The following is a 57671-nucleotide window of genomic DNA, read 5'->3' as shown; positions in this document are numbered from 1 at the left end:
GTTTACTCAAGAGCTTGAATTCAAAAATCTGGCTCTACAACAAACTAAAGATCAGTTAGCTGAATCCAATCGCACCTTAGAACAAAAAGTTTTGGAGCGAACTCAAGAACTTTCACAGACTCTAGAAATTCTCAAAGCCACCCAAGCCCAGCTGCTGTTTGAAAACGAGTTACTTAAAAGTGCCGAACCAGATGCTACCTTTGACTATCAGGTAGGAGGAAGTTTACCGATGGATGCCCCTACTTATGTAGTGCGATCGGCAGATCGTCATCTTTACAAAGCGTTGAAGCACGGCGAGTTTTGTTACGTACTCAATCCTCGGCAGATGGGCAAGTCTAGCCTGATGGTACGCATGATGCACCACCTCCAACATGAGGGGTTTAGCTGTGGGGCGCTCGATCTGACTCGCATTGGCAGCGAAAATATTACGCCCGAGCAATGGTACAAAGGCTTGACAGTAGAGCTATGGCGCAGCTTTGGTTTACTAAGAACGATTAATCTTAAAAGTTGGTGGCAAGAGCGAGAAGATATTTCTCCCGTGCAGCGGTTGAGTCAATTTATCGAAGAGGTTTTACTAGTTGAAGTGGGTGATGCTGTGCCTAAAAAACTAATAATTTTTATCGATGAAATTGATAGTGTTTTGGGCTTAAATTTTCCTGTTAATGACTTTTTTGCCCTGATTCGCTCCTGCTATAATCAGCGCAGTATTAATCGAGAGTATCGACGTTTAACCTTTGCTTTTTTTGGCGTTGCTACCCCCTCAGATTTAATGAACGATATCCAGACGACTCCCTTCAATATCGGTCAGGCTATCCAACTAGAAGGGTTTAAAGAGCATGAAGCACAACCTTTGTTACAAGGATTAAGCCAGAAAGTAAGTAATCCCCAAACAGTGTTAAAAGAAGTATTAAACTGGACAAACGGTCAGCCTTTTTTAACTCAAAAGCTGTGTAAATTGATCCGCAGCGATTCATCTTCGATTCCTACTAGTACAGAAGCCCAATGGATTGAGAACTTAGTGCAAACCAAGATTATCGAAAATTGGGAATCTCAGGATGAGCCAGAGCATTTAAGAACTATTCGCGATCGCCTTCTCAAGAGCAAACAATCCGTTCGGCTAATAGAACTCTATCAACAAATTTTGCAGCAAGAGGTTGTTGCAGTTGATAGTTCAGAGGAAAGAGAATTGCTTTTATCAGGGCTAGCAGTTAAGCAGCAAGGAATTCTCAAAGTTCACAACCGTATTTATCGCTCAATTTTTAATTAGCTTTTAACAAAGATTTCAAAGAGCGATCGCTCTTTGAACTAGATAAAAATAACTTTATTCATTTCGACATCATAAATCAGTGCATATTCAATGCCGATTCTTTTAGCTACCCCGAGCAAATATCCAGCGCGGTAATCTAAGTTGAACCATTCGTAGGCGATAGGTTCAAAGTTATTTTCCCCATCTGATTTGCCATCAGAAAAATTACTAGTAAATTCATAGTCGACTTCTGGTTCAAGTTCTCTAACCTCAGCAACTGAAATATCAAGCAAGTTGAGCAAAAAATTCATAATAGGTAGTCGCGATCTAAAGATTAAATAAGTAATAAATGAAATGAATATTTCTGTTTCTTCAAGCAGCGTATTCAGTGTGTTCTGCGATCGCCATAGTCGAAGCTTGTCTATTAATAAATCCGTAGCGATAGTCAGCGCTAAACCATTGATCTGCTTTAGGATAAAAATCTTGTCGTCTGTTTAATTCCCCGTCTGAAAAACTAGTCCCGCGACTATAGTTGACTTCTAATTCAAATTTAATCGCGTCAGTAACTGAGATATTGAGCAAACTTAGTAATGTATTCATAGTTGATAAGAGAACAAAAGTAATTACGAATTAAACAGGAATTTCGCAAAAACCCATCAATAAATTTGTGCAGGTACTTTGTCTGGAACGATTTCCTCGTTGTCTTCATCAGATATCAGTCTTTTCACCTCTTTTTGATTCGAGCTTTGCTTCTGTTTTATAAATTCTTTATATAAACTTCATAAGAACTTTATAACTGCAAAAACTGGAAATGCCCAGTGAAAATACTTAAATTGTTGTTTTTTTTTATATTTTGCAGCAAAATGTCTGTGTAATTACTTATGGGGCAATACTTCTCGGTTAAGTCTTTATTTTTATTGATTGGCTAAAAGCTAAGAGCTAATAGCTAATAGCTAATAACTTCGCTCAAAAATATCGTCGATATAATTCACAACCGGCGATCGCTTTACCTTTTGATTGCTTAATAACGCCCATACTGCTTAGCTTGTAAGCCAAAATATGATCTAAGTTAACTGGCTCAGTAGCGTTAAAAACCGTATCCAAAGCTTGTGCCAATTCAGGCTGTTTTTCTAATGCCGCCCAGTGACGCTGTAGGTGATGAGAATAAATTCCCATAACCGTAGGAGCAGCTTCTAATAGCTGTGATATAGTTATTTCCTGCCGACTGAGATGATAAAGAGCCAAATTTACTAGTGCAGGATGCCCCCCCACCATAGTCATGAGCTGTCTACCTTGAACGCCGTCTATCCAGTTAAGTCCGTAACGTTGGGCTAGTTCCTGTACTTCTGCTAAATTAAAATCTTCTAGCTGAATTGGCAAACCGACATTGAAAGGAGATTGATTGAGCTGAAGCGGAACGTAAATTTCCGTCGAGTGGATTACAACCAAACGCAGCTTTTGCCAGATAGGTACTCTCTTGGCTTCTTCGTACCATGAACGCAACAAGGATAAAAAATCTTTTGCCACTTGAGGATGTTCAAAAACCTGATTCACTTCATCTAAAGCCAAGACAAAAGGAGTATCAATTGACTCTAAAATGTAGTCTTGTAAATAGAGGGTGGAGCTAATTTTGCTGCCCATATCTTCATCCCAATATTCGTCTAGCATTGGTTTACGCTGAAGCTGACGACTAATATTGGCACATAGCCAGCGCAAAAATTGATTCAAATCGCTGAGGATTGCTTGATCTGCTTGCTCTAGGTTCAAACTAGCTGTACGGTATCCCTGCTGATTAGCATAGTCGAGAATTCTCAGTAGCAGCGAGGTTTTACCCATTTCTCTAGGTGCTTTAATCCTGATTAATGCACCTGATTTTCTAATTTCTCGATTAATCTGCTCTTCAATCAAAGAGCGTTTTAGGTAAAAAGGAGAGTTTAAAGGTACTGAGCCACTAGGGTAGGAAGGTAACTTATCCTGATTGATATTAGTAAAAGATTTTGTTAGGTTTGACTCCGAGGTTTTTGTTGTTTGATTTGCTTGGGTAGTGGCATAAGACTCTAATAATAGCCGACAGTTTTTTTTGGTCACGCGCTGACCAATGAGGTTGGAAAGTCGCTGATATAATTCTGGAGCAACAACGGTAGTAAAGTAACCAGGACTGTAATCTGCCTCCATCGCCATTTGGTTGTAAGTTTTATACTGCCAAATACCCCGCAAAATCATAATTTGTGTGGAATTAAGAGGGCGATCTTGATTGTTAACTAGCTGACGGTCAACAATCTCAAGGAGGTGATCGAGGTTCATGGCGATTAGTGACTGATGTTCACACTTTGATATTTTGCTTGAAAAAACAGTTTAGATTAAAAGATTAAGCAAATTTTAGCCAATTTGCTTGAGTTAGGGTGACAAATTGTTACTCTTCTTCAAAGATCATAGATGATTATAAATGATTCCGGATTATTACATTTGCCATAAAAAAGGCGATCGCCTGATTAAACAAAGCGATCGCTCTCTGGAAGAAACTCCAAAACTAATAGTATTAATAGTTGCTAACTGATTATATTTGAATCAAATCACCGCTGAGGCTGCGAAACTCAAATGTTCCAATCTCTTCTTGATAAGTGCGCTTGATATCACGTAGCATACTAATTGCCATCCTTTCACCAAGCAAATTACCGCCTGTCTCAATGCCAGTACCTGAACGATCAAACGCAGCGTTACAACCAGAGGCAGTCCCATCTGTTCGCCAGTGCATTCCCGCCCCATCACGGAACAGCGTAACATTGGCAATCAGTTTGTTAAGCTCACCATGCACGGTTAGCGTCGGACCATTGAAATCTCCAAGTCGCTGACCATTATCGACTGGCGCTTTGGGATGGGGAAATTCAGCATCGGCAAAAAACGCCTTGGCAATGGTTGCCCCTGCCGCTACAAATGCAGAATGTCCACCAGGGTATGAGGGATGAGTTGGAGAGCCTTCGGGAAAAGCCATAGGTAGTAACCAAGTTCCATATCGGTCACCACGACTCTGGGCTAAGTTCTGCCGTCTGTTATGTTCGAGAATGCGATCGAGTACTTGAGTAGTTCGCCAAACTTCTGCACCATCTCCAAAAAGCTCGTTGAACTTTTCATTGTTAAGTGGGCTATCAGGTGAGTTACCTAATATCCCGCGTCGGAAAAGCTCAAGACGCTGGGCGTATGCTTCTGGTCGCAAACGTCGATGAACGCACCACTTTTGAAACCAGGCGTGCTTGAGGGCATAGACCCCAGCTAGCCCACTCTGAATCGTAATATCTGGACCACCAAGACTACCAAATGCCTCAGAATTCATGATTTCTCGACTTGCATATGGACTTACATCTGAGAGGTTCGCCTTCAGCCCTAAAAGAATAATTGTCGACCAAAGACCTGCCTGGTGTGGAAAATCAATGTGTACCCATTGACCTCCATCGCGCAGCGTCGTAATGTAGCGCGTACCGTCAATGATGTCAGAACCAGTCGGATTGATATTTCCATTATTAACTTTGCGCCAAGTTTCAAAGTCAGTCAGGTAATCAAGACCTTCTCTTGGGTAACGCTGCAACTGTCGAATTGGCTGATTGCCGAACTGAAAATCTTGTAGTAAAAATTGAGAGACGTGCGGTCCTACATCGCAACCTTCATAAGGGCCGCGAAAGATTGTGTCGGGTAAACATTCAAAGCCAAATTCTTGCTCGAATCCAAGGTTATTTAAGTCTTCGCAAGCATCAGCGATTAACTGACTATTGGCATATTGGTCAAATCGTATATCTCGAGATAAGGCCATCCAGTAACGCTCGACCATATCAATGGCTGTATTGCGACTGGCAAACTTAGGAGCTGCTGCTATACGTGTGCCATTGGAGTCGTCACCGATTAATTGAAATGAGTAAGCGTTGAGCGGATTGGTAAGCAGGCGGTTTCCTCCAAGTTGGACCCTCTCAAAGGCTTCCTGAGTACCTTCTTGGATAGCTGCAAGTAGTGATTCATAAGAGAAGTTTTCTACCAATCCATTGGAATTATGAGCTAAGGCTTTAGAAAAGGAAGCGAAGCCTAAAAAGCCAAGATTCTCAAACCGTTTTTCATCTTCATTGGTTGGCGGTGGCGAAGTTATGAAGGCATTAAAAGCATCTTCGAGCGTCAGTTTGCGTTTAGTGCTTGCTTCTTGTTGCCGAGCTTCAAAATCTTTTTCTGGCAAATTTTGTTGATAGTTAAAGTTAATCATTACCAATCTCCTCGAATAATATGTTTGCAAGTGAACAATTAAAAGCTTTGTTTTTCTGAGGCAGCAAGCGAGCGCCAAAGAAGCTAACCAAAGTCAGTTCTGCTAGCGGTAACTAATCTGTTGCTGAGCAAAGCGAGTTGTCGTAATTGCCAATTGCCTACGTTTGATATTAGTTTTTTCTGATTCTCTCGATCTCATAGAACTCATAGAGAAACTCATTTAAAAAGTCATGAAAAAAACTGTAATTACGGTAGGTAGTTTTTAATTAAATAGACTTACGTTGTTGATTAATTGGCTTTTCCTAAAGGACGACGCGAAGCTAGTGGTTTACCATACCGCTCCGAGACCGAAGGGAATCCTTTAGGGCATATGCTTACTTCATACCGCTACGAGACCGAAGGGAATCCTTTAGGGCATATAGCTTTTAGCTTTTCAGATTACGCTGGTGTGTTCTACTCAACCCAAAAGCGCAGTAGTAATTTATTTAGGCGAGAAATGCTATGAACTATCTTGGGCAACATAATAATGAGTTGTGAAATGAGTTTTATGAGATCGAAACGCTCAAAGCAAAACTAAAATAAACCGCAAATAGTACACAAAGGTGGAAATTTAACTATGACATTAATTACGACTCAAGAACAAAAATCTCAACCTACTTATCAACCTGTGAGAAAAGTCACCGCAGGTATATTTACAGGGGCTTTAGTTACTTTGACGGTCTTAATTCTCAATACCTACAATCCTTTTTTTAAAGAGGAAAGTAATCAAATATCTGGGGAAATGTCTGGAGTAACGACTACGGTACTTACTTTTATTGTTTCCTATTTAGTACCTCCTGGTAGAAAAGAGATAGTTGTAATGGAAGACGGTGTTACTAAGTCAGCTCAAGAGTAAATTGTGTAATCAATAATTTTATCGAGAAAAATGGAAAAAATAATCGATTTTACTAAGAATTTGTTTTCTCCAAAAGCTCTCCTAGGTTTTATTGTTGGTATTACCATAGGTTTCATAGCTACAAAAATAATTTCTCTTGCCGAGCAAAATATTCATATCGGAGAATTTTTAGCTGCCATATTGGTGAGTATGTATTGTTGGCTTTACTGCCTACAAGTCAGAATTAAATTGGCAACATCTGTTAAATTTGCGATCGCCTCTTTAAGTTTTAGAACCCAGCAAAATTCCACTTCAGTACGTCTTGGCAACAGTAATACCTAAAGCTACGCGACAAGACCACTATCGAGTTTACCAGGGCATGCTACAAGAAACTTTGGCAGAGCAACTTTTTGAGCCAAATATTAGCAAGGAAGCTCTCCTGCAACTTCGCAAACAGCTACAGCTTGAAGATGAAGAACACGATCGCATCTTGGCAGAAATTATTCAAGAGCAACCAAACCTGATATATTCTGGCACTTCCCAACGCTCCAGGCTCGGTTTAGCTAGGACAAAACTAAAAATCAAAAACAACCCAAGCGATCGCTCGGCGATTAAACCAATTCAGAACAATCGTTTACATCAAGCATTCACCAAAATCAAACTCATCAAGAAGCAAACCAAGAATTACTCCCAAGTCATACCCACAAAAATTAGACGAATCGCAGTAAAAAACCATCAAAACTCAAAGTAAAAACTAATTGACAAATTAAGAGGTATCTATTGTGTCTGCAACCAATATGTCAACAACCAACATCAAGTCGAGCAAGCATTATGAGGCTTTTCTTACCTTCAAAATTACAGCACTTAACGCCCAAACCAGCGAGTTTAAAGAAAAATTACTGACAACGCCAGCAATGGGAATGTCAAAAGATTGTCTTATTGGCAGACATCCTAGTTGTGACTTGGTTCTCGATAGTGCTGAAGTGAGTCGCATTCACGGTCGTATTTGTTTTCAAGACGGACAGTATTTTTATACAGATATTGGTAGTATAAATGGCTCGCAAATTGACGAGTAACAAGTTGAGAGGGATCAGATTTATCCTTTAAAGCCGAATAGTCTACTTCGCATCGGCGGATTTGTGCTAACGATCGCCCAAATAACCAACAATGATGCTGAACAGATGCAACCCTTGCCAGAACTTGCTCTTGCGTCAGCTCAACCTCGCTACTGGAGTTCGGGAGAGATAATCGTTCGCTGTATACAGGTAATCGCTGAAACTCACGATGTCAAAACCTTTCGCTTTGTTGCCAAACCACCAGTACTGTTTTCTTATCAGCCCGGGCAGTTTGTAACCTTAGATTTAGAAATTGAGGGCAAAAGAGTGAAGCGTCCCTACTCTATTTCCTCGACTCCCTCTCGTCCCCATATTTTAGAGATTACCGTCAAGCGAGTTCTGCTTTTAACCGGACCTGATACAAATCCTGGTCTTGTTTCTAACTGGTTGCACGATCGCATTACTGTCGACTCTCAAGTTAAATTAACTGGTCCAATGGGAAAATTTACCTGTGTCGATCATGCTATTCAAAAACTGCTCTTTATTTCAGTTGGCAGCGGTATTACGCCCATGATGTCAATGTGCAGATGGCTCTGTGATAGAGCAGATGTCGATATTGTCTTTATCTATAGTGCGCGTAGTCTGCGCGATTTTATTTTTCGGTATGAATTAGAGTCAATGGCAGCACGGTATGACAATTTTAAGTTGGCAGTGACCATAACTCGCTCCGAACTAGGTCAAGTTTGGCAGGGATATACAGGCAGACTAAATGAATTCATGCTGCAAGCGATCGCTCCTGATGTTCAAGAACGCTCAGTTTATGTCTGCGGAGCAAATCCGTTGATGAAAAGGGTTAAAACGATGCTAGAAACTCTGGGTTTGCCAATGGAGAGCTACCACCAAGAGAGCTTTGGCGGTTCTAAAAAGCGCTTGCCCAAAAACAAATCTAACGAGTCCAAAGCAACAGTAACGTTAATTGCTTCAAGATGCAGCGCAAAAGATTACCAAAAATCAGCTACTCAAAATATTACAGGCAGAGAAAATACTACTTCTGTTAATACAACTCAGGATAAATCTCTGGTAGTCTTTGCTGAGTCTGGTAAAGAAATCTGCTGCGATCGTGAAGAATTTATTTTAGATATTACTGAACAAGAAGGGATGAAACTGGCTTCTGTCTGTCGTATGGGAGCTTGTGGTGCTTGCAAGCTACCTCTATTGGCAGAATAGGTAGCTTACGATGGCGACTCTGGGTGTGAACCAGGACATCTTTTTTCCTGCATTGTCAAGGCTAATGGGCGGGTTGTAATTAAAGCTTAAAGCAGATCTTGATTTTGCCTATTTTTTAGACAAATACTCTTACTGCTATGAAGACTTTGCTTAATTCAGGCAATATTTTAAACTCTCGCGAGCGCATTTTACACTCCTTAGATCACTTAGCCAAAATAGCGATCATTGATAACGACGATGATTTATTGCTTAACAAGGACTTATAGCTCAGAGAAAAGCGCTCGCAACGAAGTAAAGAGGTATTATATCCAGTTCGGTTGAATACTTAAATTAAAGAGGTGGCGACATCCGAGGTTTCCTCGGATGCGCGAGACCGCCGTGATAAATTAAGTAATAAGTAATGAGTCTATCACGGATAAGCGGAGCAAATAATGAGTTTTTTTCGCTTGCCACCAACTTTTTTTCAACCAATTATCGGTACTTGATATTAAACCCCAATTTCTCAAAAGAATCGCTAAATTTAACAGCAGTTAATTTAAAAACATAGCCAGAGAATTAATTCTCTGGCTATAGCTAAATCCATTTTTAATTCAAAATATTTTTATTTAAATATTTCTTTATTTGGCTGTCTCAGAATGGTTGGGTTGGGGGTTGGCAATATATCTAAAGTCAGGCTCTTGATTCCAAGAACCTCGCTGATCAACCTCTACGCTTGAGTTGTCTGCTGGAGTAGAGGTAGAGAGATTATAGTAAAGATCTACTGTCTCATCGGGCTGAACGTTACCAAAGAAGGGATCGGTAAGTTTGCCTAAATCATTTAGTGCATTCATGAACATCTTTGTATGAGAAATTTCGCGAGTCAACAAATGTACTAAAGTTTTCTTAGTATTTTCATCTGGTGCTACTTTGATCAATGCCTCATAAGTTTGACGCGCTCCTGCTTCTGCGGCAATATTGGCACGTAAATCACGCACGACATCACCACCTTCATTTAGATAAGCTGCTGTCCAAGCACTACCTTGACTATCAAGAAAATGCGGACCCATTCCTCTGACGGCAAACAACGTACTTTTATATGCATCAGTTTGATCGACATTTTTAGTGTGAGCTTCGATCATTTTGCCAACCATTTCTAGGTGACCAAACTCTTCAACTGCAATATCTTGCAGCATATCTTTAATCGCTGGATCTTCAACATGGAACGACTGCACCCAATATTGTAAAGCGGCAGACAGTTCTCCAGTCGCACCACCAAATTGCTCTAGTAACAGTTGAGCAAAGCGAGGATCAGCTTCTTTAATATCGACGTTGTGAATAGTTTCTTTTTTGTGAAAAAACATTAGTTTATTTCTCCTATAGGTTAGTTTTAAAATGTATTTAGGACAAATTCCAGAACAAGTTTATCCCTCATTATTTTGAGTAATACCAAATTAAATAATGTTGGCAAAAATAATTTTTAGGTCGCATCCTTTTTTTTATTTGGTATAAATTTCTTGCCTAAAGGTAATCTATAAACTAATACTAATTCGCTGAAGTTGCTAGCTACACCGTCTTAAGATAGAGCTTTGGCTCAAAGGATAAACAGTCGATATTGTGATGCTATTTACGTCGATTTTTGCTAGAGAGTAAATGTAGTATTGATGGAATTTAAATATTCTCAATTGTCAAAAATATTGGCTTAAACTCGTTATCTTAAGTTGCCAATTTTTAGCTAGATTTAGTCTGACTTGATAATACGCCCTAATAAGTTTTAATTTTCAGTGGTTAAATCTTCCGTGGGACGAATAATTGTTTCGGCATTGTCTTGAGGTTGAAAGATGGCTTGAATACCTTCGTCTAAAGTTTCCGCCATGACAATTCGATTTCCATAAACGACGATTACTCTGGCTAGTGCAGGTAAGCTATTTGCTGTCGCTTCAATGTATAAAGGTTCAATATAGAGTAATGATTGTTCAATAGGGATAATTAACAAGTTACCCTGAATTGCCCTAGATCCTTCTCGATTCCAAAGTGAGATCTGTTGCGAAATTACCGGATCTTGGGCGATCAAGGCTTCAATCTGATTTGGACCATAAATTAGCTTTTGTTTGGGAAACTTGTACAGTAGTAGTTTGCCGTATTCTGCGCCGTCAGATCTGGCTGCTAACCAAGCAATAAGGTTAGGACGACTCGCAGGGGTATAAGGATGCAAAAGAATAAACTCTTCCTGACTGGCAGTAGGCAGCTTCATGATCAGGTAATAGGGTGCTACTGCCTGAGATTCCTTAGCGTAAATTTCTTGGGGAATTTGCCATTGATCCTCACGGTTATAAAATACTTGAGGATCTCTCATGTGGTAGGTCAGTAGCCTTTCTGACTGGATCGTAAATAAGTCTTCGGGATAGCGAATGTGTCGGCGCAAGTCTAAAGGCATTGCAGACATTGGTTTGAATAGCTGCGGAAATACTTTAGCCCAAGTTCGGATCATCGGATCTGATTCGTCAGCCATATAAAAATCTACGCGACCGTTATAGGCATCTACGACTACTTTGACCGAGTTACGCAGATAGTTAAATTTATTGTCTCCTGGGTCAGAATAAGGATAGCGATCGCTGGTAGTATAGGCATCAATAATCCAAAAAAGATTATTCTGGTTATTTTCTCGATCTTCAGTCCTAGCCGCAACCAAATAAGGATCGCGATCATAGTTAAGAAAAGGTGCGATCTCTTTGACTCTTTGTTTGATATTGCGCCTAAATAACAGCTTGGTATCGTGAGTAAAGTTTTGGGCGAATAGCATTTGCCAATCTTTGAGGTATTCGGCAAATAGCACCCGTCGGAAATAGTTACCAATTTGGATTCCTCCTGTACCATCGTAAACAGTGTAGACATTCTCTTCGCCACTAGGGTAATCTAACTCCCGTACTCTAGTAGAGGTCATGATGTAAGGGTTGGTCAACTCACCAAAATAAATGCGAGGTTTGCCAATGGGAATACTGTTACGAATTACCTCATCAGATATGCTTAACGAGCCTGTTTCTTCAATTCCCGTGCCAAGATCTTTAACGTAGTAATAAGGTAAACCTCCTTCGGCAACCTGATTGACAGGTGAAAGAGTAAAACCATAGCCATGAGTATAAATCAGATGTTCGTTAACCCAGGTTTTAGCTATATCCTGAACTTGGGCATAGTCTAATTCCCTAGCGGCAATAATTACCTGTTGTTTATCTGCATTGGCAATATTGCCATCCTCGCTTAATAAATAGCGATCGATATCAGCATCGTAGAATTGGTAATAGGGGCGAATTTGCTGTAGTTGACGATTAGTTTGCAGAATCGGCAGAGTATCCCATAGACGAATATTTTCAATCGTCTCGGCGTTGTCTTCTATGTCTGATGCGGTTAGTTGACCTTGAGGATTAAAAGTTTGAGCTTCAATATTATCTAAGTTAAAAGCGTTGCGGGTTAGGGCAATACTGCGCTCAATATAAGGTCGTTCCTTGGCTAATTCATTGGGTTGAACTACCAAACGCTGTACCGTTGCGCTGGAAATATCACTGAGAACTAAAAAAAACAAATAAACCGCAAAGGGAAAGATTAAAAAAATAATTTTCTTAATCTTACGCTGTTGGATCTGTAGATTCCGATATCCAGTAAAGCCTTTATACAGTAGCCAAACAGCACTAATAATTGACACTGCGGTTAAACATACTTCTAGAGGCAACTGGACTTGGATATTGGTATACCCAGCACCATATACTACCCCGCGAGAACTATAAAGCAAGTCAAAGCGGTTGAACCAGTGCCGACAAGCTAAAGCCAACATAACCGCTGCACCCACAAAAGAAAGATGGCGCAATTGAATTTTAGTAAAGCCAGGAAAACGACCTTCAGACAGGCTATTACCCGATAGTAAATAAAAGATGGCGCAACTTAGTAAAGTAAAGCCCGATAAACCAATGAGCCAAGATTCAACTAAACGCCATAAGGGGAAACGGAAAATATAAAAACCAATATCTTTACCAAATTGTGGATCGACCAGATTAAAGCTGGAAGGATTCAAAAAGCGCAGGATTATGGTCCAGTTACCTGCTGCAATTAAGCCAAACACAATACAAAGCAAAATGGCGCTCGCTTTTAAACTAACCCGAGGTTTCCACAGCAGCAAACCGACCATGATCACGATTATTGCTAACTGGCGTAGATAGCTAAAAATAAAGCCTGTAATATTAGCAAAATCAAAAACTTCCAGCGGTGGTTTTAAAGTTCTGGCAATTTGCGGTAAGCGATAGCTCGTTTGCCATACAGATAAAGCCATGTCTGTGTAGTTGATCACAATACAGCTAATACTTACTGTTCCTGCGATCGCTGCTAACAGTAAAAAAGGTAATCTTAAACGGGGAGAATAAGTCTTTTTACTGGGATAGCGTCTAGTAGTAGTAGGGAATCGTTCTTGCTCAACACTCTTAACTGCTCTACCAAATAACTGCTTTGGTTGAGGAATAATTGGCACACTGGCATCATACCATTCATCCTTTGGTAGCCTCTGCCATTGCCAACGGTTTGCCAGCCATAAATTACCCCCGATAAACAGTCCCGAAATAAGAGTCACCAAAAACCACAGGCTATACTGACTCAGACGGCGGATTAGAAAGACCCAGAGATAATCTACTTCCTTAAACCAAAGTATTTCAGCAAACAGCCACGATGAAAATTCAAATACCAACAAAAAGCCGATAATAATAATCGCGATCGAGCTGATGATAGATGGATAAAGCCGTTTCATAACAGGGACTAATACCGCTGGGGTATAGTAAGAGATTTCTTAATCTAACTTGGGTTTGCTCTTAATCACAATATAGCTAGTACCGCTTCGTTTCAGCTTGTAATTGCTCGGTTTACTGTTTAAAAGCGATCGACCCTGTGGTTTAAGAATCATGTTGTCGTATTCTTAATTGATACAAGTACCAAAAGCTAATAGCTTTTGGTAGTATTATTATCGGTTTTATACATTAAATCACCAACCTTTAAAATGACTAATCTCAGCGTCAATCTTAATAAAGTGGCATTAATTAGAAATACGCGTAATATTGGTATCCCCAGCATTACCAAAATGGCAAAAATTTGTATTGACGCTGGTGCTAAAGGAATTACGGTACATCCTCGCCCCGACCAAAGACATATTAGACCAGGAGACGTTGATGATTTATTAGATGTGGTAACTCCTGTAGAATTTAATATTGAGGGGAATCCTTTGGAAGTATCCTTTATGGAGATTGTGCGTCGAGTCAAGCCGACTCAATGTACTTTGGTGCCTGATGCCCCCGACACTTTTACCTCAGATAGCGGTTGGGACTTGACCAAAGATCGAGAGCGTTTAATTGCCATTATCAAAGAGTTGCATGATCTTGGTAGCCGAGTCAGCTTGTTCATGGATGCAGATGTGGAACAGATTAGTTTAGTTCCTGAGACTGGTGCAGAGAGAATTGAACTATATACTGAACCCTATGCTACTGCATATCGAGAAAACAAGAATTTGGAGTCTACTTGGCAACAGTTTGCCGATGCAGCGAAAAAAGCACAGGAGTTAGGACTAGGAGTTAATGCAGGACACGATCTCAGTCTCGATAACCTGCCCAAGTTTTGTACCATTCCTGGCATTTTGGAAGTATCTATCGGTCATGCTTTGACCGCCGAAGCCTTGGAAATGGGTTTTTCGCAAACCGTCAAGGCATATATCAAGATTTTAGAGCAATCTGTTTAAGTCTTTAAATTAACTTCGTCTTCTCAACGCTGCTCAACTGTAACGATAAGAAATTAATTATTTAACTCAGCTTCAACTAAGAGATGTTTAATGAGGATCGTTGACGGCAAAAAACTTACTCAATTAACCGATGAAAACATCTGAATCTAACCAACCAGTAAAATTACCAGAGTTGGCATGGGTCTTCTTCAAACTTGGTACAGTGGCTTTTGGTGGCCCTGTTGCCCATATTGCGATGATGGAAGAGGAAATTGTGATACGCCGTCGCTGGATTACCTCAGAAAAACTTTTAGATTTGTTAGGGGTAACTAGCTTAATTCCTGGTCCTAATTCTACGGAATTGGCAATTCATATCGGTTATGAGCGGGCTGGCTGGAAAGGACTATTTATAGCTGGTTCTTGCTTTATTTTGCCAGCAATGACGATAGTTTGGATTCTGGCTGCAATATATGTTCAATATCAAACTCTACCTCAGTTTGATGGTTTACTTTACGGCATCAAACCTTTAATCGCTATCATTATTGTCAAAGCATTATGGAAGCTGGGCAAAAAGGCAGTCAAAGATATTCCCACAGCGATCGCTGGTGTAACAGTAATTATTGCTTTCTTTGCAGGGGTTAACGAAATTTTGTTACTGTTCTTAGCAGGATTAGGAGTAATACTAATAAAAAACTTCTCCCGTATTAACGGCGCAACAGGTATTGCTTTAATTACGATTGCCGAAGCGGATACCCAGGTAAACGGTCTAGTTAAAGATTCGTCTCCTAACAATTGGTGGAGTGTGTTTCTCTTTTTTTTGAAAGTTGGTTCGGTTTTATACGGCAGTGGCTATGTCTTGTTAGCTTTTTTGCAACGAGATTTAGTAGAACGATCGCACTGGCTAACTTCTCAACAACTTTTAGACGCTGTAGCCATCGGACAGATAACTCCAGGCCCTGTATTTACTACCGCTACCTTTATTGGTTATTTATTAGCAAGAAATATAGGTGCAGTTGCTGCTACCATCGGCATTTTTTTACCAGCCTTTATCTTGGTTGGCCTGATTAATCCTTGGATTGACAAACTAAGACAGTCTGTTTGGTTGAGTCATTTTTTAGATGGGGTTAATGCTGCGTCTCTAGGATTAATGGCAGCCGTTACCTATACCCTAGCGCGGACTGCGATTGTCGATTGGTTTACCGTTGTTCTTTTAGTGTTAGGCGCGATCGCGTTATTTAGATTTCAAATTAGTTCGGTGTGGTTAGTTGTTCTTGGTGGAGTAGCAGGTTTAATTTGGCAATGGTTGGGATAATGCGCCGTTAATGCGGGAGAAAGTGTAAATACTCAAGATTCAACAAAGCTAAATAGAGCCAAATCCAGGCGATCGCCTTGACTTCATCTCTCAAGAGGTTTAACAAAATAGTACATTTTCCTAACTTGTCACCAATTTCATCAAGAGAGAATTGTTAATCATGGTAAAAATCGTTCGTTTCCATCAATTTGGCGATAAGAATGTGTAAAAAATAATGGTGTCTGACAAAGTAGAATCCTTGCCTCTGCGAATTTTGATTGTAGAAGATGATCCAATTATGAGAGTCGGCTTGAAACAATTCAAATCCGTCAGACCAGATGCTAAATACATTCTCTACGACATAGGCGCTCACGCACCCCATTGGGAAAATGCCGAACACTTTAACCATGAACTGGCAAACTTTCTCAAAGCGATCGCTTAATAATTATCCTACCCGCAATCATTGTTCGATCTCAACGGCAAGATGTCTTAGATTGTTTTCATGTTACTTAGTTAGACTAATTTATGACCAATTTACTGTCTAACCGCTGGAGAACTCTCAGACTGCGGGTTGAAATATCTACTTTGCCCCTAAATATTTTGTCCCGCATCAATTACTTGCTGTCGCAACCATTGGTGTTGAGAATTATTAGTATTGCGCTGATGCCAAATCATCGATACGGTAAAACCTTCAATTTCAATCGGTGGTGGAAGTAGCTTTAAGTCCATTGCCTTGGCACACTGTTGCGCCATCCGTCTGGGAAGTAATGCCACACAGTTTGAATTAGCAAGTAAAAACGGTACTGCCATAAAGTGAGGTGTAGACCAAATTACTTGTCGAGATTGCTGTTGTCTTTCTAGTATTTCATCTCCTGCTCCTTGAAAGTCATCCCGCATGGAAACTAAAAGATGCGATCGCCTGAGATAATCCTCCATAGGTAATTCTGTCAAGGCATCATCGCTTCTCAACACGCAGACAAACTCTTCTCGATATAAATTTTGCTCGACGTGCCAGCTTTTGAGGGGTAATCGGACATTAATAATTAAATCAATTAGATTTTCATCTAAAGCGTTCATTACCGTTGCTTTATTGAGATTAGTAATGCGAATGCGAATACCTGGTGCTTGAGTAGCAATTTGTTGTACTAAATTAATCCCGATGGTGGCTTCGACGTAATCACTAGCTGCAATTCTAAAAATATTCTTGGCTGTAGCTGGATTGAAAGCTTCTTTTTCAAGAAAGGTTGACTGAATTTCGATTAAAATTTGACGAACGCGATCGCTTATTTGTCGTGCATAGGGAGTGACTTCCATCTCTCTAGAAGTGCGAATCAAAATATCATCATTCAAAATAATTCGTAATTTTTTTAGGGAATAACTCATTGCTGATTGACTCAAGTTAAGCTTATCGGCTGCTTTCGTGACGCTAGCTTCAGTAATTAAAACGTCTAGGACAATTAACAGATTTAGATCGAGTTGACGGAGATTAGCGTAATCAATATTCATTTAAACCGCTCTGATATCGATAGCACAAATATATATTATCAATAATATTTGTTTGACTAATACAACGAGTTTGATTAATCTACAGATATGAACACAGAAATGATCACCTGCAACGCCCGCATTTGCTTTCAATAATAGAAAATTTAATTTTTCTTATTTCAACAGTATTAGTTTGGATTTGCATTTCAATTATTAAATATTTCAGATAGATATCGGTTGAACTCGATCGCCTAAATAAAGGAGCAATAATGAAAATTGGATTTATCGGTTACGGAAGCATGGCTGAAGCATTAGCTTCTCAATGGGTTACTAAGCACAGGCTCTTTATTGGTGGGCGTAATCTGGAAAAAGCTGAAAAGTTAGCTAAAAAACTAGGAACAGATATTAAATTTGGTTCAGAAGAGGAAGCTGCCTCATTTGGCGAAATCGTAGTTTTAGCAACTACCCATGAGGCTGTTTTCGAGGCAATCGATGCTGCTGGTGGTAGTGATGCTTTAACTGACAAAGTTTTACTCGATCTCAATAATCCAGTAAATACATCTGATTTTCTAGCCAAAACTTATGATGGCAAGTCTTTATCGGAAGAGATTGCTAGAGTTGTTCCCAATGCTCATGTTGTCAAAGCCTTTAATATGTGCCAAGCAAAAGTATGGCAGATGAAACCTCCAGTGTTTGATGCTCGCCCTTTGGTCGTAATGTATTGCGGAGATAACGATCTGGCTAAACAAAAAATTGCTACTTTAATTGAAGATATTGGTTGTGAAGCTAAAGATATTGGCGATTTAAAATATGCTCGAATGCTTGAACCTGCTGCTGCGATCGTCATTAAATTGCTCTTTTCAGGACACGATCCTTATACAGTCCTCAATCTTATCCAACCAGAAATTAAAGCAATTTAAGCTAAATTACACAGTTAAATTATGCAGTTTTTAGTAATAGCGCGGGTTGCTGAAGACACATCCCCCAATAAAGTCTTCCCTTACGTCAAGCCAGAAGCCGAAAAAGTTTGGAAATATTATGCAGCAAATGTTGTCAGATCTATTCACTACATAGCAGATATGAGTGGTGCAGTATTAATTTTAGAAGCGGAAAATTTGTCAACTGCTGAAGAAATAGTTGCTGAATTGCCGATGGCAAAGAACGATATTTTAGACTTTGAAATTCTTCCCTTAACACCCTATACAGGTCTAGAAGCTTTATTCTCCTAATAAAAATTAATCCACGCACACAAATAGCAGCAAAGCGAAAATAGATTATCAAACATCAAAAGGTCATTATGAAAGTAGTCATTATCGGTGCTAGCGGTACAATTGGTCGAGCGGTTGTCGATCGACTCTCACCCAGACACGAAATTGTCAAAGTTGGGCGCAAAAGTGGTGATGTTAATGTCGATATTACTTCTACTGAATCGATTACCAAAATGTATGAAGAAATAGGTTCTTTTGATGCTGTAGTGGCAACTACAGGCAATATTCATTTTGGGGATTTTAGCCAAATGAGCGAAGCAGATTATTATATCGGCATTAAAGACAAATTGATGGGGCAAGTCAACTTAGTTTTGATTGGCAAAAATTATATTAACGATGGCGGTTCTTTTACCCTAACCAGCGGTGTAGTTAGTCACGATCCCATTAAATATGGTTCTTCTGCCAGTATGGTTAATGCTGCCATTGATGGTTTTGTTATTGGGGCTGCAATTGAATTAACTAAAGGAATTAGACTCAATTCAGTTAGTCCTGGTGTTGTTTTAGAATCAATGGATAGCTATGGTGATTTTTTTCGAGGACACGAACCAGTTACCGTAGCCAGAGTTGCTTTGGCTTTTAGTAAAAGTGTTGAAGGTTTATTAAGCGGTAAAGTCTTTCAAGTGCTATAGCAAATTAATGTGCTTGATTTAAAGTATTTTATTCCATCTCAAGATTACTAATCATTTTTCACCAACGGTCAGGGCAGCGCGAAGTTGCCCTCATGGGTAAGGGTAAACGTTGCCCTAAAGGATATGCGAAGCGGTATGCTAAAGCATACCGCTTCGCATCGCGGAGGTTCACGCTCAAGCCCGTGCATGATTAGCGCCTCGGTGCGGGGATCTTGACATACCGCTATGCTTAATGGGTCATTAACCACTCAATACTGATATCAATGAGCTAGTTAGCAGGCGATCGCGCTTCACTTTATGAATATATTTAATGTATTAGGTTTATTGCTGTTAGCTGCGCTTTGGGGTGCTTCATTCATTTTCATGCGGTTCGCTGTTCCTGTTCTTGGTCCAGTTTTATTAATTGAACTAAGAGTTTTATTGGCAGGTTTGGCTTTGCTGCTACTGTCAATCCGATTAAATTTACTGGCACAAATTCGCCAACAGTTAATACCTCTATTTGTGGTTGGCTGTATAAATTCAGCAATTCCTTTTTTATTGTTTGCTTTCGCTGCATTATCTTTACCTGCGGGATTTTCAGCAATTCTCAACGCCACAGCCCCTCTTTTTGGTACGATTATTGCTTCTTTATGGCTAAAAGAAAAGTTAACCTCAAGCCGATTTTTCGGCTTAATTCTCGGTTTTGCTGGTGTAACGGTGCTTGTTGGTTGGACGAATATACCCATTACTTGGTCTTTTGTAGGGGCAACTGCGGCCGCGCTTACGGCAGCTTCTATCTGTGCGATCGCTGCTCTTTATGCCCGACAAAAGTTATCTGGAGTTTCGCCAGTAGTCATCGCCACAGGAAGTCTTTTAAGTGCAGCCATAGTTTTGTTACCTATAACACCGTTTTTCTTGCCGACAACGTTTCCCTCGGTGACGTTAATGTTAGTAGTTTTAGCTCTAGCTTTATTTTCTACTGCCTTCGCTCATATGCTTTATTTTCATTTAATCAGTAATATTGGTGCGGGTAACGCTTTGACTGTTGCCTATCTAGTTCCTTTATTTGCCATGCTCTGGGGTGCAATTAGTCTCAAAGAGCCAATAACTATGACCATGGTTTTAGGCTGTAGTTTTATCTTAACTGGTACGGCGATCGCTGTATACAGGTCATGATCCCTGCCGTGAACTATTAATCTGATTTTACTCAAACGCGATCGCTTTCAATTACTGACAAATAACTAAAATGTATCGTCGATCGCATTTGTCAATCTGCTGCAACTGTTAGCTTGAGGCGGTAAGCAAATTATTTAGTATGTTAGCTTAAAGCTATTGTATACAGTATACGTAATTTAGAGCCGCTGATCGACTTATGAAATTAACTACGACTCAACTACTAATCGATGGCGATCGCTTAAATCAAAGTATTGCACGCCTGGCTCAAATTGGTAAGCTCGATAATAATGGTGTAAAACGTATTGCCTATAGCCAAGAAGATCTAGAAGCTCGTAATTTAGTTCAGCAATGGATGAGAGAAATTCAAATGCAGATTAAAGTTGATGCTGCGGGTAACATTATTGGCAGATATCCAGGTAAATATCCTGATGCGCCAGCTTTAGCCACGGGTTCGCATATCGACACTGTTCCCTGCGGTGGACATTATGACGGTGCTTATGGAGTCTTAGCAGGGTTAGAAGCGGTACGAGTTCTGCAAGAAAATCAGCTTCAACTCCATCGCTCAATAGAAATAATTGTCTTCACCGACGAAGAAGGTAGCATGATTGGTTCTAAGGCAATTTCTGGCAGAGTAATTAACGATCCAGGTTATTATCAGCGTCCCGATGGCACAGATATCCAAACTTGTTTAAATAGGATTGGTGGAAACTGGAATAATATTGCTCAAGCACGTCGTAATACTGATGATCTAGCTGCATTTGTCGAACTTCATGTCGAACAAGGACCAGTTCTCGAATCTATGGGAAAACAGATTGGTGTAATTGAAGGTATTGTCGGGCAAAGACGATTTAATATTACGGTTAAGGGTAGTGCCAATCATGCAGGTACAACGCCGATGCAGATGCGCTGTGATGCTTTAGTTGCAGCCGCTCAAATTGTTTTGGCAGTCAATCAAATTGGCAATACTCCCGGGCAACAGGTAGCTACGGTAGGCAAAATGCAGGTTCTGCCTAATGCTGCTAATGTCGTTCCTGGTTGGGTAGAAATGAGCTTAGATATTCGTGACTTATCCAGTTTGCATATCGATAGCTTGCTAGAGGAATTACGCATTCATCTAGAAGAAATCGCCGTGGCTACCAATACTCAAATTAGATTAAATCCCTGCTTACATAATGAACCCGCTTTAGCCGAACCCTATATTCAACAGGCGATCGCTCGAAGCTGCGAAAACCTGAACTTAAACTATACCTATTTACCTAGTCGTGCCAGTCACGATGCTCAAGAACTAGCTCAAATCACCGACATGGGGATGATTTTTGTTCCTAGTAAAATGGGAGTTTCCCATGATGCTAGCGAGTATACTTCCCCAGAACAATGTATTCAAGGAGCAAATATTTTGCTCCAGACTTTAATCCAATTAGACTTAGAACACTCTTAGCAGATATGCAACGCCAGCTTTTAAATAACTATACTTATCAAAAACCTAGAATATAGATAGTCAGCAGACAAATCATCTGCTATAGGGTGCGTTGTTGAATTAACTAGCTATTCGCTAATAGCTTTTAATAACCATAATTCCTCAAAGGATCTGAAGATTGAACGATTTATCACTTACTGCTTATTGATTTATAAGCTGCCCAGCCTCCCATGTCGGAAATATCGAGCCAATTATGCTTTACAACTAATTCTTGCGGATAAAGCATGGCGATCGCCTGTTCGCCTCCCTCTAAATTTACCGTCTCGGGATACATATGAGGAGGTTCGTTAGCCAAAAGATATTCATACTGTTCGTTAGTCATGGCATAAACTTCACCAGGGATACTAACGCCACCTATTTCTACGGCATAAATAGCGGGATGCCAGCCATCTTCTGCTGCATGAAGGCGATACTGAGGCAAAGTTTGAGCAGTTTTAATAAATTTGGCGTCGGTAAGATTTTGATGATCTGGCTGTCCCCTTAAAGCAGAACCGCAAATAAAAATGTGCTTAATGTCTGATGCTGTTGTCATGCTGCTATTTAGATCTAGATGATTCGACGTTATTAATAATTTCTAGTTCTCGGACGACTCTGGCTTTGCTAGCGTTCAAGTGTCGCTCGATCATTTTTTGGGCTAAATCAACGTTTTTATCGGCGATCGCTTCATATACTTGCCGATGTTCCAAGCGAATTTCCAATACTTGAGGGTTGTGTGTGGTAGTTTGGACTCTCAGCAATGCCATTTTATCAAAAACTTGCCTCAGCAAAGCTAATAACCAGTGATTGGCCGAACTCTCTGCGATCAAATGATGAAATTGATAATCCAAATCTAAAAGTTTCTGGCTATTAGATCTACTCGACTGAGATTCGGCTGATTCTGCCAATAATACTAATTTTTCTAATTGCTTTAGCTGTTGGGGGTTCATCAGTTGGCAAGCACTAGCTACTGAAAGCCGTTCTAAAGCTATACGACAATCATAAAGCCCAATTGCATCCTGGATCGAAAGGGTAGTAACCTTAAAACCACCATTAGGATGAGATACGAGCAATTTTTCTCGATGCAGTTGCCCGATCGCCTCACGAATCGGAGTACGACTAACGTTCAACCTTTTGGCTAATTTGGTTTCAACTATGCGATCGCCCGAAGCTAAATCTCCTGTTAAGATGATTTTTCTCAGGGCTTGGTATACTTGTTCCCGTAGTGACTGGCTGCGTTGAATAGCAATCATAGGTTGAGTTTAAACTCATTGAAGACTACTAAGTGTTTATCTAAGTTATAAATATTGTTTTGATACTTGAGACTCAAGTATACAGTATACCTATACATAGCAATAGCAATTCAAAATTCTATTTCAAAAAAAATCCGAGCCAAATAATCTTTAGTGAGCGATCGCCTTGCTCATCAAAGAAATTGGTATAATTCTGACCTTGCTTAATTAATTTAGAGTCAATTCTCATATTTATAAGGTACACCTTAATTAGCCCTAAAGGATTAGCCCTAAAGGATACCGCTCCGCGTCCTAAAGGATTCCCGTGCATGGTATATCCGTAGGTGTATCCGCACAGAGACACCTTCGGATAAGCTAGCGCGTCACACGAAGTTAGTCCGTGCATGATAAGCTTCGCCCTAAAGGACTAGCCCTAAAGGATTAGCTCCTTACGTCGCGTCCTTCGCGTCGCAAATCATGCACGGGCATATCGCGTCCCATTGGCTATTAGCAAAAACCAGCGTGTCAGACTGTACCTTACGTGAATGAGAACCGCTATATCAAAATAGTTGCTTTTAATGGCAATCTTTTTGAACAATATAGGAGAATAATATGTTAGTATAATTTGGCAAATCTGGGTCATTAGCTCAATTGGATAGAGCACCGCCCTTCTAAGGCGTAGGTTTCAGGTTCAAGTCCTGAATGGCCTGTATTAATGATTGGCAACTTTGTACAGATCCACATCGGCAAGTACAAAGTTGCCAGTCAGTAATTTTAAATTTTAAGGATGAGCATTACACCCATCCTTAATCAGCAAGAGCAATTAACCCTGTCGTAGCTTGTCTAAAACGCTGAGATCTTCCATAGTGGAGATGTCTCCGACTAGTTCTTCTCCCGCCGCCAAATTACGCAAAAAACGACGGATAATCTTACCCGAACGTGTCTTAGGTAGAGCATCGGTAAAACGAATTTCTCCTGGACGAGCGATCGCGCCTATTTCTTTGACGACGTGCTGCTTGAGTTCTTGCTTGAGTTCGTCACTGGCACGATGAGAACCTTCCAAAGTAACAAAAGCATAAACCTCTTCTCCTTTAACCTCATCGGGACGAGAAACTACCGCAGCTTCGGCAACAGCAGGATGGGATACCAAGGCAGACTCAACCTCCATCGTGCCTAAACGGTGTCCTGCGATGTTCATCACGTCGTCAACTCGACCCATTACCCAAAAATAGCCATCTTCGTCTATACGTGCGCCATCACCTGCAAAATATAGATATTTGCCATCTTGAGGCGGAATATGTTCCCAATAGGTACTGCGAAAGCGAGCGTCATTTTTGTATACTGTACGCATCATGCTGGGCCAAGGATGTTTAATTACCAGATAACCCCCTTCATTTTTGCCAACAGGATTACCGTCTAAATCTACTACGTCGGCAATAATACCAGGAAAAGGTAGAGTAGCCGATCCAGGTTTGGTAGGAATTGCCCCAGGCAGAGGAGTTAACATAAAGCCTCCTGTTTCCGTCTGCCACCAGGTATCTACAATCGGACAGCGTTCACCGCCAATTACCTGGTGATACCACATCCAAGCTTTGGGGTTGATCGGTTCGCCAACTGTTCCCAGAATTCTTAAAGAAGAAAGATCGCGACTATTAGGGTGTTCATCCCCCATTTTAATAAATGCTCGTATGGCGGTAGGGGCGGTGTAAAAGATAGTTACGCCATATTTTTCGACCACATCCCAAAAACAGCCAGGATTAGAAGGACGGGGTGCGCCTTCATACATCACCGTAGTTGCACCATTAGACAAAGGACCATAAACGATGTAGCTATGTCCTGTAATCCAGCCGACATCGGCCGTACACCAATAGACATCATTATCTTTAATATCGAATGTCCATTTAAAGGTCATGTGAGTGTAGAGGTTATAACCCGCCGTGGTGTGAACTACACCTTTGGGCTGACCTGTAGTACCGCTGGTATAAAGAATAAACAGTAAATCTTCGCTGTCCATCTGTTCGGCTGGGCAATCATGACTCGCTTCTGCTTTGAGTTCGTGCCACCAATGATCGCGTCCCGACTGCATCTCAATATCTTGTTCAGTACGCCGTACTACTAAAATATTTTTGACGCTAGTTACATCAACGGCGATCGCTTCATCGACTGCATCTTTAAGCGGAACGATCTTATCTTTGCGCCAGCCACCATCGGCGGTAATTACTAACTTAGCTTCAGCGTCCTGGAGACGGGCTTTTAAAGCTTCGGCACTAAAGCCACCAAAAACCACGCTGTGGGCTGCCCCAATTCTGGCACAGGCTAACATAGCGATCGCTGCTTCGGGAATCATGGGCATATAGATGCCGACGCGATCGCCCTTTTTAACTCCTAGCTGCTTGATTACATTTGCCATCTGACAGACTTCTTGATGCAGTTGGGCATAAGTTAAAGTCCGCGAGTCTCCTGGTTCTCCCTCCCAGATTAGGGCTGGTTTGTCTCGACGATGAGTAGTTAAATGTCGATCCAGACAATTATAGGCAATATTTATTTTGCCGTTGACAAACCATTGAGCAAAAGGTGGTTGCCAATTTAAGGTTTTGCCCCATTTTTTAAACCAATGCAATTCTTTCTCGGCTAATTTTGCCCAAAAGCTAGTAGGGTCTTTTTTTGCCAAAGCATAAAGCTTGTTATACTCCTCCATACTTTTGATGGAAGCCTGTTCGGCAAATTCGGGGGGAGGATTAAATACTCTTTTCTCTTGTAAAATCGATTCTATAGTTGATTCTGACATAGTTACTGTTAACCATACGGCAGTTCTACAGTTATTTGTAACGCCGTTTTTGCCTGAATAACTTTAATATTTACGAAGTTAGTAATCCGAAGGGCTACTTTTTTGGCATTTTTAATGATGATGTAACGCCTTGATTGTTTATTTGAGAGTAGGCTTTAGTCTGGTTAACTTTAACGTAAATTTCCCCCCGCTAGTATCTCCAAAAGCTCTAACTCGCACAATATACTTTCCCGCTTCAGTAATACGAGAAAAAAGTAGAGAGTTGGTAGTGCCATCAGGACCATCATCATTTTCGGCTATGGTCGCCCCATCGTCTGCAATCAGCATTACCATGGAATCAAAATTATCTGAAGTGAGGTCAATCGCCACCTGATCGCCTTTCTCTAACTGCACAAAATAGTCGCGGGCAAAACCCCCATCTCCTGTAGGAATATCATTTTTGGTCAGGGTGTCAGATACTTCTGTTTCCGAAGTAATTGAAGGCGGGTCATAGATTTTGGATTCGGCTTTAACTGGTAGTGCCAGCCATCCCAAACCGTATAGAGCAATGCCTATGAATGCTAGCTTCTCCATTCGGGTCGAAAAAGTATTAAACCATTTATAGGCGGCAAACCAAATAACCATACCAAACTGTATTAAATAGCTTTTGTAACTTTATTATATATAAGCTAAAAAGACCAAAAAAGAAATTATAAAATTAATCAAATTGAGTTAATTCTATCTAAACTATCATTTGTGATTTATCATGTTCAGTACTTTTAGACACTTAAAATTGTGTTTCAGATTGATTGAAAAAAGTGCGATCGCTTATATTGACAACTAAGCTAAATCACTGCAAATTACAATTTATTACGAAAACGAACTTGAGTTTCTGTAACTACAACAAAGCTATTGGGTATTCGCTGGAGATACGTTGAAAATAAACGCTGTAGGACATCAATTTTGTTAGCAGAGCGTTCATCTTGCAGACGTAGAAAAATTATTCCTCTCTGGGACATTTTTTCTCGGTAAACCTTTTCACCAAAATCTTTATCGTTCGTAACCAAAATCCAGTTTTCATCAAAAGCTTTTTTGATAATCAAATCATCGCTGCTGCCTCGTGCTTGTTCATAAACTGAAAATACTTGATATCCTTCTTCTCTCAACCAATTCGCTACTCTAGTACCAGTGCATTCATCTACTAATAAACGCATTGTCGTGTATTTTACACAGTTAGCGGCATAAAAGTTGTACTCTCAAGAGACTGAGCAGCAAACAATAAACAAGCTCTGATATCTGCTTCTACTAAGCCATCATATTCTTCTAAAATCTCTCCTATAGATGCGCCTTGTGCCAAAAGATTGAGGATGTACTCTACTGTCAATCGAGTACCTTTGATTACAGGTTTGCCTACCATGACTTTTGAATTGGTAGTGATACGGTTTAGTAGTTGTTGATTACTCATAGTTTTTTTGGTTAAAGTTATAGAGCTATTGTCATATCTATCTTAGATGTAGAATCTTGCGTTGTAGGGATCGATCAGCTGCACCGTAGAGCGATCGCTTTTTTATATGTAGAGGATTGAGGAAATGCGATCGCTTAATATTAAACTCCCACTGTTTTTTCTAGTGCTTGTTCCACAAATGTATTAAGACTTACATTTTGTTTTCTTGCTTGAAGAGCAGGTTTTCAATGCAATCTAGACGTAATACATAAGTTAAATTGACCCGAAAATGGCTTATCTGGATCTTTCTCTTCATTTTTACAGTCTTCTAAATATTCATCAATTACAGCTTCAAAAGATTGTTTTAATTCATCTACTGTTGTGCCATCAAATGAGATTACATCTCTAGCGTTGATTACGCTACCGAAGAATAGTCGATCGACTTCATCAAATTCTACTATTGCTTTATAGCCTTTGTATTTCATATTTATACTTCTACTTTGATTAAAAAGGTACGGACATCTTTAACTTGATATCTTTTTAATTTTTTTGTGGATGGGGAGAATGAATATTTAGAGAAATGCTGTTCAAGCTAAAATGAACTCTTGAACCGTTTCCTTGAGTGACTGTTCCTCTTAAAGTCTCAATCAATGACACTTTTTGTGGCTTTAATTTTGCGAAAAAATTTTCGATTAGATAACGCTCATGGTTCGTGTGGGAGAAAATCGGCTAATCCAAGATAGTTAATGCCTTGGGGAGTAATCTCAAAGCGACAAGCCAGTACTTCTACTCCTCGAACTACAGCCTGTCGCAATAGTTCTCCATATTTGGGATCGCAGCGATCTCTGGGTGCAAATAAATTACAATCGCCACGATTAATAAAATACAGCATTACTGCTTTTGTCTCTGGAACCAAGTCAATTAATTCTCGAAGATGCTTTTGTCCGCGCACTGTTACAGTATCGGGAAATAAAGCTAAATTTTCTGTACTCAAAGTTACGCTTTTGACTTCCAGATAAGTTGGTGGTTGATTCTCTTCTCCAGTTAATAAGAAATCAATTCGACTTTTCTTGTCTTTACCGTAGGGAACTTCAAAACGAACCTCGCCATATCTAGCAGCTAATTCAGGAAATAGCTTTTGTTGTAAGGCTTGTTTGATTACTCGATTTGGCATGGCTGTATTTGTTCCTACCCAAGTAGATCCAACCTGAATCATTTCCCAGGTGTAGGCTAGCTTGCGCTTAGGGCTATTACTTTTAGATACCTGCACTAAACTATCTGGACTAGAAATACCAGTCATCGGGCCAGTATTAGGACAATGAGCCGTAATTATTTCTCCCGTATCTAATTCAATATCAGCCAAAAATCTTTTATAGCGTTTGATTAGACGACCTGGGATTAATGGAGGATACTGATATATTAGGCTCATAGCTGATGATCGAGAAAGATGAAGCTAATTTTACCAGGATTTATATCTATACATAGTTAGGTTTTTACTAAAAGAAAAGATGAGATAATTAGAAACTATAAAGATTTTCTAATCACAGACAACTAGTTAATAAAATCGCTCTATGCCCGATATTGAAGACCTAATTTCTCAGGTGCAACAAGAAGCGCAGCGAGAGGAATTTCCGATAGATATTCCAGTATATAAATCTGCTAATATTGAGCCGACCAAACCAATTCTTTATGCGGGAAATTTAGCCAGCCCCCTCTGTTTTTTTGGTCGAGATTTGGGCAAAGATGAAGTTCAGGCTCGTCAACCTTTGATTGGTGCTTCAGGAACAATGGTTCGACAAGGTTTTTATTATGCTGTTCACAAAAAAAAAGCATCTTCGAGAAAAGATTTAGATGACACAACTATTAACCGAGTATTACTTACTAACACCGTTCCTTATAAACCACCAGGAAATAAAGCTTATTTAGTCAAGGTCAAGAAAAGATTTCGTCCTTTTTTAGAACAATTATTTGTCTTTCACTGGCAAGGAAACCAAGTTATTACTTTGGGGACAGAAGCTTTTAAGTGGTTTGCCAACTATGGAGCTAAAGGAGAATTAGATAGTTTTTATCGTAGTAGCGATCGCTTTGAAAATCAATTAACTGTCAACATTAGTGCAACAGATGATCTGGGCATGGCTCACACCAAAGCAATCACTTTATTACCCTTACCTCATCCTTCCCCGCTAAATCAACAATACTATGACGCTTTCCCCAAAATGTTACAGAAAAGACTAACGCAAGTTGAGTTTTGAATCGTAATTTTTTACTCTAATTGATTAAATTTTTGTCAACTAAATTTAACCACCGATCTAAGTAAATAAAATATATTAGTTTTACCTACACTCTTTAAAAGGAAAAAACATGATATCTTATTAATTAAATAGATAAAAATTTGTTACACTCAATACAAAAATTAGAAAAAAAAACTTTATGACTAATAAAAAAACTGTTATTTCCCCCTCAATTTTGTCAGCAGACTTTAGCCGTTTGGGTGAAGAAATTGAAGCTATAGATCGAGCTGGTGCAGATTGGATTCATATTGATGTAATGGACGGTAGATTTGTGCCTAACATTACTATTGGCCCAATGATCGTCAAAGCGGTTCGACCTCATACTAAGAAACCATTAGATGTTCATTTGATGATCGTCGAACCAGAAAAGTATGTTGAAGAGTTTGCTAAAGCTGGAGCAGACATTATTTCTGTTCATGCAGAACACAACGCTTCGCCTCATTTACACCGTACTTTAGGTCAGATTCGTGAGTTAGGTAAACAAGCTGGTGTAGTATTAAATCCTGCTACTCCTTTGTCTTTAATCGAGTATGCCTTGCCTCTTTGCGATCTGATTTTAATCATGAGCGTTAACCCTGGTTTTGGCGGTCAAAGCTTTATTCCTGAAATGGTAGAAAAAGTAGCGAAATTGCGTCAAATGTGTGATGAGAAAGGATTAGATCCTTGGATCGAAGTTGATGGTGGGCTCAAACCCAACAATACTTGGCAAGTTTTGGAAGCTGGTGCTAATGCGATCGTTGCTGGTTCTGCGGTATTTAAAGCTCCAGATTATGCCGAAGCAATTGAAGGCATTCGCAACAGCAAACGTTCTCAACCTGAATTTGCTACTGCTTAAAAGTTTGGCGATTTATTAGGTTTCGAGCGGGTTATAGCTTGAGCCAATAAATTAATAGAGATTAAAAAAAGATTCATTATCAATAATGAATCTTTTTTATTGCATATTAAAATTGTCAATAACTCAACCTTCAACTGAATTTGTTTAATAATTGCTCTGGAAATAGTTAGCTGATGTTTAATCCAAAACTCAAAATTTAGACTACAAAATTTAATCTTGAATCTTGCTAGACAGTTGAAATTAAAAATTGCCGTGATTTTTAATCGAAAAGCAAAAGAAAATATTTGGCTTTGAGCCAATATCTGAGCCAAATATTTTCTACAGTATGCCAACCATGTGTAAAGGACCGCTACCACTAAGCAACTCTACCAACAAACCAAGAAAGCCTAGCATTGCTAAACGCCCATTCCAAACTTCAGCTGCGGTTGTCAAGCCCCATTGCCACTTCTCTTGAGGATACATTTTCATGTTTTTCTTGGGATGAATTACATCGGCAAAAGAGCAAGAAGGAGAGTCTAAAGAATCGACGACTATATTTGCCAGAGAATCAATAAAGCCAGGATGAACATTCAACGCAGGAACACGATAGAAATTCTCGATGCCCGCTGATTCGGCTACTTCGCGGTATTCTATGTCAATTTCCTGTAATGTTTCGATATGTTCAGAAACAAAGCTGATCGGTACTACAGCTAAATCTTTGATTCCTTGTTCTCCTAGTTCTATAAGAGCATCGTCAGTGTAAGGCTGAAGCCACTCTACGGGTCCTACTTTACTTTGATATGCCAGAGTGTAATGATTTGTGCGACCAAGAGTTTGCATTATTAAGCGAGTGCATTCTTCAATCTGCTGCTTGTAAGGATCTCCTGCTTCCTCGACGTAGCTCACTGGGACGCCATGGGCACTAAAAAACACATGAGCTTTATTAGGATTAGGGAATTTTTCTAGCTCTTGGCTAATAAGATCTGCCATTGATTGCAGATAGCCAGGGTTTTCATACCAGTCAGGGACGATGGTATACCCTACTTCTTGCAAGACCGGGTCTGTTGACCACATTTCTTCTAAAACGCGGAAGCTCGAACCACTAGTGCTAATCGAAAATTGAGGATAAAGGGGAAGAACGACTACTTCTTTGATACCATCGCTTTTTATTTGAGCGATCGCTTCTTCAGTAAAGGGATGCCAGTAGCGCATTCCAATGTAAATTTTGGCATCGTAACCCATTGACTGGAGCTGGCTTTGTAAAGCATCTGCCTGCGCCTCAGTTATTTCTCGTAGAGGAGAGCCACCACCAATTTCTAAATAGTTTTCCTGAGATGTCTTAGCTCTCAAACTCGAAATCATCCAGGCTAATGGTTTTTGTAAGCCTTTAATAGGTAACCTGATAATCTCAGGATCGGAAAACAAATTGTACAGAAAAGGACGGACATCTTCGATTTTATCGGGTCCGCCGAGATTGAGTAGCAAAACTCCAATACGACCCATAGTTCTAATAACTTATTTAAAATTTTTTGTCTCTTTACTAATTTTAACAATATATCTTTTCTTTAGGTTGTTCTGTTCGCAGTACACAGAACTTAACTGACTAAATACTTATATCTAATCGTACTTGTGCTATTTTCTCAAATACTATTGTTTATTTATGAAAGAATGGAATTTACCAAAACTTCGGTTTAAATCGCTAAGATAGTCTCCGTTGAGCAATGATTTATTGTTTTTTATTTTTATATCATGTCTTTAATTAGCTTACTACAGCCAAATTTGATTTTAGAAGGCACTATTTTTGATTTAACGCCACAAATGTTGAGTGAACGAAATATTCGTGGGTTAATACTAGATGTAGACGAAACACTAGTGCCTTTTAAACAGAAAGAAATTTCTAATGAATTACAGCACTGGATCGCGGAGATTAGACAAAATACTCCTATTTGGTTGGTAAGTAATAATATTAGCTATTCTCGTATTGATAAAATTGCTCAGTCACTTGATTTACCCTTTCTCTCGGCTGCTAGAAAGCCTTCTCGTCGTAAACTAAAGCAAGCAGCAACAGCGATGAATTTGTCTCAAGAACAGGTTGCTATGGTAGGCGATCGCTTGTTTACCGATGTTTTAGCGGGAAACCGTTTGGGAATGTTTACAATTTTAGTTGAGCCGATGATCGATCCGATAGTTGCAGTTCGTTCTCACCCAATTCGAGATTTTGAGATTTGGCTTTCTCAACTACTTGGCGTGTCCTTGGCAAAAAATTCGAGCGACGTAATAAAAGGTAATAATTCTTGATTGAGGAAAATATAAAGAAAACATTAGGAAATAAAAATATTTTGCTAAAATCTGAGAATATACTTTTAGGTTTAAATGAGGTCGGCAAATATAAAGACCTTAAATATATAAGTTAAATAATATTTGAAGTGGCATCAGCGTTAGGCAAAACCTAATCTGATGCCATTAATATTTGAACGGCATTTTGTAGATAGCAAGAATTATTTAGTTTTCAGCTACTGCTAATAATATAGCTCCAGAAATAAACAATTTTTGCTATAGAAATTAGGTCTAATATAGTTGAATAAATGTTTGTAGCTAAATACTCTACTAACATAATAATTTCTAATAATTGGTCAGCATACGAAAGTCTGTTGATAATTAAAGTGATTTTAATTACAGAAACTTTAAGCGGCAATCAAATAAGTTTTAATAATAAATCCCAAATATTATAAATAACTAATGTTTAATTTACTTAATGTTTTATTTGCCTTTATTGTAGTAGGGATTCTGCTAATAATGGCAAGATTTATCAAACATAAAATTAGGTTGCTACAAACACTTTATATACCTGAATCGATTATCGCAGGGGCGATCGCCTTACTACTGGGAACGGGAACTTTGGGAGCGATCGCAGTAAGTTTAGGAGCAAACCCAAACTCTTATCTTGCTGGAGGTTTATTTCCAGAAGAGATGCAAGAAGTTTGGTCGCAATCCCCTGGAGTATTTATTAATATTGTTTTTGCAGCATTATTTTTAGGAGAACACATTCCCAATCCGAAAGAAATCTGGCGCAAAACTGCTCCTCAGGTTGCCTTTGGTCAAACTTTAGCTTGGGGACAATACGTAATCGGTATTTCAGTTGTCTTGTTCATTCTTACCCCCATATTTGGAATCAATCCTATAGCTGGAGCTTTGATTGAAATTGGTTTTGAAGGAGGACATGGTACGGCAGGAGGGATGGTAGATACTTTAACTGAGTTAGGTTTTCCTGAAGGAGGAGATCTGGCACTGGGTCTAGCTACTGTAGGTATTGTTTCAGGGATAATATTTGGTACGGCATTAGCTCATTGGGGTCGGCAAAAAGGCTATATTGAATCTGAACCTGAACCCGTAGACAGTGGCGATGCTCAGTTTCAAGAGACAGCACCTACAGAACCCAGCAGCGTACTGGCGAAAAGAGCGCGATTGATGCGAAATTTTTTAATCGATCCTTTATCCCTTAACTTTGGGTTTACAGGGATGGCGATTGCTATTGGTTGGATAATTCTAGAAATTTTAACCTTAATTGAGTCGGCTACCTGGGGCAGGAGTGGTTTAGAGCTTGCTGGGGCGGTGCCTTTATTTCCTATGGCTTTAATTGGCGGGATTATTATTCAAGTAGTAATGAAGCGTTTTGACCTCGATGTATTGATTATGAGAAGACTACAGGAAAGAATTGCGGGTGTTGCCCTCGATCTTCTCATAGTAACTGCTTTAGCTTCAATTAACTTAGCGGTCTTAGGAGCTAATATCGGCGTGTTTCTCACACTATCAATTGTCGGTATTGCCTGGAATGTTCTTGTCTTTGTCTATCTTGCGCCTCGCATTTTACCTGTCTATTGGTTTGAACGTGGCATTGGAGATATGGGGCAGTCAATGGGGGTAACTGCTACAGGTATTCTCTTGATTCGGATGGTTGACCCAGATAATAGTACAGGAGCTTTTGAGAGCTTTGGTTACAAACAATTATTTTTTGAACCTATCGTTGGTGGCGGTTTATTTACCGCAGCAGCTCCAGCTCTAATTGTCAGATTTGGCTCAGTTTCAATTTTATTTTTAACCACTGGATTATTAGCTTTTTGGCTGATCTTTGGCATTATTAACTGCAAACGAACTGTTAAAAAGCTACAGGAAGAACAGGCGACAGCAGCAGAATTATCAACAACAATAATCAGATAAAGTTTATTGTTTTAACGAGTGGTTTCGATTTAAGTAAACAAGATTTTTATTCTGCCTGGTGATAGTTTTAAGAACTGCTTGATAATAAAGCAGAGTAATTCCTTGCCAACTAAATCTCAAAGCATTTTGTCGCGGTCGTTGTTGATACCATTGTCGCTCTAAAGTATTTTTTAGAGATTTGCTATAAGCATCCAGGTTGGTAACATCACAAGTTGTACCTCCGTTGCCGATTAAGTAGCGACGAACAGAATCATCGGTAGCTACAACAGGTAGACCACAAGCCATTGCCTCAATATATTTGAGTCCGCGAGATTCTTGTCTTGAAGCAGAGGTAAAGAGATTGGCACTTCGGTAAACTTGTGGCATTTGAGCATAGGCAAAGGTTCTAATTTGAAATCGTTCTGGGCTTAAAAGGCGATCGCCCAAATCCTGAAAATACTCTCGATCAGCACCTTCACCGCAAATTAACAAGCTAGCCTGGGGTAAATTGGCGACAGCTTTGATAGTTAGTTCAATTCTTTGATTATCATCACGATTTAATGAAGCAACACAGATTATAGTTGGTTTTGGTAAGCCAGTCATAATCGCTTTGCCTTCGGGGGAGAATTCAGTAGCATCAACACCATAAGGAATGACGCTCACTGCTTGACGAGGAGCTAGACGACGAGCGTATTCAGCTACTTCAGGATTAAGGGCAATCAAGCGATCGGGCTGTAGAGTTAAATTACGTTCTAGATATCTCCCTTGGTCCAAAAGACCATTGTGTTCGGTAAACAGAATTGGCGTACCTTTAATTGCTCTGATGCAAGTAGCTACAAATAAACCACCATAGTCATTTTGGGGAAAAATTAAATCGGCAGGTTTTTTTAGCAAATATGATATGCAGGGCAAAAAGCTGGTTAAATGTTCGATCGCTATTTCGGGATGCTTCACCCATCTACGTAAAATACCTGAAATTAGACAATGACGAGCCAAACTTGAAACGTTACTACGATTAATTGATTTAATTGGATGACTAAAAGAACCGCATTCTGCACCGCTAAGTAATTCCACTTCAAAATAATTATCTAAGCGACGAGCTAATTCGACGGCCAAAATTTCTGAGTTTCCTTTCCAATTAATTCCCGCATTAGGATGGATTAATACAATTTTATACAATGTCTAATTCCTCGCTGTTCGAGTAAGAGGTAAGAAGCGATCTGACGTTGCTTAATTCAGGATCTAGTTGAGTAGGCTATGACCATATTTTTTAATCTGGTTGATAGTTGCTTCAAAAAAACGTTGAGCAGCTTGAATTAACAGTAGTAAACGACTATAGCGATCGCTGTTTAAATAGTGCCAAATTATAATTTTTAAACGTATCCTCAAAAATTCTGAAGACAAGCTGATTAATGGAGCGTGTTCTAAAGCTTGGTGGCAATAGTTGTTAGCAATAGCAAGATCTAGTTTGTCATGTAGAACCCTTTTGGCTAGATAGAGGCTGGCATCAGCATAGCTACGTGGTTTTAGCCGTATTAAATCGGGTGGTGCATTCTGATAAGCTTGTTCGATGGTTGTTTGTAAATCTGTCTCGATAATTGGCCAATTTTTGGCGTTGGCTTCGGAAAATTTTCGACAGCAAACTAATGGTTCAGCGATCGTCATAAACTGATAGTGATTACTAAAAATTAAAACTTAAAAATTAAAACTTAAAAATTAGGACAAGTTTGTTGCAGAATGCTATCTATTGTCAGTGGCAAATACCTTGTTTCATCGTAAGCAGAAATAATTATGGAAACTAACGGTAATTTTAGAGACATAGTTGCAGTAAATAAAAAATTAGGAATAAAAGATTAGTAATTAGTGTCTTTCAAGTCCCAGTCTTTAATCCCAGTCAATGTAATCAACGAGTTAGAGCCAAAATTTAGCTTTCTTGATATGGAAGCGCGATTTACTTGCCAAAAGATACTTAGTCTGAGTTGTGTTTATGGTTGCATTAACGTCGATACTTGTTCCTCTACAGCTTTAATTGTCATTGGCACTGAATCGATCTAAGTAAAATCATTTAAGAGAAAATACTTAGGTTATTTTCCAGGACAATCATAATCGCTCAAAATAGAATTGGCAACGGTAACTTTTGAGAAATTTGGGAATTATTTGGGAATTATTAAACAGTAAAATTACGTAACTTAAAGCTAATTAGGGATCTCAGACAAATATTGATTGATCGCGGTTAGAAATTATTAATGTTTCTGGGACTTTTTTTAGGGGTTGTCAGACTGTAAGCTAGTATCACAGACTGTCTCGTTGTTTTAAAACCAGATGCAGTGTGGTTTTATAGAAGTAAAAATATTAGCTCTAAGTTAAGTTAATGAAAAAAGCTATTTACCGAATTTTAGATGCTAATCTCGATCGCGCCAGAGAAGGATTAAGGATTATAGAGGAGTGGTGTCGTCTAGGCTTGAACCACCAACCCCTAGCAGAGGAATGTAAGCAGATCCGCCAAGAATTAGCCCAGTGGCATAGCTGGGAGTTGCGTCAGGCGAGAGATACTCCTGGTGATGTGGGGACAGATTTATCCCATCCCCAAGAAGAAGTAAGAGAGAGTATCGAACAGTTGCTTCAGGCAAATTTATGTCGCTCGCAAGAAGCCTTGAGAGTATTAGAAGAATATAGTAAGCTTTATGAGCCAAAGATGGCGATCGCCTGTAAACAGCTACGTTACCGTGTTTATACCATTGAAAGCAGTCTATTCAATAATTATCGTCATCAGCAGCTACACAATGCGCCTTTATATCTGGTAACTTCGCCCGAACCAGAAATTCTCAAGGTAGTAGAGGCTGCGCTCAAAGGTGGTCTAAGTTTAGTCCAATATCGCGATAAAGAAGGCAAAGACAGCGATCGCCTTGAAAAAGCTCATCAGCTATGTCAGCTATGCCATCAATATAATGCTTTATTTATTGTTAACGATCGAGTAGATATAGCTCTGGCGGTAGATGCGGACGGAGTTCATTTAGGGCAACATGATGCACCAGTGACTTTTGCTCGCGAAATTTTAGGAACTCATAAAATTGTTGGTCGTTCAACTACTAATAAACAAGAATTGAATAAAGCAATCGCTGAACGGGCTGATTACGTAGGAGTAGGACCGTTTTACGAGACTCCGACGAAGCTAGGTAAGGCAGCAGTAGGGATGGAATATATTGACTATGTAAAAGCTAAATGTCCTGTTCCCTGGTTTGCGATTGGCGGAATCGATCTTAATAATATCAATGCAGTTCTAACTACAGGCGCACAAAGGGTAGCAGTGGTTCGCGCTATTATGCAAGCAGAGCAACCAACCCAAGTTACCCGCCAGTTTTTATCCCAATTAATTAGACGGTAATTACCCCAAGGCTCAGCTAGATCTATGATAAATGCAGCTAATAAAATAAAAATACAGGTCAACGGAGAAACTCATACCTGCGTAGCTCAAATTGCTTTACCAGAGTTATTAACTCAGTTAGGTTTCAACTCTCGTTTAATCGCGATCGAATATAACGGGGAAATTCTACATCGTCAATATTGGGCGGATACTCAAATGCAAACGGGCGATCGCTTGGAAATTGTCACGATTGTTGGTGGTGGTTAAACATCAACATTCTAAAGCTTAAACATACAATTAACTGAACAACTTATGAAAATGATTTTTAAACGAAATTCTTGGTCCAAATACTGGCTCAACTCTATTGTTGCCCTGATCTTAGTCTGCGTTCTTGTCTTGGGCAATGCGGGTGATGCTATGGCTGCCCGTACAGGTGGGAGAATTGGTGGTGGTTCATTCCGCGCTCCTTCTCGCAGCTATTCTACACCCCGTGGCGGTGGTTATGGTGGTGGCTATGGCCGGGGCTATGGCTACGGCTACGGTGGTGGCGGTTTTGGCTTTCCCTTTCTACTTCCCTTTGTCGGCTATGGTGGTGGCGGTTTATTCTCGATTTTGATTTTCTTTGCTATTGCTAACTTTTTAGTGCGCAGCTTCCGCAATGCAGGAGTTGGCGAAGAGTCTGGCTATGGTAACAGCTCTAAAGTAACTGTGGCTCAAGTTCAGGTAGGTTTACTAGCTAATGCTCGTGAATTGCAGCCTGAATTAAATCGTCTGGCTATGACAGCCGACACTAGTTCTGCTTCAGGAAGAGCTACTGTATTACAAGAAGCAACTTTGGCTTTACTACGACACCCCGAATATTGGGTTTATGGTGCGACAAACTCGCAGCAAGCGAGCTTAGAGGCAGCAGAAGCTAAGTTTAATCAGTTGGCTCTGACAGAGCGCAGTAAGTTTAGTAGCGAAACCTTAACTAATGTAGATAACGCAATTAGCAACGAAACGCAGAAAGCTTTGGGGGGTGAAACAGCTGAAGGTGCGATTCAATTAAAAGAAGGTGATTCTGGGGAATATATTATCGCTACAGTAATTGTTGGTGCAACTGGTAGCCTTAATTTACCCGAAATTAACGGCGAGAGTGATATGCGCAACAGCCTACAGCAGATTGGTAGCCTTGGTAGCGATCGCTTATTAGCCGTAGAAATCCTTTGGACACCACAAGCAGAGGGAGATACTTTGTCTTCTGATGATATTCTGGCTTATTATCCTAACCTCAAGTTGGTTTAGGTATTAATACTGTAAATTAAATAAACTGTTTCGCTGTTTTACAAAGCAGTTTTAGTTCAATGGGGATACGTAATCCCCTTTTTCTTTGGCTAAGACCTAACGGCTCAAAAAAATCTGGATAAAAGGTTAACAAAACTGGTACATTTGAATATAGATAAATCTGGTTTGGCATTAATAGACCTTTTAAATAAATTAATAGTTGTAACGGAGATTGAATTATGGATTGGCGCGTATTAATAGTAATAGCACCTTTGGCGATCGCTGCTAGTTGGGCCATATTTAACATTGGTAGTGCTGCTTTAGCTCAAGCACAAAAATATTTCAACAAATAAGCATCAATAATTAAGTAATTATTTAATTACAATTAACTAGCCGACTAAACAGTTTGTTTGTATTAGTCGGTTTTTTGATGAATGCTGGTTTTAATCCGACTATTGACAAGAAATTATCGTTTGTGATCGCATTGATTAATATTGCTAATTTTTAAATCTACTGTTTACCTTGACTACGATAAAAATTAGCTAGCTTAGTGGGAGAGACACCTAAATAAAAGCCAGCAATAATCAATTGGTTAATTAAAGTAGTTTGCCAGACTCCCAACTTTTGCCAACGTCTACCAGAAGTAAGTACCGCAGCAGGCGCGATCGCAATTCTTCCCTGACTTTTGATTCGTCTGACAAATTCAAAATCTTCCATAATTGGTAAATCAGCAAATCCCCCCGACTCAATAAAAGCTAGTTTAGAAATAAAGATTGCCTGATCGCCATAGGGAAGCGACAGCAGGCGCGATCGCATTTCTACGATCATCTCAACCCAACGCAAAGATCTATCTGTACCTTCGATAGCTAATTTAAACGCTCCAGCAACAATCCGTGGCTGTTTTAAAGTCTGAATAACCAGATCGACAAAGTGTGGCGGTAGTCGAGTATCAGCATGAAGAAACAGTAGTATGTTTCCTTGAGCAGCATTTGCCCCTGCATTCATTTGTCCCGCCCTACCTTTTCCCACGACAGTAATAACTTTTACCCCTGTTTGCTGAACTAAAGCGACAGTATTGTCTTGACTTCCTCCATCGACCACAATTATTTCTACCCCAGAATGCTGCTGTAATTGTGTCAAAGTTGATTTAACGATCGCGGCTTCATTGAGAACTGGGATAATAATGCTGATAATACATTGAGTCATGTTTAAAGATGAGAGACAAAACTGCTCCTAGCCATCAACTCTTCAAGACTTTCAAACGGCAGTTATTAAGTATCATTTTGGTTTGCTTGATCCTGCTAAGTTTTACCTCAAATACCTTTGCTGCTTCCTTGGTAGATCGCATCGAACAGTTTCCAGAATGGACTAGTAAACCCTCATTAAAGCTTGCCAAAGGAGACTTAGAATATCCTGAGTGGATGGCTGGAACATGGAATGTTGACAGTACTTTAGTAGAACAAATAGCCCCCCTAGCCCCAGATATTGTTACTCCTGGATTTAACGACAATCAAAATTACCTTAATCGAAAAATCGCTTTTCAGGTTAGATTTGGCGCTGAATATTATGTTCATCCTACAGGCTGGTTATCAGCGTTCAAGTCGTCTCATCCTATAGTAGTGGCAGATCGAGCATTCAATGGTAAGAAAATTGCTCAGGCTTATTTAGGAGATGATAGTGTTTACCGAATCAAGGTCGATCCTGATAACCCAAACCAACAAATAACCTTTCTTAAAGGCGATCGCCAGCTAGTTTCTAGAATAACCAGACGCGGTAGAGAAAATCCGCCGAATAATCAATTTATTGCTACCGAAATTACTCAGCAATTATTCAGATCCCCCGAAAGAGTTTATCTTAATGAGGTAGAAACCTCCTCTAACTATCAGCTATTAGATTCGGGAAATATCAGTGCCGAACAGATTACAGCGATTTATCTTTCTCCTCAAGATCCAAACTATTTCACCGCAGGCGATCGCCCTGTTGCCCTCTATCGTTATCATTTAGATTTAAGCAAAAAATCCTGAATATCAACGTTTTAGATTGATTTTTTCGCTAAATTAGTAATTATCAGCCCGCGATCGCCGCACTAGATTTATTGTCCACAATCTGGCTACATAGAGGATTTGGCTGAAATTACTGAAGCTATAGTTAACAAAACTCCGAGTAGAATTATTGTCCAAGTCTTGTAGGTGCTGGAGGCGCTAGTTGTAGCTACTAAAGATTGCTGTTCTTCTAGCTGCGATCGCAAGCTGGCAATTAAGCCTTGCTGTTCGTTTCCTTTGAAATCTAATAAGCCATAGTTGCTTTTCTGCTCTTCTAACTGCTGATTTAGCTGCTCGATTAAACTTGAGCGATCGCTTACCTGGTTAGTTAGTTCACTGTTTTTGGCACTTTCCTGTTTTAAGTTGTTTATCTGCTGTTCTTTCTGCGCTATTTCCTGTTTCAACTGTTCTTTAGTTTGATTAATAGCCTGCTCTCTTTGAGCCACTTGTTCGGTTAATTCTGTCACCTGCTGTTCTTGCTTGGTAACTTGCTGCTGCAAATTTTGAGCAACTTTATTTTGTTCCTCAATCTGTACTGTTTGCTGCTTGACTTGCTGTTCTAGGCTGCTAATTTGCCCTTGCTTATCGCTCAGCTGTTGATGACTAGTTTGCACGTCTACACCAAGACGATTGAGTTCTCCTTGTTGCTGTTGAGTTTGTTCTTTTAATATGCCCAACTGTTGCTGAGCATCAGATAGCTGCGATTGAAGAATTTGATTCGCAGTTGACGCTTCAGATAACTGATGTTGAATTTCTGATACTTGGTTCTGTGCCTGTTGGCGATCGCTAGTTAAACTATCAACTTCAGCTTGCTTCTGTTCTAGCTGCTGTTGTAATTGAGTTAAAGCTTCTTCTTTCTCTGATACTTGATTTTGTGCCTGTTGGCGATCGCTAGTTAAACTATCAACTTCAGCTTGCTTTTCGTCTAGCTGTTGTTGTAATTGAGTTAAAGCTTCTTCTTTCTCTGATACTTGGTTTTGTGCCTGTTGGCGATCGCTAGTTAAACTATCAACTTCCGATTGCTTTTGCTCTAGCTGCTGTTGTAATTGAGTTAGAGCTTCTTCTTTTTCTGATACTTGATTCTGTGCCTGTTGGCGATCGCTGGTTAAACTATCAACTTCCGATTGCTTCTGTTCTAGCTGCTGTTGTAATTGAGTTAAAGCTTCTTCTTTTTCTGATACTTGATTCTGTGCCTGTTGGCGATCGCTAGTTAAACTATCAACTTCCGATTGCTTCTGTTCTAGCTGTTGTTGTAATTGAGTTAGAGCTTCTTCTTTCTCTGCTGCTTGGTTTTGTGCCTGTTGGCGATCGCTGGTTAAACTATCAACTTCGGATTGCTTTTGGTCTAGCTGCTGTTGTAATTGAGTTAAAGCTTCTTCTTTCTCTGATAGTTGATTTTGAAAGTTAGTATCGCTGTCTTGTTGTGCAGATAATTGCTGCTCTAATTCTTGAATCTTGGCTTCACTGACTGACAGGCTATCTTGAGAAGTTTTGTAGTCTGCTTCTTTCTCAGCAATTTGTTGCCTAAGCTGTTCTAATTCTTGGTTGAATTGCTGCTCTAAATCATCAGTTTTTTGTTTGCTTTGTTCCGACTCTAAATCTTTTTGTTCTTCTACTTGTTTGGTTAATTTATTAACTAATGCTTCTTGTTCCTGAGCATATTTTTTCAATGCTTGGTAATTAGCCTTATGTTCTTTAATTTTTTCTTTTAATTCTGCTAAAGTAGTTGAGTCTATTCGCTCTTTTTGATCTGAAGACTCTGGTGCAGGTTGTTGCTGATTTTCGGTGGAAACTATACCTTCTACTATTTGTATCTGAGGTGTGTTTTCGGAGGAATCAGCTTCATTTTTCGTCTCAATAGAAATCGTTTTTTCTGCAACCTGACTGGCGATCGCCAAATTACCTGTAACCAAGTCTTCAAAAATTTTGGATTTAGATAAACCAGTTGTTGCCACAATCTCATTGAGGTTTTTCAAAGCCTGAGTAGTCAGAGAAATTCCTATCTGAGACTTTTCTAAAAAACTTGCTGTTTTGAGCGGTCTATTACCAGATTTGGTCGACTTGGGTTTTTTGCGTGGCATACTGTTCTATTTTCTCCAACATTTAACTAGATAATTAAAGCTTATTGTAGCTAGATATAGCCTTCCACTAACTAGTGAGATACATTGACATTGTTATTAATTAGTAAATTGGCAGCAACTAGCCATTGACCACAGACAAAAACTCGACAGGTCGTTGCATCCCAATAAATAATGAAAACCACTATCTATATTAGATTATAGTTGTTTTGGCGCTCATCATAATCGATTTTTTACCGCTTCAAATCAGCCGACATCAAACTACCATATGAGTAATGAGTAAAACTTTTGACTTTTCCTCTTCCCGCAGGATATCCGAAGGTGTATGCTTTAGCACAATGTGACTTTTGACTTGTGGAAGTGTTCTATCCAAACAGGATTTAGAATCATTTTTCTCATAAATTGGCATTACGGCAGTTATCACAAGTTCCACATTTAAAGCCTTGTGCTTCTTGTTTAAAATCAAAAGCCTGTAATAGATATTGCCAACGACATTGCTTAGTTCTCAGATATTGCTGCATCTGTTTTTGATGGTGTTTTTGGCTGAGGGCGAGACGATTTAAGGACACTTGAGCAGAGCGTTTGCAGTAATGAAACGGATCTGGCCAGTAAACCAAACCTAAGCTGTGTAAGATACCCAGACTAATTTCTCCATGAGGAAACTGTGATTTGATCGTGGCGATCGCACCTTGCTGCGGTAGTTGTGCAACTATTTTTTGCGCTTGGCGATATTGCTGTTCTAGCTTGCGCTGAAAAAACTGACTACGCTGTTTATCTTCGGGATCTAACCATCCAGTCGGTTCACTAATCAAAGTTAAAGCTTCAGCGGGTTTGCCATCTCTGCCACCTCTACCGACTTCCTGTATGTATTCAGCCAGTAATTCTGGGGAATGATAATGAACTATCCAGCGAACATCCGGTTTATCGATCCCCATGCCAAAAGCAGAGGTACAAATCACGAATTGAATTTTACTTGAGATCCAGCCTTGCTCAATTTTTCGGCGATCGCTGGTAATCAATCCCGCATGATAAGCAGCAGCAGCATAACCCTCAGATTTTAACCATGCTGCCAGGGTTTGGCTATCTTTACGAGAACGAACATAGATTAAACCAGATTGATTTGCTTTGGTTTGAATAAACCTTAGCATCTGTTGCTTTCTGCCTCTGGGAGTCCAAACCGTCTGAATATTAAGACTGAGATTGTAACGATAGGGACTAATTAACCAAGTTTCTGGTTGCTTTAACTCCAAAACCAGAGATATCTCGCGTTGGGCTTGAGGATCGGCAGTAGCGGTAAAAGCGGCGATCGCGATTTTTGTCCCAGTCGGTTTATGCTGAAGTAAACTACGACGCACAATACCTAAGCGACGATAGGCAGGACGAAAAGTAGTTCCCCATTGAGTTAAGCAGTGAACCTCATCGATCACAATACCCGTGATCTTGACTTCGGGTTGAGCAATAATTTTCCAGACAGGTAAACTAAGTAGAGTTTCGGGTGATAAATATAATAAGCTCAATTCCCCCAGTGCGATCGCGTCTAAAGTTTTTTTTCTTTCACTTCTAGACAATTCACTATGTAGTAAAGCTCCAGATAATCCTAAATGTTTTAACTGATTGACCTGATTCTCCATTAACGCCACCAGAGGAGAAACCACTATAGTTAATCCTGTTTGCAGAAGTGCAGGTAGCTGAAAGCAAATCGACTTTCCGCCACCTGTAGGCAAAATGATTAGAGCGTCTTGACCAGTTAAAAGAGCTTGAACTATCTCCCCTTGAGGCGATCTAAAATCTTCATATCCCCAGATCTGTTTAAACTTCTCCTTAACTTCTCGCCAGGCAATATTCATTAACTAACAATTAAGATCAAAATTCTTCAATCCTGATTACAACATAAGCCTTGCTGAATGGCGATTCACTTTTACTGTTGCAACTACTGTTACGACTGTCGAATCTTCACCCACAAATCTTGATATTGCTGTTCTGTTGCTGGTTCAAGAGGTAAGAGAAATTCGCTCTTGTCAGAATTTAAGACTGCTGAATTAAAATAAAGATTGTCTTTGAGATCTTCGGGTATCTCTTCTGGCTTTAAAGAAGATAAAACTGGCGAAATTCCGTTGGTAAATAGAGATATTTGTTTAGCTGCTTGAGGTTGCCAGCAATAGTCGATCCATTTTTCAACTACAGTTGAAGCTTGTTGACTATCGCTCATCAATGATGCTTGCGGTATTTGCGGTTTAACCCAAAGATCTGCCCACAAAGATGTTCCCGACTTAGGAACGATCAATTTGATCTCAGGGTAGCGTTTGAGTAAGGGTAATATATCTGTTGACCAGCCCACAGCAACCCAAGTATCTCCTAAAATCAGAGGTTCTAGGTAGTGTTCCGAACTGTATAACTTCGCCTGTTTGTGTAAGGCTAATAACTCTGTTTCAAGATCTGGGACAAAATCTAAATTCTCAGTATTGTAAGAGCGTCCTAATTTTTTCAAAGTCAGACCGATAACTTCTCTAGGAGAATCTAGTAGAGAAATGCGATCGCGCAATTCTGGTTGCCACAGATCTTGCCAGTCGCTCACAGTTATACCTAATTCGTCTAACTTATCGCTTTGGTAAGCAATTACTGTACTTCCCCAACGATAAGGCGCGCCATATATTTGCCCGTCAGTGGCTAATTTTCCCTGATTATTACGCCTGACCAATTGTTGCCATCGAGTAGGTAATTTTTGCCAGCTAACTAAGTCCTTTACTGATAAAGGTTGAATTAAATTTTGCTTGATGGCAGATGATAACCAGATGTCACCTAAGGTAGTCAAATCAGGATTAACTACCGATTTATTCAAGATTTTATCAAATAAACTCTTTGTCTTTTGATCTGACTTTTTGTTTTGCTGTAAATTTAGTAGTAAATCAAAGATTTGTCCTAACTGGCTTTGAGGTTTGAAATTAACCTTTTTTTGTCCGTTAACTATTTTATGAAAGTTTCCAATTAGCTGTGACGGGACAGAACTTTCTAAGAATAGTATTTGTGAAATTGTTTCAGCGTTATCACAGCCTAACAGCATTTGAGTCAAAGCTGTAGCAGTAATAGCTTTAAGAAAACGACGACGAGATAAATGGTAATTCATTATGGCTTAAGTTTATAGCTGTTGAGGTATAACCATTTGGATCAAATTAATAACATGGCTTAGATCGTCAAATCTATTCTTCGGTTTAATTTGAGGCAATTTTGCTTTGAAATTAAGAATTATAAGGATTATGAGTATTATTAGAATCTTCATAAAAATACGTTGAGCAATTGTTAAATGAATCAGGAATAGTCGTAATTTTTTGAATTAATGCTTTTAGCATTAAAGTACCTGAAAAATAAATTAACTTTAGAAATTATATGGATACATTGCAATCACAAGTTAGCGAATTACGGAACAAAATAGACCGCTTACACGAGATGAGCGAGCAAATTAGCAGCCAAGTTAAAGAATTAAGCGCTCAACAACCAAAGCGTGTCGAACAAGAATCCTATTCTTTACCTAATTTTGCTTCAAGCTCGGCCAAATTTGCAGGTCAGGACAGAAAATCAGAATATCAATTAACTCATAAAGATATTTTGGTAGATGACAACAGCAGCAGTAGTAGTACTAGTTCAAGTAGCGATAATCTAGCTCCCGATACGCAAATTCGCCGTTTAACAGCGCAGCTTACCGCAGCATACAATCGCATTGCAGCTCTAGAAGAGCAACTATTGACCTATAGAATTCATTCTTAAACTACGATAACGAGCAAATAAAGTTTCAACAACAGTGAGCAATTGAGTGGAAGTCCAATTTTGTTTAAGCTGAGTTGCGATCGCGCAGCCTCCTGCACCGACACCTTCTTTAACATATCCTGACGAATAAGCACGAAAGCTAGGATATCGTGAAGTGGCAAAATTCAAACCAGTAGCCAACAGAGGGACTCCACCCACAACTTTTGCTAAAGCTACAGTATTACCTGTGGGATCTTCTGCTACCCAACGAGTTGTCCCGACTACAATTTGAGCTAGCTGAGCCGAGACGTTGTGGTAAAGTGTGATCGCTTCAATTAAGGCATATACTGCCAACATTTGTGTCCCTCCTGCTAACATTACACCCACATGGCGGCTAGCAGCGATCGCCATCCCTGCACTCACAATTTGCATCGGATCGCCTACTGCTGCTACCGCCGCCAAAGGATCTTGAAATTGTTTTAGTGAGCCAGCATTTAATAAGCCAGCTTGAACCACAGACCATTTTTGAGCATGATTACAGCTGGGATGACTGCTATTTACCATTCCTTTTGCCTTAATCCCTAGTGCTGTTAAAAGAGCTAGAGCTGTAGTTGTCCCACCGACGACGCATTCTCCAATAATTAAATAATCAGCCGTGTAGGCTAACTTTTCGCCCCATTTTAAGCCTTGGTTAAATAAATGCAGCACTTTGGCGATCGGCATTGCCTTACCTGACGAAACACAAGCAGCTGCAACTCCTCCTAGATCGATCGTCTCTACAGTTGGCTGATGAGGTAAACCTGCATTAAAAATATAAGTTGGCAGCTCTAATGCTTCAACTACAGCGCGAGAAATAAAGGTAGGAGAGACTCCCGCTTCAAGAATTGGTAGGGGATGATCGTAATAAGCCTGTACTCCTTTAGCTAAAAATTCGGCATCAGCGATCGCTGTGTATTCTCGATCTTTTGGCGTTGCTCCTGCTGCGGAAATGCCTGGAATTAATCCTGTGGCAGTAAACCCCAGAATACAGGCAAAACTAGGATTAGCACCTCTATACTGCCTTAACCAACTAAACCCTGACTGTAGCTCACTATAAACGTAAATCATCAACCGCCTATTGTAAATTGGCTTTGTTTATCTTACATTCCTAAGTTTTAGCTTTTGTCTTATTTCAAAGTTTTTCGGTTTCTTTTGCTATTAGTCTGGGTAGCTTAGGCAACAGACACTTCTAAAGTCATGGTGGTTACTTTTTTCTGGAGAAGTTCTTGTTTTTCATTCTCGGATAAAGTTTCTAAGTATAGTTCGACTGCTTCTGTGATATTAGTTTGTACTTCTTCTAGAGTGTCCCCCTGACTTTGGCATCCTTTTAATTCTGGGCAATAAGCATAAAAACCATCTTCATCTTCTTCAATGATGATATTTAATTTATAAGACATGGGTAATGACTATTTAGTCAATATTCTAATTTTACTCTTACCTCATCGCCTATCTACCTCCAGCGCAATTATGCTTCGTGTAGCCGACTGATCGCGCCATCCACAAAACAATCACACCAAAATAAGGATAATCTATAAAATAATTTTAAAAGCGATCGCATCTTATTCCAATTATTTTTAATCTATTTTTTGTTACTTTAATATGAGTTTGGGGAACTTTAAATATATTACACTTCAAGTTAATCCTCATGGTAGCAACTACTTTTAATAAAATATCCTACGATAATATAATTAAAATTTGGAAAAAACTTCCAAATGACTATTCAGAAAAAAATCTAGAACTTAACTTTGTTCAACCATTACTTTTATCTTTAAATTTAGAAATTAGTCAAATATTAGATATTAATTTAGGTGCAGGAGCGGGATTAAAACCCGATAGACTAATTTATCCAGATTTTACTAAATCTCCAGCTTTAGTAATCGAAATAAAAAAACGTGTATCAAGTTTAGCAACTGTTTGCAATCAAGACTTTATTGATGAATGTCAAAAACATCAATTATATAGAGATGCTATAGGCTATAAAAATTCTCCAAAAGAAAATGGCATTAAACAATATTTAAATAAAAGCAACACTAATATCGACCCTAATCGTCTAGCTTCTTATGGACTAGTTTTCAATGGCGATTTTTTCCAACTTTGGCGACGAGTTGATGGTTTAATTTTGCCACTGACACCGATTCAAAGAATGACAGAATCAACTATTCCTGAATTAATGCAGCAATTAGAATATTGTTTATATGGTAAACCGAAAGCATTAGTTACTGCTGTTTGGAATCGTAAAGGAGGCGTAGCTAAAACCACCAATACGCTTAATTTAGCTTCAGTATTGGCATTAGAAGGCAAAAAAGTTTTATTGCTCGATTTAGATACACAAAATGATTTAACTAGAGCTTTAAATTTAGAGCCAAATAATTATTCAGACTATCTAGAATCGTGTTTTAAGAAAATTCACGCAGGTTATTTAGATGATGCAAAACAAATTCTTAAAGATACTATTCAAACTCGTAATTATTCTACTACAGATAAAAAAAACTTTTCTTTATCTATACTTCCAGGAAATCAAAAATCTCAAAATAAACTTAGAGATAACTCAACTGATTATGATCGAAATTTAGCCATTAAATTAAAACAAAAACTAATTGAATTATGTGCCGAAAATTATGACTATATTTTTATAGATGTATCACCTGCTAACGATTATTTGACAATTGCCACAATTCTTTCTTGTGATACTTTTATAATTCTTTTAGACTACAGTAAAAAGACATTACATCATGCTGTCGATCTATATCAAAAAGATGCTGTAACTATTAGACAAAATAGAGTTAAGCAAAATCACTTACATATTGGCCCTTGGAATTTGGGAATAGTATTTAGTAATTGTCCTCCTGGTGTCGCATCAGACTCTCAACTCGAAAAATATATTCAACAAGAACTAAAAAATAAACGATTTACAGGTTATCAATGTAAAACTAGATTAGCAATTTATGCTCAAACCAAATTAGCTGAATACAAACACTTACCTGTTATCTGTTGGCAAAATTCTCCAATCACTAAACTTTACAAACAGTTAGCAGATGAAATTTTTCTCGGTCATCATTTTATAGACAATTAGGAAGTATTAAATTATGGCACTTTTTACAGAAAACGAATCTCTTTTAAATGTTGAACTTGGTCGCATTTTACGTATACCTTGTAAATTTGTTCAAGGTAAATCTGACGCACATCCAGCATTAATTAAAAATTTAGCAAAACAAATGGAAACAACTGGTAAAAATATTTTGCCTGTAATGGTTGAACTTGTTTCAGAAGATAACTACAAAGTAATTGAAAATACTCAAATACTAGAAGCAGCAAAAAAAGTAAACTTAGATTTTGTTTGGTGTATTGTTATAAATAATCAAATGCTGAATCAAGTTTTAGTTGAATCAGGCAAAATTATTCGGATACCAATTCTTACTGCATTAGAAAAAGATATTGTTGAAGTACTGGAATATATTAAAACTGAAAAATCTGGCGTCAGTACTATTAAGCCTAAAGAAGCAGCTAAATCAATAGTTGAATATAGAAAGAAAAATAAAATTACTAGCCTTAATTTTTTAACAAAACAACGGTGTGGTATTGGTAACAAGACGCTACCAAAAATAAAAGATTTTTTAGTAATCGCCGATCTCGTAGGTTAGGTTGAAGATTGAAACCAACACACAATAATTCTCATTAATTAGAGCGGTCGCACCAAGTCCAAAAATAACTAAATAGCAAGAGTGAGGGCAATGAATATACAATAAAATAATTGCTTTAACTACTCACCCCTCTGGTAGTCACATGACCGCAACTGACACCAATTTCTCTACTCAGTTATATTTTTTGCTTGTTCTAATAGCATTTTCCAATCATTAGGAGGATTGCCACTTTCTAGCATCCTTTTAAAGACTCGATAAGCAGCAGTCTTACTTTCATAAGCGCGTTTGGATTTTGCATCGTTTACCCAAGCGTAAACAATAATTTTTTGTTGATGATGATAGCGAAAACATAAGCGATATTGCTGAAAAAACTTGGCTCGAAACCAATGTTTGTATTCCTTACCAAGAGTATTTCCTTGACGATATTCTTTGCGGGTTGGATCTTGAGGAATGATTTCAAAAGCCAGTTTATTGATTGCTGCTAATCTTTTGGTTGCATTCTTCTTTTGATAATCTTGAGGATATTTCTGGCGTAAACCTTCGACTTTAATTGATAATTCTTCTAACTGACTGCTAAACAATGAATGAGCAAAAATACGCCATCCATTAATGATTAATGGTTGATTTTCTGACAAAGTTATTCATCCTCATCAGACAGTGGTGCATCTAAATTGATATCCAAATCGGCTACTAAAGATTGAACTCGTTCTAGAGTTTTTGGTGTAATGGGTTGGATGTACTGCGGATTTTGCTCTATGTCTTGGGCGAGAAAATCAAGAAACTTATTCAAGATCGGATCGTCTTCAGAAATTTCACTGCGAGTAATAGTAACCGTTCCATCCGAGTTAATGACATAAACAATTTTATCGCGCTTATTCAAACCTAAAGCCTTTCTAACTATATCTGGGACAGTGGTTTGATATCTATCGGTTAATGTAGATTCTGCTTGCAGTATTTCAGTCATTGTCGGTATTTTGGGAGTTATTTTAATTTTAACTCACAAAGTAATGCAGTTGCATTGTCAATAATTTGAGTCATTGTATTTTGAAAGGCGATCGCATCATCATCCTTTAAAAACAACTCAATAGCAAGAGTGACGGCAATGAATATACAATAAATAATTGCTGAAAATCCAACTTCTCTGCTATTCCCATGACCGCAACTGACACCAATCTCTCTACCCAATACGATCCCAAGCAAACCGAAGCCAAATGGCAGCAATACTGGGCGGACAAGGAAGTATTTAAAGCCGATCCTAATCATCCTGGTGAACCCTATTGTATTGTCATTCCCCCGCCAAATGTTACGGGTAGTTTGCATATGGGACACGCTTTTGAGAGTACGCTGATCGATACTTTGATTCGCTATCATCGGATGATTGGGCGTAATACGCTATGGCTACCTGGGACAGATCACGCTAGTATTGCCGTAAGTACTATTGTCGATAGGCAAATTAAGGCCGAAGGTAAAAGCCGAGAGGATTTAGGACGGGAAGAGTATTTAAAAAGGGCTTGGGTCTGGAAAGAAGAATCAGGCACGACGATTATTAATCAGTTAAAGAGTCTAGGGGTATCTGCTGACTGGACGCGGGAAAGATTTACCATGGACGAGGGTTTATCTCAGGCGGTCAAGACAGCCTTTATACAACTCTATGAGGAAGGTTTGATTTATCGCGGTAACTATTTGGTTAACTGGTGTCCCGAGTCTCTTTCGGCAGTATCAGATTTAGAAGCCGAAAATCAAGAGGTAGACGGTCATCTGTGGCACTTTCGTTATCCTTTGACTGATGGTAGTGGTTATTTGGAAGTGGCGACGACTCGTCCTGAGACGATGTTAGGAGACACAGGGGTTGCGGTAAATCCTCATGATGAAAGATACAAGGATTTTATTGGTAAAACTATTACCTTGCCCATAGTTGGACGAGAAATTCCCATCATTGGTGATGAATTTGTTGATATGTCGTTTGGGACAGGATGTGTTAAAGTAACCCCTGCGCACGATCCTAATGACTTTGAGATGGGACAACGGCATAATCTACTGATGATTAACATCATGAATAAAGATGGTAGTCTGAATGAGAATGCAGGAGAGTTTCAAGGACAGGATCGCTTTGTTGCCCGTAAGAATGTTGTTAAAAAACTGGATGAATTAGGTAATTTAGTTAAGATTGAAGATTATCGCCATAGCGTTCCTTACAGCGATCGCGGTAAAGTACCTATAGAACCTTTATTATCGACTCAGTGGTTTGTCAAAATCGAACCGCTATCAGGTAAAGCTTTAGCTTCTTTAGATCAGGAGAATTCGCCTAACTATGTCCCCGAACGATGGAAGAAAGTATATCGGGATTGGTTAGTCAAACTTAAAGATTGGTGCATTTCTCGTCAGCTATGGTGGGGACATCAAATTCCTGCTTGGTATGTGGTTTCGGAAACGGGGGGCGAGATTAGCGATCATACGCCTTTTATTGTGGCTTACAATGAGGCCGAAGCAGAAACTAAAGCCCAAGAGCAATATGGGGATAATATTCAACTACAACAAGATCCAGATGTTTTAGATACTTGGTTTTCTTCTGGTTTATGGCCGTTTTCTACTATGGGATGGCCCGAAAATACAGCGGATTTAGCGAAGTACTATCCGACTACGACTCTAGTTACAGGTTTTGATATTATCTTTTTCTGGGTAGCCCGCATGACCATGATGGCGGGACACTTTACTGATAAGATGCCCTTTGATGATGTTTATATTCACGGCTTGGTATTGGATGAAAACGGGCAAAAGATGTCCAAGTCAAAAAATAACGGGATCGATCCTCTATTGATGATCGATAAATACGGTGCTGATGCCTTGCGCTATACTCTGATTACTAAAGTTGTGGGTGCGGGACAAAATATCAGCTTTGATTATGACCGTAAAAAACGAGAATCAGCCTCCGTAGAGGCTTCCCGTAATTTCGCTAACAAGCTGTGGAATGCGTCGCGATTTGTCATGATGAATCTTAAGGGAAAAACTCCCCAGGAATTAGGACAGCCAGACACTGCATCTTTAGAATTGGTCGATCGATGGTTACTGTCTCGTTTTTATCAAACCGTTAAACAAACTCAAGCTAATATTGAAACTTATGGCTTAGGGGAAGCAGCTAAAGGTTTATATGAGTTTATTTGGCATGATTTCTGTGACTGGTATATTGAGCTAGTTAAAAGTCGTTTATGGCAAGATGAGACTTCTAAATCTCGTCAGGTAGCTCAACAAACATTAGGTTATGTCCTCGAAGGAATACTCAAGCTTTTGCATCCCTTTATGCCTCATATTACCGAAGAAATTTGGCAAACCTTAACTCAAACCGAAGGTAAGCAAACTTTGGCAATACAAACATATCCCAAAGTGCTGGAAGATTTAATCAATCCTGAGTTGGAAACAAATTTTAACTTACTTTTTGATACTATTAGCACTATTCGTAACTTACGTGCCGAGTCGGTAATTAAGCCAGGGGAAAAAATTAAGGTTATTCTGCAAACCGAAAGCCAACAAGAAAGTGATCTGCTCAAATCAGCCCAAAGCTATATTAAAGACATTGCCAAAGTAGGTGAGCTAATTATTATCTCTACTCTCGCCGAAGATCCAGGACAGGTAATTGCTGGGGTAACAGGAACAGTACAGGTTTTAATTCCCCTGACTGGTTTAGTTGATGTAGCTGCACTACAGAGTAAGTTACAGAAGAAATTAGACAAACTAGAAACAGACATTAAGTCTCTAACTGGACGTTTGAACAATCCTGGCTTTGTTAACAAAGCACCTACAGAAGTAATTCAGGGAGCAAAAGATGACTTAAGCGAAGCAGAAAAACAAGCACAAATATTACGGGAGCGTTTAAATCGTCTAAAGTAAAACTATTATTGATGTACTTAGCTACATTAATATTGAATATCGATCACTTATACTTGTTGTAAAAATTATTCTTCGAGTCAGCTTATTGTATTGCAATAGTAACTGATGAATTACAAATGATCAGCGATTTAAGCCATGTTATACCTAGCTCAAGTTCAAACAAATCCTGCATCGGGAGAGATACAGCTACAGGTACTTGCTCGCCAAGAATCGAAATCTGTCTGGTCAGTTGATAATTCGGAGACTTTGCTTTTGACCAAAGAAAGCTCTCTTGGTGCAGGTGTCTTAGTATTAGTAGAAATGGATCGAGAACAGCAGATAATTAGTATCCAAGAAGCTAAAGAATGGATATTAAGCATTTTGCAGCAGTATTTGACTAAAAATGCGATTAATGCCCAGTTTATTGAAAAAGAACAAAGCAAAGTAGAAAAATGGCGACAAGAGGTTACCGCTCAAAATTTAGAGTTAAATCGACGTGCATTAGAAATTGAAACCCGTCGTGAACAACTTCAAGAATTGGAACAAGAGTTAAAGCGCGACAGAGAAGAGCTAGATAGGTTGCAAGAACAATTGAGTCTCAAGCAGGATCGAGATAATAAATGACTAATAATTAACGACTGACAAAATATGCTCAATTTTACCAAGCCTTTTTATCCCCTGATGCTTTCAGCAGTGAAAGGCGATCCTGAGACTGCTCATCGTCAGATGCTCAAGATGCTGAATAATCTTGAATTAAATCGTCATTCTGTTTGGGGTAGTTTAGCAATTAAACAGTTAGAAAAGTCTTTTTGTGTTCAAGAGACTCGTTTGCAACAGACTCTTTGGGGATTAGATTTTAACAATCCTTTTGGTTTGGCAGCCGGGTTTGATAAAGACGGTACAGCAGCAGGAATATGGAGTAGTTTTGGGTTTGGTTTTGCCGAATTAGGTGCAGTTACTCTGCATTCTCAACCAGGAAACCCTCGCCCTCGAATGTTTCGCCTCCCTAAAGACAAAGCAGCACTTAATCGCATGGGTGCAAACAACTTGGGCGCAGCAGTGATGGCAGATACCCTGGCTCAAACTTGGCAACGACAACCTCGCCAGATTCCCATTGGTATTAATTTGTGCAAATCAAAGATCACCTCTTTAGAAGATGCAGCAGCAGATTATGTTGGCAGCTTTAAATACCTACAGAATGTAGCAGACTACTTTGTGATTAATGTTAGCTCACCTAATACCCCAGGATTGCGATCGCTCCAGGCTGTAGAACAATTAGAACCTATCTTATTAGGTTTACAGACAGTAAACTCCCAGCATAAACCTATTCTCATTAAAATAGCTCCCGATCTCGAATGGCAAGATATTAGGGATCTTCTTAACTTAGCGACTGACTATAATCTCTCAGGTGTTATTGCGACGAACACTACTATCCGCCGTGATGGTTTGAATACAAAAGTTCTGCCTGAAACAGGCAGAAGTATCAAAGATGAAGCTGGTGGAATTAGCGGGTTACCCGTAAAACAGCGATCGACTGAAGTGATTCGCTTTATTTACCAGCAAACAGCAGGAAAATTACCAATTATTGGCGTAGGCGGTATTTTTAACGCTGATGATGCTTGGTCAAAGATAATTGCTGGGGCGAGTATACTGCAAGTTTACACTGGATGGGTATATGAAGGTCCTTGGATGGTTAATAATGTGTTGTCGGGCTTGTTAGCTAAATTGGATGAGCAAGGTTTAGATAGTATTAGTGAAGCGGTTGGCTTAGAGCATCGATGAGTTTCTAACTGCAAAGCATGGCCAATAAATTATCTGTATTTATCTTCGTTCATCTGGGGATATTTTTTAAAGATGCAAGGAGTTGTATATGGAAGAAATACTGGAGTTAAAAGACTGTTTACTTAATCAACAATACGATCGCGCCTTTGCTATTGTAGAAGAATTAGAAGCGATGGGAAGACAAGATAAGATCAATAACTTGGAATCGTTTCTAGTCATTTTATTAATTCATTTGATTAAAATTCAGGTTGAGAAAAGAGTGACAAGAAGTTGGAAAAATTCTCTTAGTAATAGTCTTTTAGCAATTCAAAAACGCAATAGATTAGGTAATAAATCTCATTATATTAAAGAGAATAATTGGGATGAGCATATTTCAAATTGTCAGCTTGAAGCAATTTTCGGTGCTGCCAAAGAAGTTTTTGAAGGTATAGATTATCAGAAGCTAGAAAAGTTAGTTGATTTTGACAAGCTAATAATAATTAGTAATGAGTTGTTAGCTTTAACTTATGGTAATAATCCCAGAGAAATTGTTGAAGTGATTGATTCTAAGTTTCCTATTAACTATTAGACCAATGCGCATGAATAAAAGATTAAGCCTTATTACCTTATGACCTCTTGATAAAGTAATTTATGGTGATTTGTGCGCATAAGTCTATTATTAAAAGAGCGATCGCATTTTAAATATGATAGTGCGATCGCTCTTTTGTGGTAACTTTAGTTAGGCTTTAAGCTTGTTGCCATAGCGCACGTATTTCATCATCAGAAATGCATTTTGCCACGTTTTCTATTTGCTCTGAAGATATTTCATCTTTTGTCGCGCTAAATACTGCTTTAGTCACTTCTTCAGCTTCGGTATCATGTCTAACCGCACCTTCTTGATTTAGTCTCAACATAAAGGTGTCTTTAGAGATATTAAGCTGTTGAATAGGACTAATATAGCTAAAGAAACTTACCATCGGATTTGTATCTTTAAACAAGTCCTTAATTTCCATATCCGCATTAGGTGCTTCTTTTCCTCTCAACTCATCAGCAAGCTTGTCTACTTCTTCTCTAGGTAGCAAGTCACGCAGAATCCGAAATACTACTTTAGTCGCTGTCTGCGCTTCGTTAACTGTTTGTAAATTGCTATTAGCAATAACTTTATCTAAAAATGCTTTGTTTTTTTCTTGTGTTTGTTCTGCCATATCTAAAATTAATACTGTTTAATTTGTTTTCTTTTTCAAGTTAGATAGTTTTGGCAGCAAAAAACTCGGCTAAAAGTCATAGTTCTTAATATTTCTCTCGGTAGTAGTTGATATTTATGTTTTTTGTCTATAGAAAGAAGTAAAACGTGCGACCCGTTTCAGCCTAACTACAACTTGTAGGAACGCTGAGGGTATATCCTAGTAGAACCTAGAAAATACAATAACTTTAGATTCATGTAGGTTAAATTCCTACTGACGAATGAGACGTTTAATTCCATATC

At 39.1% G+C, this 57671-nt stretch carries 56 protein-coding genes, 1 tRNA gene and 1 pseudogene (1 of these 58 running past the window's edge); 31 read left to right on the top strand and 27 right to left on the bottom strand.

Translation table 11 applies throughout. From position 1 onward, the window contains the following. Positions 1-1267 carry the 3' end of an AAA family ATPase gene (locus V6C71_25160; protein HEY9771746.1) on the top strand. It extends 4874 nt beyond the left edge of the window, so the window shows 1267 of its 6141 coding nt (coding positions 4875-6141); its start codon lies beyond the left edge, outside the window; its stop codon occupies positions 1265-1267. A 38-nt stretch (positions 1268-1305) separates the two neighbouring features. Here V6C71_25160 and V6C71_25155 read toward each other — a convergent pair whose 3' ends face one another. The 4 genes from V6C71_25155 to V6C71_25140 form a co-directional block, all read right to left on the bottom strand. After that, positions 1306-1557, bottom strand: coding sequence for a hypothetical protein (locus V6C71_25155; GenBank protein HEY9771745.1), 252 nt, complete (start codon positions 1555-1557; stop codon positions 1306-1308). Between the two features lie 61 nt (positions 1558-1618). Next, on the bottom strand, positions 1619-1846 hold the full coding sequence (locus V6C71_25150) for a hypothetical protein (GenBank protein ID HEY9771744.1): 228 nt from the start codon (positions 1844-1846) through the stop codon (positions 1619-1621). Between the two features lie 366 nt (positions 1847-2212). Next, positions 2213-3550: an AAA-like domain-containing protein gene (locus V6C71_25145; protein HEY9771743.1), complete on the bottom strand. Its 1338-nt coding sequence runs from the start codon at positions 3548-3550 to the stop codon at positions 2213-2215. A 253-nt stretch (positions 3551-3803) separates the two neighbouring features. Further along, on the bottom strand, positions 3804-5489 hold the full coding sequence (locus tag V6C71_25140; protein HEY9771742.1) for a hypothetical protein: 1686 nt from the start codon (positions 5487-5489) through the stop codon (positions 3804-3806). Between the two features lie 615 nt (positions 5490-6104). Here V6C71_25140 and V6C71_25135 point away from each other — a divergent pair. From V6C71_25135 to V6C71_25115, 5 genes are all read left to right on the top strand, one after another. Further along, positions 6105-6383: a hypothetical protein gene (locus V6C71_25135; protein ID HEY9771741.1), complete on the top strand. Its 279-nt coding sequence runs from the start codon at positions 6105-6107 to the stop codon at positions 6381-6383. Positions 6384-6413: 30 nt separating this feature from the next. Then, positions 6414-6704, top strand: a complete 291-nt coding sequence (locus V6C71_25130; GenBank protein ID HEY9771740.1) for a hypothetical protein — start codon at positions 6414-6416, stop codon at positions 6702-6704. A gap of 37 nt (positions 6705-6741) precedes the next feature. Continuing rightward, entirely contained in the window at positions 6742-7113 is a 372-nt protein-coding gene (locus V6C71_25125; GenBank protein HEY9771739.1) for a hypothetical protein, read from the top strand. Between the two features lie 31 nt (positions 7114-7144). After that, positions 7145-7438 carry an FHA domain-containing protein gene (locus tag V6C71_25120; GenBank protein ID HEY9771738.1) on the top strand — a complete coding sequence of 98 codons (294 nt, stop codon included), beginning with the start codon at positions 7145-7147 and terminating at the stop codon, positions 7436-7438. A gap of 63 nt (positions 7439-7501) precedes the next feature. Continuing rightward, entirely contained in the window at positions 7502-8644 is a 1143-nt protein-coding gene (locus V6C71_25115; protein ID HEY9771737.1) for an FAD-binding oxidoreductase, read from the top strand. Positions 8645-9261: 617 nt separating this feature from the next. Here the strand turns inward: V6C71_25115 and V6C71_25110 are convergent. Next, a complete protein-coding gene (locus V6C71_25110; protein HEY9771736.1) occupies positions 9262-9984 on the bottom strand; it encodes a manganese catalase family protein in 723 nt (240 codons plus the stop codon). Positions 9985-10394: 410 nt separating this feature from the next. Further along, entirely contained in the window at positions 10395-13409 is a 3015-nt protein-coding gene (locus tag V6C71_25105; protein ID HEY9771735.1) for a UPF0182 family protein, read from the bottom strand. Between the two features lie 246 nt (positions 13410-13655). Here V6C71_25105 and V6C71_25100 point away from each other — a divergent pair, with 246 nt between their 5' ends. The 3 genes from V6C71_25100 to V6C71_25090 all read left to right on the top strand — a co-directional run bounded on the left by V6C71_25100 (position 13656) and on the right by V6C71_25090 (position 16099). Next, positions 13656-14387 (top strand): pyridoxine 5'-phosphate synthase, encoded by a 732-nt coding sequence (locus V6C71_25100; protein HEY9771734.1) that lies wholly within the window; start codon positions 13656-13658, stop codon positions 14385-14387. 130 nt (positions 14388-14517) lie between these two features. Next, a complete protein-coding gene (locus V6C71_25095; protein ID HEY9771733.1) occupies positions 14518-15678 on the top strand; it encodes a chromate transporter in 1161 nt (386 codons plus the stop codon). A gap of 214 nt (positions 15679-15892) precedes the next feature. Then, positions 15893-16099, top strand: coding sequence for a hypothetical protein (locus V6C71_25090; GenBank protein HEY9771732.1), 207 nt, complete (start codon positions 15893-15895; stop codon positions 16097-16099). Between the two features lie 149 nt (positions 16100-16248). On the opposite strand, the gene V6C71_25085 is transcribed toward V6C71_25090, so the two are convergent. After that, positions 16249-17163, bottom strand: coding sequence for a LysR family transcriptional regulator (locus V6C71_25085; protein HEY9771731.1), 915 nt, complete (start codon positions 17161-17163; stop codon positions 16249-16251). A gap of 248 nt (positions 17164-17411) precedes the next feature. Here V6C71_25085 and V6C71_25080 point away from each other — a divergent pair, with 248 nt between their 5' ends. From V6C71_25080 to V6C71_25060, 5 genes are all read left to right on the top strand, one after another. Further along, positions 17412-18062: an NAD(P)-binding domain-containing protein gene (locus tag V6C71_25080; GenBank protein ID HEY9771730.1), complete on the top strand. Its 651-nt coding sequence runs from the start codon at positions 17412-17414 to the stop codon at positions 18060-18062. A gap of 21 nt (positions 18063-18083) precedes the next feature. Continuing rightward, positions 18084-18371 (top strand): hypothetical protein, encoded by a 288-nt coding sequence (locus V6C71_25075; protein ID HEY9771729.1) that lies wholly within the window; start codon positions 18084-18086, stop codon positions 18369-18371. Between the two features lie 68 nt (positions 18372-18439). Then, positions 18440-19039 (top strand): short chain dehydrogenase, encoded by a 600-nt coding sequence (locus V6C71_25070; GenBank protein ID HEY9771728.1) that lies wholly within the window; start codon positions 18440-18442, stop codon positions 19037-19039. Positions 19040-19336: 297 nt separating this feature from the next. Continuing rightward, the gene (locus V6C71_25065; protein ID HEY9771727.1) at positions 19337-20194 is read left to right on the top strand and encodes a DMT family transporter; all 858 of its coding nucleotides are present in this window, start codon (positions 19337-19339) and stop codon (positions 20192-20194) included. Positions 20195-20390: 196 nt separating this feature from the next. Continuing rightward, the gene (locus V6C71_25060) at positions 20391-21632 is read left to right on the top strand and encodes a Zn-dependent hydrolase (protein ID HEY9771726.1); all 1242 of its coding nucleotides are present in this window, start codon (positions 20391-20393) and stop codon (positions 21630-21632) included. 169 nt (positions 21633-21801) lie between these two features. On the opposite strand, the gene V6C71_25055 is transcribed toward V6C71_25060, so the two are convergent. Both V6C71_25055 and V6C71_25050 read right to left on the bottom strand, forming a co-directional pair. Next, positions 21802-22203, bottom strand: coding sequence for a gamma-glutamylcyclotransferase (locus V6C71_25055; GenBank protein ID HEY9771725.1), 402 nt, complete (start codon positions 22201-22203; stop codon positions 21802-21804). Positions 22204-22207: 4 nt separating this feature from the next. After that, the gene (locus V6C71_25050; protein HEY9771724.1) at positions 22208-22900 is read right to left on the bottom strand and encodes a GntR family transcriptional regulator; all 693 of its coding nucleotides are present in this window, start codon (positions 22898-22900) and stop codon (positions 22208-22210) included. Between the two features lie 615 nt (positions 22901-23515). On the opposite strand from V6C71_25050, the gene V6C71_25045 reads away from it, so the two are divergent. After that, a tRNA-Arg gene (locus tag V6C71_25045) sits at positions 23516-23589 on the top strand. 113 nt (positions 23590-23702) lie between these two features. Here the strand turns inward: V6C71_25045 and acs are convergent. From acs to sfsA, 6 genes and pseudogenes are all read right to left on the bottom strand, one after another. Beyond that, on the bottom strand, positions 23703-25667 hold the full coding sequence (gene acs, locus V6C71_25040; protein ID HEY9771723.1) for an acetate--CoA ligase: 1965 nt from the start codon (positions 25665-25667) through the stop codon (positions 23703-23705). A 138-nt stretch (positions 25668-25805) separates the two neighbouring features. Beyond that, entirely contained in the window at positions 25806-26291 is a 486-nt protein-coding gene (locus V6C71_25035; protein HEY9771722.1) for a PPC domain-containing protein, read from the bottom strand. Positions 26292-26506: 215 nt separating this feature from the next. Beyond that, positions 26507-26860, bottom strand: a complete 354-nt coding sequence (locus V6C71_25030) for a DUF5615 family PIN-like protein (GenBank protein HEY9771721.1) — start codon at positions 26858-26860, stop codon at positions 26507-26509. 11 nt (positions 26861-26871) lie between these two features. Continuing rightward, positions 26872-27111, bottom strand: coding sequence for a DUF433 domain-containing protein (locus V6C71_25025; protein ID HEY9771720.1), 240 nt, complete (start codon positions 27109-27111; stop codon positions 26872-26874). 140 nt (positions 27112-27251) lie between these two features. Then, positions 27252-27575, bottom strand: a pseudogene (locus V6C71_25020) (type II toxin-antitoxin system HicB family antitoxin). A gap of 218 nt (positions 27576-27793) precedes the next feature. Then, on the bottom strand, positions 27794-28519 hold the full coding sequence (gene sfsA / locus V6C71_25015; protein ID HEY9771719.1) for a DNA/RNA nuclease SfsA: 726 nt from the start codon (positions 28517-28519) through the stop codon (positions 27794-27796). Positions 28520-28661: 142 nt separating this feature from the next. On the opposite strand from sfsA, the gene V6C71_25010 reads away from it, so the two are divergent. Beyond that, complete coding sequence (locus tag V6C71_25010) at positions 28662-29342, top strand: uracil-DNA glycosylase family protein (GenBank protein HEY9771718.1); 681 nt, start codon at positions 28662-28664, stop codon at positions 29340-29342. 178 nt (positions 29343-29520) lie between these two features. After that, positions 29521-30216 (top strand): ribulose-phosphate 3-epimerase, encoded by a 696-nt coding sequence (gene rpe / locus V6C71_25005; GenBank protein HEY9771717.1) that lies wholly within the window; start codon positions 29521-29523, stop codon positions 30214-30216. A 318-nt stretch (positions 30217-30534) separates the two neighbouring features. On the opposite strand, the gene hemH is transcribed toward rpe, so the two are convergent. Then, complete coding sequence (hemH, locus tag V6C71_25000; GenBank protein HEY9771716.1) at positions 30535-31698, bottom strand: ferrochelatase; 1164 nt, start codon at positions 31696-31698, stop codon at positions 30535-30537. Between the two features lie 246 nt (positions 31699-31944). On the opposite strand from hemH, the gene V6C71_24995 reads away from it, so the two are divergent. Beyond that, positions 31945-32493 (top strand): YqeG family HAD IIIA-type phosphatase, encoded by a 549-nt coding sequence (locus V6C71_24995; protein HEY9771715.1) that lies wholly within the window; start codon positions 31945-31947, stop codon positions 32491-32493. 441 nt (positions 32494-32934) lie between these two features. After that, positions 32935-34413, top strand: a complete 1479-nt coding sequence (locus V6C71_24990; protein ID HEY9771714.1) for a sodium/glutamate symporter — start codon at positions 32935-32937, stop codon at positions 34411-34413. 3 nt (positions 34414-34416) lie between these two features. Here V6C71_24990 and V6C71_24985 read toward each other — a convergent pair whose 3' ends face one another. Further along, positions 34417-35571 (bottom strand): glycosyltransferase, encoded by a 1155-nt coding sequence (locus V6C71_24985; GenBank protein ID HEY9771713.1) that lies wholly within the window; start codon positions 35569-35571, stop codon positions 34417-34419. A 63-nt stretch (positions 35572-35634) separates the two neighbouring features. Continuing rightward, a complete protein-coding gene (locus V6C71_24980; GenBank protein ID HEY9771712.1) occupies positions 35635-36057 on the bottom strand; it encodes a hypothetical protein in 423 nt (140 codons plus the stop codon). Between the two features lie 706 nt (positions 36058-36763). On the opposite strand from V6C71_24980, the gene V6C71_24975 reads away from it, so the two are divergent. From V6C71_24975 to V6C71_24960, 4 genes are all read left to right on the top strand, one after another. Continuing rightward, positions 36764-37777 (top strand): thiamine phosphate synthase, encoded by a 1014-nt coding sequence (locus V6C71_24975; GenBank protein HEY9771711.1) that lies wholly within the window; start codon positions 36764-36766, stop codon positions 37775-37777. A gap of 24 nt (positions 37778-37801) precedes the next feature. Continuing rightward, positions 37802-38023 (top strand): sulfur carrier protein ThiS, encoded by a 222-nt coding sequence (thiS, locus tag V6C71_24970; protein HEY9771710.1) that lies wholly within the window; start codon positions 37802-37804, stop codon positions 38021-38023. Positions 38024-38068: 45 nt separating this feature from the next. Beyond that, positions 38069-39040, top strand: coding sequence for a DUF1517 domain-containing protein (locus V6C71_24965; protein ID HEY9771709.1), 972 nt, complete (start codon positions 38069-38071; stop codon positions 39038-39040). A gap of 218 nt (positions 39041-39258) precedes the next feature. Further along, positions 39259-39372, top strand: coding sequence for a photosystem II protein Y (locus V6C71_24960; protein ID HEY9771708.1), 114 nt, complete (start codon positions 39259-39261; stop codon positions 39370-39372). Between the two features lie 157 nt (positions 39373-39529). Here the strand turns inward: V6C71_24960 and V6C71_24955 are convergent, their stop codons facing one another. Continuing rightward, positions 39530-40225 (bottom strand): TIGR04283 family arsenosugar biosynthesis glycosyltransferase, encoded by a 696-nt coding sequence (locus V6C71_24955; GenBank protein ID HEY9771707.1) that lies wholly within the window; start codon positions 40223-40225, stop codon positions 39530-39532. An 8-nt stretch (positions 40226-40233) separates the two neighbouring features. Between V6C71_24955 and V6C71_24950 the strand changes: the two genes are divergently transcribed. Beyond that, on the top strand, positions 40234-41043 hold the full coding sequence (locus tag V6C71_24950) for a hypothetical protein (GenBank protein HEY9771706.1): 810 nt from the start codon (positions 40234-40236) through the stop codon (positions 41041-41043). 86 nt (positions 41044-41129) lie between these two features. On the opposite strand, the gene V6C71_24945 is transcribed toward V6C71_24950, so the two are convergent. The 3 genes from V6C71_24945 to V6C71_24935 form a co-directional block, all read right to left on the bottom strand. Continuing rightward, positions 41130-43142 (bottom strand): hypothetical protein, encoded by a 2013-nt coding sequence (locus V6C71_24945; protein HEY9771705.1) that lies wholly within the window; start codon positions 43140-43142, stop codon positions 41130-41132. A gap of 392 nt (positions 43143-43534) precedes the next feature. Further along, positions 43535-44986 (bottom strand): RecQ family ATP-dependent DNA helicase, encoded by a 1452-nt coding sequence (locus tag V6C71_24940; GenBank protein ID HEY9771704.1) that lies wholly within the window; start codon positions 44984-44986, stop codon positions 43535-43537. An 89-nt stretch (positions 44987-45075) separates the two neighbouring features. Continuing rightward, entirely contained in the window at positions 45076-46263 is a 1188-nt protein-coding gene (locus tag V6C71_24935; GenBank protein ID HEY9771703.1) for an extracellular solute-binding protein, read from the bottom strand. Positions 46264-46523: 260 nt separating this feature from the next. On the opposite strand from V6C71_24935, the gene V6C71_24930 reads away from it, so the two are divergent. Then, a complete protein-coding gene (locus tag V6C71_24930) occupies positions 46524-46901 on the top strand; it encodes a hypothetical protein (GenBank protein ID HEY9771702.1) in 378 nt (125 codons plus the stop codon). Here V6C71_24930 and V6C71_24925 read toward each other — a convergent pair. Further along, complete coding sequence (locus tag V6C71_24925) at positions 46875-47987, bottom strand: TIGR00303 family protein (protein HEY9771701.1); 1113 nt, start codon at positions 47985-47987, stop codon at positions 46875-46877. The genes V6C71_24930 and V6C71_24925 overlap by 27 nt on opposite strands. 104 nt (positions 47988-48091) lie before the next feature. Then, positions 48092-48316, bottom strand: coding sequence for a type II toxin-antitoxin system HicB family antitoxin (locus V6C71_24920; protein HEY9771700.1), 225 nt, complete (start codon positions 48314-48316; stop codon positions 48092-48094). A 248-nt stretch (positions 48317-48564) separates the two neighbouring features. On the opposite strand from V6C71_24920, the gene V6C71_24915 reads away from it, so the two are divergent. Beyond that, complete coding sequence (locus V6C71_24915; protein ID HEY9771699.1) at positions 48565-49992, top strand: ParA family protein; 1428 nt, start codon at positions 48565-48567, stop codon at positions 49990-49992. Between the two features lie 13 nt (positions 49993-50005). Continuing rightward, positions 50006-50560, top strand: coding sequence for a hypothetical protein (locus V6C71_24910; GenBank protein ID HEY9771698.1), 555 nt, complete (start codon positions 50006-50008; stop codon positions 50558-50560). Positions 50561-50727: 167 nt separating this feature from the next. Here the strand turns inward: V6C71_24910 and V6C71_24905 are convergent, their stop codons facing one another. Further along, a complete protein-coding gene (locus V6C71_24905) occupies positions 50728-51195 on the bottom strand; it encodes a type II toxin-antitoxin system YhaV family toxin (protein ID HEY9771697.1) in 468 nt (155 codons plus the stop codon). A gap of 2 nt (positions 51196-51197) precedes the next feature. Continuing rightward, positions 51198-51524: a type II toxin-antitoxin system PrlF family antitoxin gene (locus V6C71_24900; GenBank protein HEY9771696.1), complete on the bottom strand. Its 327-nt coding sequence runs from the start codon at positions 51522-51524 to the stop codon at positions 51198-51200. A 188-nt stretch (positions 51525-51712) separates the two neighbouring features. Between V6C71_24900 and V6C71_24895 the strand changes: the two genes are divergently transcribed. From V6C71_24895 to V6C71_24880, 4 genes are all read left to right on the top strand, one after another. Further along, on the top strand, positions 51713-54445 hold the full coding sequence (locus V6C71_24895; protein ID HEY9771695.1) for a valine--tRNA ligase: 2733 nt from the start codon (positions 51713-51715) through the stop codon (positions 54443-54445). A 135-nt stretch (positions 54446-54580) separates the two neighbouring features. Beyond that, positions 54581-55048 (top strand): hypothetical protein, encoded by a 468-nt coding sequence (locus tag V6C71_24890; protein ID HEY9771694.1) that lies wholly within the window; start codon positions 54581-54583, stop codon positions 55046-55048. A 24-nt stretch (positions 55049-55072) separates the two neighbouring features. Continuing rightward, the gene (locus V6C71_24885) at positions 55073-56206 is read left to right on the top strand and encodes a quinone-dependent dihydroorotate dehydrogenase (GenBank protein HEY9771693.1); all 1134 of its coding nucleotides are present in this window, start codon (positions 55073-55075) and stop codon (positions 56204-56206) included. A gap of 88 nt (positions 56207-56294) precedes the next feature. Further along, positions 56295-56774 carry a DUF29 family protein gene (locus V6C71_24880; GenBank protein ID HEY9771692.1) on the top strand — a complete coding sequence of 160 codons (480 nt, stop codon included), beginning with the start codon at positions 56295-56297 and terminating at the stop codon, positions 56772-56774. A 157-nt stretch (positions 56775-56931) separates the two neighbouring features. Here V6C71_24880 and V6C71_24875 read toward each other — a convergent pair whose 3' ends face one another. Further along, positions 56932-57390, bottom strand: a complete 459-nt coding sequence (locus V6C71_24875; GenBank protein HEY9771691.1) for a DUF2267 domain-containing protein — start codon at positions 57388-57390, stop codon at positions 56932-56934. Positions 57391-57671 lie beyond the last annotated feature (281 nt).

Origin of the sequence: Coleofasciculaceae cyanobacterium, assembly GCA_036703275.1 — a bacterium.
GTDB lineage: Bacteria > Cyanobacteriota > Cyanobacteriia > Cyanobacteriales > Xenococcaceae > Waterburya.
Note: the sequence above shows the minus strand (reverse complement) of the source record. Positions and strands in the feature narration are given on the sequence as shown.

Coding starts and splice junctions, on each gene's coding strand:
- V6C71_25155 (HEY9771745.1), bottom strand. CDS start 1,557: ATGAATTTTTTGCTCAACTTGCTTGATATTTCAGTTGCTGAGGTTAGA.
- V6C71_25150 (HEY9771744.1), bottom strand. CDS start 1,846: ATGAATACATTACTAAGTTTGCTCAATATCTCAGTTACTGACGCGATT.
- V6C71_25145 (HEY9771743.1), bottom strand. CDS start 3,550: ATGAACCTCGATCACCTCCTTGAGATTGTTGACCGTCAGCTAGTTAAC.
- V6C71_25140 (HEY9771742.1), bottom strand. CDS start 5,489: ATGATTAACTTTAACTATCAACAAAATTTGCCAGAAAAAGATTTTGAA.
- V6C71_25135 (HEY9771741.1), top strand. CDS start 6,105: ATGACATTAATTACGACTCAAGAACAAAAATCTCAACCTACTTATCAA.
- V6C71_25130 (HEY9771740.1), top strand. CDS start 6,414: ATGGAAAAAATAATCGATTTTACTAAGAATTTGTTTTCTCCAAAAGCT.
- V6C71_25125 (HEY9771739.1), top strand. CDS start 6,742: ATGCTACAAGAAACTTTGGCAGAGCAACTTTTTGAGCCAAATATTAGC.
- V6C71_25110 (HEY9771736.1), bottom strand. CDS start 9,984: ATGTTTTTTCACAAAAAAGAAACTATTCACAACGTCGATATTAAAGAA.
- V6C71_25105 (HEY9771735.1), bottom strand. CDS start 13,409: ATGAAACGGCTTTATCCATCTATCATCAGCTCGATCGCGATTATTATT.
- V6C71_25100 (HEY9771734.1), top strand. CDS start 13,656: ATGACTAATCTCAGCGTCAATCTTAATAAAGTGGCATTAATTAGAAAT.
- V6C71_25095 (HEY9771733.1), top strand. CDS start 14,518: ATGAAAACATCTGAATCTAACCAACCAGTAAAATTACCAGAGTTGGCA.
- V6C71_25090 (HEY9771732.1), top strand. CDS start 15,893: ATGGTGTCTGACAAAGTAGAATCCTTGCCTCTGCGAATTTTGATTGTA.
- V6C71_25085 (HEY9771731.1), bottom strand. CDS start 17,163: ATGAATATTGATTACGCTAATCTCCGTCAACTCGATCTAAATCTGTTA.
- V6C71_25080 (HEY9771730.1), top strand. CDS start 17,412: ATGAAAATTGGATTTATCGGTTACGGAAGCATGGCTGAAGCATTAGCT.
- V6C71_25075 (HEY9771729.1), top strand. CDS start 18,084: ATGCAGTTTTTAGTAATAGCGCGGGTTGCTGAAGACACATCCCCCAAT.
- V6C71_25070 (HEY9771728.1), top strand. CDS start 18,440: ATGAAAGTAGTCATTATCGGTGCTAGCGGTACAATTGGTCGAGCGGTT.
- V6C71_25065 (HEY9771727.1), top strand. CDS start 19,337: ATGAATATATTTAATGTATTAGGTTTATTGCTGTTAGCTGCGCTTTGG.
- V6C71_25060 (HEY9771726.1), top strand. CDS start 20,391: ATGAAATTAACTACGACTCAACTACTAATCGATGGCGATCGCTTAAAT.
- V6C71_25055 (HEY9771725.1), bottom strand. CDS start 22,203: ATGACAACAGCATCAGACATTAAGCACATTTTTATTTGCGGTTCTGCT.
- V6C71_25050 (HEY9771724.1), bottom strand. CDS start 22,900: ATGATTGCTATTCAACGCAGCCAGTCACTACGGGAACAAGTATACCAA.
- acs (HEY9771723.1), bottom strand. CDS start 25,667: ATGTCAGAATCAACTATAGAATCGATTTTACAAGAGAAAAGAGTATTT.
- V6C71_25035 (HEY9771722.1), bottom strand. CDS start 26,291: ATGGTTATTTGGTTTGCCGCCTATAAATGGTTTAATACTTTTTCGACC.
- V6C71_25030 (HEY9771721.1), bottom strand. CDS start 26,860: ATGCGTTTATTAGTAGATGAATGCACTGGTACTAGAGTAGCGAATTGG.
- V6C71_25025 (HEY9771720.1), bottom strand. CDS start 27,111: ATGAGTAATCAACAACTACTAAACCGTATCACTACCAATTCAAAAGTC.
- sfsA (HEY9771719.1), bottom strand. CDS start 28,519: ATGAGCCTAATATATCAGTATCCTCCATTAATCCCAGGTCGTCTAATC.
- V6C71_25010 (HEY9771718.1), top strand. CDS start 28,662: ATGCCCGATATTGAAGACCTAATTTCTCAGGTGCAACAAGAAGCGCAG.
- rpe (HEY9771717.1), top strand. CDS start 29,521: ATGACTAATAAAAAAACTGTTATTTCCCCCTCAATTTTGTCAGCAGAC.
- hemH (HEY9771716.1), bottom strand. CDS start 31,698: ATGGGTCGTATTGGAGTTTTGCTACTCAATCTCGGCGGACCCGATAAA.
- V6C71_24995 (HEY9771715.1), top strand. CDS start 31,945: ATGTCTTTAATTAGCTTACTACAGCCAAATTTGATTTTAGAAGGCACT.
- V6C71_24990 (HEY9771714.1), top strand. CDS start 32,935: ATGTTTAATTTACTTAATGTTTTATTTGCCTTTATTGTAGTAGGGATT.
- V6C71_24980 (HEY9771712.1), bottom strand. CDS start 36,057: ATGACGATCGCTGAACCATTAGTTTGCTGTCGAAAATTTTCCGAAGCC.
- V6C71_24975 (HEY9771711.1), top strand. CDS start 36,764: ATGAAAAAAGCTATTTACCGAATTTTAGATGCTAATCTCGATCGCGCC.
- thiS (HEY9771710.1), top strand. CDS start 37,802: ATGATAAATGCAGCTAATAAAATAAAAATACAGGTCAACGGAGAAACT.
- V6C71_24965 (HEY9771709.1), top strand. CDS start 38,069: ATGAAAATGATTTTTAAACGAAATTCTTGGTCCAAATACTGGCTCAAC.
- V6C71_24960 (HEY9771708.1), top strand. CDS start 39,259: ATGGATTGGCGCGTATTAATAGTAATAGCACCTTTGGCGATCGCTGCT.
- V6C71_24955 (HEY9771707.1), bottom strand. CDS start 40,225: ATGACTCAATGTATTATCAGCATTATTATCCCAGTTCTCAATGAAGCC.
- V6C71_24950 (HEY9771706.1), top strand. CDS start 40,234: ATGAGAGACAAAACTGCTCCTAGCCATCAACTCTTCAAGACTTTCAAA.
- V6C71_24945 (HEY9771705.1), bottom strand. CDS start 43,142: ATGCCACGCAAAAAACCCAAGTCGACCAAATCTGGTAATAGACCGCTC.
- V6C71_24940 (HEY9771704.1), bottom strand. CDS start 44,986: ATGAATATTGCCTGGCGAGAAGTTAAGGAGAAGTTTAAACAGATCTGG.
- V6C71_24935 (HEY9771703.1), bottom strand. CDS start 46,263: ATGAATTACCATTTATCTCGTCGTCGTTTTCTTAAAGCTATTACTGCT.
- V6C71_24930 (HEY9771702.1), top strand. CDS start 46,524: ATGGATACATTGCAATCACAAGTTAGCGAATTACGGAACAAAATAGAC.
- V6C71_24925 (HEY9771701.1), bottom strand. CDS start 47,987: ATGATTTACGTTTATAGTGAGCTACAGTCAGGGTTTAGTTGGTTAAGG.
- V6C71_24920 (HEY9771700.1), bottom strand. CDS start 48,316: ATGTCTTATAAATTAAATATCATCATTGAAGAAGATGAAGATGGTTTT.
- V6C71_24915 (HEY9771699.1), top strand. CDS start 48,565: ATGGTAGCAACTACTTTTAATAAAATATCCTACGATAATATAATTAAA.
- V6C71_24910 (HEY9771698.1), top strand. CDS start 50,006: ATGGCACTTTTTACAGAAAACGAATCTCTTTTAAATGTTGAACTTGGT.
- V6C71_24900 (HEY9771696.1), bottom strand. CDS start 51,524: ATGACTGAAATACTGCAAGCAGAATCTACATTAACCGATAGATATCAA.
- V6C71_24895 (HEY9771695.1), top strand. CDS start 51,713: ATGACCGCAACTGACACCAATCTCTCTACCCAATACGATCCCAAGCAA.
- V6C71_24890 (HEY9771694.1), top strand. CDS start 54,581: ATGTTATACCTAGCTCAAGTTCAAACAAATCCTGCATCGGGAGAGATA.
- V6C71_24885 (HEY9771693.1), top strand. CDS start 55,073: ATGCTCAATTTTACCAAGCCTTTTTATCCCCTGATGCTTTCAGCAGTG.
- V6C71_24880 (HEY9771692.1), top strand. CDS start 56,295: ATGGAAGAAATACTGGAGTTAAAAGACTGTTTACTTAATCAACAATAC.
- V6C71_24875 (HEY9771691.1), bottom strand. CDS start 57,390: ATGGCAGAACAAACACAAGAAAAAAACAAAGCATTTTTAGATAAAGTT.